Source organism: Streptomyces sodiiphilus, assembly GCF_039529215.1.
Lineage (GTDB): Bacteria > Actinomycetota > Actinomycetes > Streptomycetales > Streptomycetaceae > Streptomyces > Streptomyces sodiiphilus.
On sequence record NZ_BAAAMJ010000030.1, the window covers coordinates 54,631 to 112,301 of the forward strand.

General features: G+C 71.5%; 51 protein-coding genes (1 of these 51 running past the window's edge). 18 read left to right on the plus strand and 33 right to left on the minus strand.

The features are described from left to right. Positions 1-29 precede the first annotated feature (29 nt). Both ABD299_RS14555 and ABD299_RS14560 read left to right on the plus strand, forming a co-directional pair. Positions 30-1,532, plus strand: a complete 1,503-nt coding sequence (locus tag ABD299_RS14555; protein ID WP_344262311.1) for an SLC13 family permease — start codon at positions 30-32, stop codon at positions 1,530-1,532. A gap of 162 nt (positions 1,533-1,694) precedes the next feature. After that, entirely contained in the window at positions 1,695-2,123 is a 429-nt protein-coding gene (locus ABD299_RS14560; RefSeq protein ID WP_344262313.1) for a pyridoxamine 5'-phosphate oxidase family protein, read from the plus strand. Between the two features lie 57 nt (positions 2,124-2,180). On the opposite strand, the gene ABD299_RS14565 is transcribed toward ABD299_RS14560, so the two are convergent. Continuing rightward, positions 2,181-4,148, minus strand: a complete 1,968-nt coding sequence (locus ABD299_RS14565) for a PhoX family protein (RefSeq protein WP_344262315.1) — start codon at positions 4,146-4,148, stop codon at positions 2,181-2,183. 185 nt (positions 4,149-4,333) lie between these two features. Beyond that, positions 4,334-5,851, minus strand: coding sequence for an aldehyde dehydrogenase (NADP(+)) (locus ABD299_RS14570; RefSeq protein WP_344262709.1), 1,518 nt, complete (start codon positions 5,849-5,851; stop codon positions 4,334-4,336). A 134-nt stretch (positions 5,852-5,985) separates the two neighbouring features. On the opposite strand from ABD299_RS14570, the gene ABD299_RS14575 reads away from it, so the two are divergent. Then, a complete protein-coding gene (locus ABD299_RS14575) occupies positions 5,986-6,756 on the plus strand; it encodes an IclR family transcriptional regulator (RefSeq protein ID WP_344262317.1) in 771 nt (256 codons plus the stop codon). A 90-nt stretch (positions 6,757-6,846) separates the two neighbouring features. On the opposite strand, the gene ABD299_RS14580 is transcribed toward ABD299_RS14575, so the two are convergent. The 3 genes from ABD299_RS14580 to ABD299_RS14590 all read right to left on the minus strand — a co-directional run bounded on the left by ABD299_RS14580 (position 6,847) and on the right by ABD299_RS14590 (position 10,572). Next, positions 6,847-8,271, minus strand: a complete 1,425-nt coding sequence (locus ABD299_RS14580) for an NCS2 family permease (protein ID WP_344262319.1) — start codon at positions 8,269-8,271, stop codon at positions 6,847-6,849. A 157-nt stretch (positions 8,272-8,428) separates the two neighbouring features. Then, positions 8,429-9,643, minus strand: coding sequence for a hypothetical protein (locus tag ABD299_RS14585; protein WP_344262321.1), 1,215 nt, complete (start codon positions 9,641-9,643; stop codon positions 8,429-8,431). Continuing rightward, complete coding sequence (locus tag ABD299_RS14590) at positions 9,643-10,572, minus strand: 5-dehydro-4-deoxyglucarate dehydratase (RefSeq protein WP_344262323.1); 930 nt, start codon at positions 10,570-10,572, stop codon at positions 9,643-9,645. The genes ABD299_RS14585 and ABD299_RS14590 overlap by 1 nt, the downstream gene beginning before the upstream one ends. 175 nt (positions 10,573-10,747) lie before the next feature. Between ABD299_RS14590 and ABD299_RS14595 the strand changes: the two genes are divergently transcribed. Further along, the gene (locus ABD299_RS14595) at positions 10,748-11,557 is read left to right on the plus strand and encodes an NAD-dependent epimerase/dehydratase family protein (RefSeq protein WP_344262325.1); all 810 of its coding nucleotides are present in this window, start codon (positions 10,748-10,750) and stop codon (positions 11,555-11,557) included. A 502-nt stretch (positions 11,558-12,059) separates the two neighbouring features. Here the strand turns inward: ABD299_RS14595 and ABD299_RS14600 are convergent. From ABD299_RS14600 to ABD299_RS14620, 5 genes are all read right to left on the minus strand, one after another. Beyond that, positions 12,060-13,217: a Gfo/Idh/MocA family protein gene (locus ABD299_RS14600; RefSeq protein WP_344262327.1), complete on the minus strand. Its 1,158-nt coding sequence runs from the start codon at positions 13,215-13,217 to the stop codon at positions 12,060-12,062. Positions 13,218-13,373: 156 nt separating this feature from the next. After that, entirely contained in the window at positions 13,374-15,110 is a 1,737-nt protein-coding gene (gene araD / locus ABD299_RS14605; RefSeq protein ID WP_344262328.1) for an L-arabinonate dehydratase, read from the minus strand. After that, a complete protein-coding gene (locus tag ABD299_RS14610; RefSeq protein WP_344262330.1) occupies positions 15,107-16,015 on the minus strand; it encodes a dihydrodipicolinate synthase family protein in 909 nt (302 codons plus the stop codon). Before ABD299_RS14610 ends, araD begins: the two co-directional genes overlap by 4 nt. Beyond that, the gene (locus tag ABD299_RS14615) at positions 16,012-16,671 is read right to left on the minus strand and encodes a GntR family transcriptional regulator (RefSeq protein ID WP_344262332.1); all 660 of its coding nucleotides are present in this window, start codon (positions 16,669-16,671) and stop codon (positions 16,012-16,014) included. The genes ABD299_RS14610 and ABD299_RS14615 overlap by 4 nt, the downstream gene beginning before the upstream one ends. A 169-nt stretch (positions 16,672-16,840) precedes the next feature. Continuing rightward, entirely contained in the window at positions 16,841-18,346 is a 1,506-nt protein-coding gene (locus ABD299_RS14620) for a hypothetical protein (RefSeq protein WP_344262334.1), read from the minus strand. 190 nt (positions 18,347-18,536) lie between these two features. Here ABD299_RS14620 and ABD299_RS14625 point away from each other — a divergent pair, with 190 nt between their 5' ends. Continuing rightward, positions 18,537-20,387 carry an endonuclease/exonuclease/phosphatase family protein gene (locus ABD299_RS14625; RefSeq protein WP_344262337.1) on the plus strand — a complete coding sequence of 617 codons (1,851 nt, stop codon included), beginning with the start codon at positions 18,537-18,539 and terminating at the stop codon, positions 20,385-20,387. 158 nt (positions 20,388-20,545) lie between these two features. Here ABD299_RS14625 and ABD299_RS14630 read toward each other — a convergent pair whose 3' ends face one another. From ABD299_RS14630 to ABD299_RS14695, 14 genes are all read right to left on the minus strand, one after another. After that, entirely contained in the window at positions 20,546-21,364 is an 819-nt protein-coding gene (locus ABD299_RS14630) for an EI24 domain-containing protein (protein ID WP_344262339.1), read from the minus strand. A gap of 80 nt (positions 21,365-21,444) precedes the next feature. Beyond that, positions 21,445-22,452, minus strand: a complete 1,008-nt coding sequence (gene dapD, locus ABD299_RS14635; RefSeq protein ID WP_344262341.1) for a 2,3,4,5-tetrahydropyridine-2,6-dicarboxylate N-succinyltransferase — start codon at positions 22,450-22,452, stop codon at positions 21,445-21,447. Between the two features lie 10 nt (positions 22,453-22,462). Then, the gene (locus tag ABD299_RS14640; RefSeq protein ID WP_344262343.1) at positions 22,463-23,041 is read right to left on the minus strand and encodes a TetR/AcrR family transcriptional regulator; all 579 of its coding nucleotides are present in this window, start codon (positions 23,039-23,041) and stop codon (positions 22,463-22,465) included. Further along, a complete protein-coding gene (locus ABD299_RS14645) occupies positions 23,042-23,362 on the minus strand; it encodes a DMT family transporter (RefSeq protein ID WP_344262345.1) in 321 nt (106 codons plus the stop codon). 132 nt (positions 23,363-23,494) lie between these two features. Continuing rightward, positions 23,495-23,824: a metal-sulfur cluster assembly factor gene (locus tag ABD299_RS14650; RefSeq protein WP_344262347.1), complete on the minus strand. Its 330-nt coding sequence runs from the start codon at positions 23,822-23,824 to the stop codon at positions 23,495-23,497. Beyond that, complete coding sequence (gene sufU / locus ABD299_RS14655) at positions 23,821-24,285, minus strand: Fe-S cluster assembly sulfur transfer protein SufU (RefSeq protein WP_344262349.1); 465 nt, start codon at positions 24,283-24,285, stop codon at positions 23,821-23,823. Before sufU ends, ABD299_RS14650 begins: the two co-directional genes overlap by 4 nt. 14 nt (positions 24,286-24,299) lie before the next feature. Next, on the minus strand, positions 24,300-25,556 hold the full coding sequence (locus ABD299_RS14660) for a cysteine desulfurase (RefSeq protein ID WP_344262351.1): 1,257 nt from the start codon (positions 25,554-25,556) through the stop codon (positions 24,300-24,302). Positions 25,557-25,622: 66 nt separating this feature from the next. Beyond that, the gene (sufC, locus tag ABD299_RS14665; RefSeq protein ID WP_344262352.1) at positions 25,623-26,387 is read right to left on the minus strand and encodes a Fe-S cluster assembly ATPase SufC; all 765 of its coding nucleotides are present in this window, start codon (positions 26,385-26,387) and stop codon (positions 25,623-25,625) included. 7 nt (positions 26,388-26,394) lie between these two features. Beyond that, entirely contained in the window at positions 26,395-26,733 is a 339-nt protein-coding gene (locus ABD299_RS14670) for a non-heme iron oxygenase ferredoxin subunit (RefSeq protein ID WP_344262353.1), read from the minus strand. Continuing rightward, positions 26,730-27,911: a Fe-S cluster assembly protein SufD gene (sufD, locus tag ABD299_RS14675; protein ID WP_344262354.1), complete on the minus strand. Its 1,182-nt coding sequence runs from the start codon at positions 27,909-27,911 to the stop codon at positions 26,730-26,732. The genes ABD299_RS14670 and sufD overlap by 4 nt, the downstream gene beginning before the upstream one ends. Before the next feature lie 90 nt (positions 27,912-28,001). Further along, positions 28,002-29,423 carry a Fe-S cluster assembly protein SufB gene (sufB, locus tag ABD299_RS14680; protein WP_344262356.1) on the minus strand — a complete coding sequence of 474 codons (1,422 nt, stop codon included), beginning with the start codon at positions 29,421-29,423 and terminating at the stop codon, positions 28,002-28,004. After that, positions 29,420-30,136: a helix-turn-helix transcriptional regulator gene (locus tag ABD299_RS14685; RefSeq protein ID WP_344262358.1), complete on the minus strand. Its 717-nt coding sequence runs from the start codon at positions 30,134-30,136 to the stop codon at positions 29,420-29,422. The genes sufB and ABD299_RS14685 overlap by 4 nt, the downstream gene beginning before the upstream one ends. 145 nt (positions 30,137-30,281) lie before the next feature. Continuing rightward, entirely contained in the window at positions 30,282-31,319 is a 1,038-nt protein-coding gene (locus ABD299_RS14690; RefSeq protein WP_344262360.1) for a LacI family DNA-binding transcriptional regulator, read from the minus strand. After that, positions 31,310-32,371 carry an aldose epimerase family protein gene (locus ABD299_RS14695; protein ID WP_344262362.1) on the minus strand — a complete coding sequence of 354 codons (1,062 nt, stop codon included), beginning with the start codon at positions 32,369-32,371 and terminating at the stop codon, positions 31,310-31,312. Before ABD299_RS14695 ends, ABD299_RS14690 begins: the two co-directional genes overlap by 10 nt. A gap of 270 nt (positions 32,372-32,641) precedes the next feature. Here ABD299_RS14695 and ABD299_RS14700 point away from each other — a divergent pair, with 270 nt between their 5' ends. From ABD299_RS14700 to ABD299_RS14735, 8 genes are all read left to right on the plus strand, one after another. After that, a complete protein-coding gene (locus ABD299_RS14700) occupies positions 32,642-33,772 on the plus strand; it encodes a mandelate racemase/muconate lactonizing enzyme family protein (protein WP_344262364.1) in 1,131 nt (376 codons plus the stop codon). A 13-nt stretch (positions 33,773-33,785) separates the two neighbouring features. Continuing rightward, a complete protein-coding gene (locus tag ABD299_RS14705; RefSeq protein ID WP_344262366.1) occupies positions 33,786-34,751 on the plus strand; it encodes a carbohydrate ABC transporter permease in 966 nt (321 codons plus the stop codon). After that, positions 34,741-35,634, plus strand: coding sequence for a carbohydrate ABC transporter permease (locus ABD299_RS14710; RefSeq protein WP_344262368.1), 894 nt, complete (start codon positions 34,741-34,743; stop codon positions 35,632-35,634). Before ABD299_RS14705 ends, ABD299_RS14710 begins: the two co-directional genes overlap by 11 nt. 28 nt (positions 35,635-35,662) lie before the next feature. Then, the gene (locus ABD299_RS14715; protein WP_344262370.1) at positions 35,663-36,946 is read left to right on the plus strand and encodes an ABC transporter substrate-binding protein; all 1,284 of its coding nucleotides are present in this window, start codon (positions 35,663-35,665) and stop codon (positions 36,944-36,946) included. A 92-nt stretch (positions 36,947-37,038) separates the two neighbouring features. Continuing rightward, positions 37,039-38,346, plus strand: a complete 1,308-nt coding sequence (locus tag ABD299_RS14720; protein ID WP_344262372.1) for a Gfo/Idh/MocA family protein — start codon at positions 37,039-37,041, stop codon at positions 38,344-38,346. A gap of 285 nt (positions 38,347-38,631) precedes the next feature. Beyond that, positions 38,632-39,567 (plus strand): ABC transporter ATP-binding protein, encoded by a 936-nt coding sequence (locus tag ABD299_RS14725; protein ID WP_344262374.1) that lies wholly within the window; start codon positions 38,632-38,634, stop codon positions 39,565-39,567. A gap of 59 nt (positions 39,568-39,626) precedes the next feature. Further along, positions 39,627-40,343, plus strand: a complete 717-nt coding sequence (locus ABD299_RS14730) for an ABC transporter permease (RefSeq protein WP_344262711.1) — start codon at positions 39,627-39,629, stop codon at positions 40,341-40,343. A 63-nt stretch (positions 40,344-40,406) separates the two neighbouring features. Continuing rightward, positions 40,407-41,432, plus strand: a complete 1,026-nt coding sequence (locus ABD299_RS14735; protein ID WP_344262713.1) for a COX15/CtaA family protein — start codon at positions 40,407-40,409, stop codon at positions 41,430-41,432. Here ABD299_RS14735 and ABD299_RS14740 read toward each other — a convergent pair. Genes ABD299_RS14740 through ABD299_RS14750 form a run of 3 tightly spaced genes read right to left on the minus strand, consistent with a single transcriptional unit; the run spans position 41,396 to position 43,922 of the window. Continuing rightward, complete coding sequence (locus ABD299_RS14740) at positions 41,396-42,529, minus strand: amidohydrolase (RefSeq protein ID WP_344262376.1); 1,134 nt, start codon at positions 42,527-42,529, stop codon at positions 41,396-41,398. The genes ABD299_RS14735 and ABD299_RS14740 overlap by 37 nt on opposite strands. Before the next feature lie 52 nt (positions 42,530-42,581). Further along, positions 42,582-42,953 carry a hypothetical protein gene (locus ABD299_RS14745; protein WP_344262378.1) on the minus strand — a complete coding sequence of 124 codons (372 nt, stop codon included), beginning with the start codon at positions 42,951-42,953 and terminating at the stop codon, positions 42,582-42,584. A gap of 27 nt (positions 42,954-42,980) precedes the next feature. Next, the gene (locus ABD299_RS14750; RefSeq protein ID WP_344262380.1) at positions 42,981-43,922 is read right to left on the minus strand and encodes a heme o synthase; all 942 of its coding nucleotides are present in this window, start codon (positions 43,920-43,922) and stop codon (positions 42,981-42,983) included. A 396-nt stretch (positions 43,923-44,318) separates the two neighbouring features. Between ABD299_RS14750 and tkt the strand changes: the two genes are divergently transcribed. From tkt to pgl, 5 genes are read left to right on the plus strand one after another with little or no spacing between them, the layout of a single operon-like run. Next, positions 44,319-46,397: a transketolase gene (tkt, locus tag ABD299_RS14755; RefSeq protein WP_344262382.1), complete on the plus strand. Its 2,079-nt coding sequence runs from the start codon at positions 44,319-44,321 to the stop codon at positions 46,395-46,397. 36 nt (positions 46,398-46,433) lie between these two features. Beyond that, complete coding sequence (tal, locus tag ABD299_RS14760) at positions 46,434-47,552, plus strand: transaldolase (RefSeq protein WP_344262385.1); 1,119 nt, start codon at positions 46,434-46,436, stop codon at positions 47,550-47,552. Positions 47,553-47,580: 28 nt separating this feature from the next. After that, positions 47,581-49,104: a glucose-6-phosphate dehydrogenase gene (gene zwf / locus ABD299_RS14765; protein WP_344262387.1), complete on the plus strand. Its 1,524-nt coding sequence runs from the start codon at positions 47,581-47,583 to the stop codon at positions 49,102-49,104. Next, the gene (gene opcA, locus ABD299_RS14770; protein WP_344262390.1) at positions 49,101-50,075 is read left to right on the plus strand and encodes a glucose-6-phosphate dehydrogenase assembly protein OpcA; all 975 of its coding nucleotides are present in this window, start codon (positions 49,101-49,103) and stop codon (positions 50,073-50,075) included. Before zwf ends, opcA begins: the two co-directional genes overlap by 4 nt. After that, positions 50,072-50,827, plus strand: a complete 756-nt coding sequence (gene pgl, locus ABD299_RS14775; RefSeq protein ID WP_344262392.1) for a 6-phosphogluconolactonase — start codon at positions 50,072-50,074, stop codon at positions 50,825-50,827. The genes opcA and pgl overlap by 4 nt, the downstream gene beginning before the upstream one ends. A 31-nt stretch (positions 50,828-50,858) precedes the next feature. Here pgl and ABD299_RS14780 read toward each other — a convergent pair whose 3' ends face one another. From ABD299_RS14780 to ABD299_RS14805, 6 genes are all read right to left on the minus strand, one after another. Then, a complete protein-coding gene (locus tag ABD299_RS14780) occupies positions 50,859-53,456 on the minus strand; it encodes a cation-translocating P-type ATPase (protein ID WP_344262394.1) in 2,598 nt (865 codons plus the stop codon). Positions 53,457-53,604: 148 nt separating this feature from the next. Continuing rightward, a complete protein-coding gene (pgi, locus tag ABD299_RS14785) occupies positions 53,605-55,257 on the minus strand; it encodes a glucose-6-phosphate isomerase (RefSeq protein ID WP_344262396.1) in 1,653 nt (550 codons plus the stop codon). A 151-nt stretch (positions 55,258-55,408) separates the two neighbouring features. Further along, on the minus strand, positions 55,409-55,744 hold the full coding sequence (locus tag ABD299_RS14790) for an RNA polymerase-binding protein RbpA (protein ID WP_344262398.1): 336 nt from the start codon (positions 55,742-55,744) through the stop codon (positions 55,409-55,411). Between the two features lie 100 nt (positions 55,745-55,844). Further along, on the minus strand, positions 55,845-56,075 hold the full coding sequence (gene secG, locus ABD299_RS14795) for a preprotein translocase subunit SecG (RefSeq protein ID WP_344262400.1): 231 nt from the start codon (positions 56,073-56,075) through the stop codon (positions 55,845-55,847). A 142-nt stretch (positions 56,076-56,217) separates the two neighbouring features. Then, positions 56,218-56,994, minus strand: coding sequence for a triose-phosphate isomerase (tpiA, locus tag ABD299_RS14800; protein ID WP_344262402.1), 777 nt, complete (start codon positions 56,992-56,994; stop codon positions 56,218-56,220). A 4-nt stretch (positions 56,995-56,998) separates the two neighbouring features. Then, positions 56,999-57,671, minus strand: the 3' portion of a protein-coding gene (locus ABD299_RS14805) for a phosphoglycerate kinase (protein ID WP_344262404.1). It continues 548 nt past the right edge of the window; only the last 673 of its 1,221 coding nucleotides appear in the window; its start codon lies off the right edge, out of view; it ends in the stop codon at positions 56,999-57,001.

A 57,671-nucleotide genomic window follows, 5' to 3' on the forward strand; every position in this document is an offset into this window, starting at 1 on the left:
CCGGCAACTCCATCGACCTGGGACGAAACGTGTCACATACCGAAACCGAGAAGCAGCCGGCATCAGCGGGAACCCCCGAAGTGGTGCCACGGCAGTGGATAGGCCTGGGGGCCGGCGTCGTGCTCGCCGTCCTCGTCCGCCTGGTCCTGCCGGACTCCCTGTCCGCGGACGGCAAGAACGTCGCCGCGGTGGCCACCTTGATGGCCGTGTGGTGGATGACCGAGGCCATACCCCTGGCGGTCACCGCACTCATGCCCCTGGTCCTTTTCCCGCTGCTGGGCGTCGCGCCGGTCGGAGAGGTCGCCGCCCCCTACGCCAACAACATCATCTTCCTGTTCATGGGCGGCTTCATCATCGCGGTGGCGATGCAGCGCTGGAACCTGCACACCCGGTTCGCGCTGAGCACCGTGCTGCTGGTCGGTACCAGCCCGGTGCGGATGATCGGCGGGTTCATGCTGGCCACCGGTCTGCTGAGCATGTGGATCTCCAACACCGCCACCGCGGTGATGATGCTGCCGATCGGGGTGGCGGTGCTCGGCCTGGCCGCCCAGCTCGGAGACGGCCGGCGGGACGCCAACTTCGGCACGGCGCTGATGCTGGGCATCGCCTACGCCGCCTCCATCGGCTCGCTGGGCACCATCATCGGCACCCCGCCCAACGCCATCCTCCAGGCGCATCTGCGGGACAGCCACGGAATCGACATCAGCTTCTTCCAGTGGATGCTGTTCGGCGTCCCGCTCGCCGCGGTCTTCCTGGTCATCGCCTGGTTCGTGCTCACCCGGCTGGTCTTCCGTCCCTCGCTGACCGACATCCCCGGCGGCCGGGAGATGATCCTGCGGCGCAAGCAGGAGCTGGGCCCGATGAGCCGCGGCGAGTGGACGGTGCTGGGCGTCTTCGCCTTCGCCGCACTCTCCTGGGTGGTCGTGGGCGTACTGAAGCCGTACGTGGCGTGGATCGACGCGCACGTCTCGGACGCGGGGGTGGCCATCACCGCGGCCGTGCTGCTGTTCCTGCTGCCCGTGGACCGGCACCGCACCCGCCGGGCGCTGGTCTGGGAGGACACCAGGGACCTGCCGTGGGGCATCCTGCTGCTCTTCGGCGGCGGGCTGAGCCTGTCCGGGCAGTTCGGTGCCGAGCAGAGCGGTCTGGGTCCCTGGATCGGCGAACAGGTCACCGGCCTGGACGTGCTGCCGACGTTCCTGCTGGTCATGGCAATCGCGACGCTGGTCCTGCTGCTCACCGAGCTGACCAGCAACACGGCCACCACCAATATCTTCGTGCCGATCATGGCGCTGGTCGCCGTGGGGCTGGGGCAGGACGTCATGCTGCTGGCGCTGCCGGTGGCGCTGACCGCGACCTGCGCGTTCATGCTGCCGGTGGCCACTCCCCCGAACGCGGTGGTGTTCAGCTCACGGCAAGTGACCATCGGTCAGATGCTGCGCGGCGGCGTGTGGCTGAACGCGGCGGCGATCGTGCTGGTGACGGTCGCCGTCTACACCCTGGGCGCGCTGGTCTTCGGCATCGCCCTGTGACCTTTCCTTCCGCGGGCCCACGTGGGCCCGCGGAAGGAAAGGCCCGGTGCCGCGACCTCGCATGACAGAGGGGAAATAACAGGTCGCTCTCCGGAGTTGCCACCAAGGACCCGCCCCCGCGGCGGGCAGGAGAACACCGATCCGCACCACGGAGGAGAGCACGTGGCCCTGACCCGAGCAGAGCGTGAGCAGTTCCTGGCCGAGCCCCACATCGGCGCCCTGGCGGTGGACTCCGGGGAGGAGGGACGGGCTCCCCTGGTGCTCCCGATCTGGTACCAGTACCGGCCGGGTGAGGACATCTGGATCATGACGGGCCGCGACTCCCGCAAGGCCGGGCTGATCTCCGGGGCCGGCCGCTTCTCGCTGATGGCCGAACGGCTGGAGCCCACCATCCGGTACGTGTCCGTCGAGGGGCCGGTCACCGCCACCGTTCCGGCCACCCGCGAACAGCTCACAGAGATCTCCGCCCGCTATCTGCCGGCCGGGAAGGTCGCCGGCTACGTGGACTTCGCCTGGCGCGAGCACGGCGAACAGGTGGTCATCCACATGCGCCCTCAGCGCTGGGTCTCCTCCGACCTCGGCCAGGTCTGAGCCGGCGCCCGCGCGTCTCCCGCCGTACGGCCTTCAGGGCGGGAGACGCGCCGGCACTCAGCCGCCGATGACGCCGCCATCGGTGCGCCGGATGACGACCGTGGCCGAACGCGGCCGGCCCGCGGGGTCGAAGTCCGGCCAGTTGCTGACGGCCCGGGGGTTCTCCGGAGTGGGCCTGCCCCAGGCGGCGCTCGCCTCACCGGGGTGCTGGACGTTGACGAACATCGTGCGCCGGTCCGGGGTCGTGACGACACCCGTGATCTCGCAGCCGCGCGGACCGGTGAGGAACCTGCGGATCTCGCCGGTGCGGGGGTCGGCGGCCAGCATCATGTTGTTGGCGATTCTGTCGTAGCCGCGCGCCACCAGGTTCTGCGCGGAGTTGGAGATGTCGGTCTGGATCCACAGCCGGCCGTCGTCGTCGAACCACAGGCCGTCGGGCGAGCCGAAGATGTTCGAGTCGTCCAGCTTCACCCGGTCGTCGTAGGCCGGGTCGCCCGCGAGCACGAAGATGTCCCACCGGAAGGTGGTGGCGGTGTTGTCGCCCTTCGCCTCGGCCCAGCGGATGATGTGCCCGTACGGATTGGGCGTGCGAGGGTTGGCCTCACCCTCCCAGCCGCTGCCGTTGGTCAGTGCGCAGTAGACGTCCTTGTTCCGCGGGTTGACGGCGATCCACTCGGGCCGGTCCATCTTCGTCGCGCCGAGGGCGTCCGCCGCCTGGCGGGTGCGCAGCAGCACATCCGTCTGGTCCGCCCAGCCGTTCTTCTTCGTCAGAGGCCCCTCGCCGTGGACGAGCGGGAGCCAGGTGCCGGTGCCGTCGTCGTCGAAGCGGGCCACGTAGAGCCTGCCGTGGTCCAGCGGGCTGCGGCCGCGGGCCCGCTGGGACCTCCAGGTGCCCTCGCCGACGAACTTGTAGATGTAGTCGCCGTCCTGGTCGTCGCCGGTGTAGCCGACGATCCGGCCCCGGGACTCGGTGAGGGTGATGCCCTCGTGTTTGATCCTGCCCAGCGCGGTCCGCTTGACGGGCACGGAACGGGGGTCCATCGGGTCGATCTCGACCACCCAGCCGAAGCGGTTCAGCTCGTTGGCGTTGACCGCCACGTCGAACCGCGGGTCGGCCAGGTGCCAGCGATAGCCGAAGCCCCTGGCGGACACGCCGTAGCGGGCCTGCTCGGCGGTGGGCCGCCAGGAGGTGTCCTCGGTGCCGAAGTAACCGTTCCAGTTCTCCTCACAGGTGAGGTAGGTACCCCAGGGGGTGAAGCCGTGGGCACAGTTGTTGAGCGTGCCCCTCGCGGGGCCGGAGGCCCGCAGAGCCGGGTGGTCCGCCCGGACCGGACCGGAGAAGGTCACCGGAGTGTTGCCGGTGACCCGGCGGGCCCGGGGGGAGTCGACGACGCGCCACCGGCCGTCCACCGACTCGATCTCGACCGCGCTGACGCCATGGGCCTCCAGCGCCTTGCGGACCTTCTCCGCGGTCATCTCCTCGTCGCCGTCCGGGTAGAGGAGCTGGGCGTCGATGTACTCGTGGTTGAGGACGAGCATGCCGCGGCGGTTGCCCTCGCTGCCGCGGCCCAGCGGGAAGAAGTGCATGCCGTCGTGGTTCATGCCGATCTGCTCGGCCTGCTCCTCGGCGGTGTTGGAGCCGTCCTTGCGCCAGGCGGGACCGCCGGGACGGATCGGGGTGCCCCAGGGGATCAGGACCTGGGTCTCGTATCCCTCGGGGACCGTGAAGGTGTCGGCGCTGCTGGGCGGCACGGGCGCGAAGCCGAGAAGCTCCTTGCGTCCGGGTCTGCCCGGCTTCGCCGGAGTGTGCGGGCCGCGGGCCGCGGGCTCCGCGGCCGCGGCGGTGCCCGCCCCGGCGAGGGCGCCTCCCACCAGGAACGCCGCGGCTGCCGCGGTGCCGCCCAGCAGGGTGTCGCGACGGGACATGCGCCCGTGGAGCACCTCCCGGAAGGGCCGGTTGCCGGACGGATTCGAACTCACGTCGTCGGGGTCGACCTGCGGGAACACCGCGCGCTCTGCAGACATCCTGACGTCCTCACTGTGCTCATTGCCCCGTCACCGGGGGCGGAAGTGACGTTTTCCGCGAGGTTATGAGGGGTCAGTTGCTCAGAAGAGCACCTCCGATGAACACGCGGCCACCTCCGCACGTACGGCCGAGGACGAGCCTGCCCCGGGACAGCGGTGGCATGTCCGTCCCGGGGAGAGGGTGCTCAGCTCTCGCGGCGGCCGTCGACCCTGCGCGGCAGACCCAGCGGGTTGTCGTCACGCAGCTCGGGCGGCAGCAGCGCCTCGGGGGCGTCCTGGTAGGCGACCGGACGCAGCCAGCGTTCGATCGCGGTGGCCCCGACCGAGGTGGACGTCGAGGTCGTGGCGGGGTAGGGGCCGCCGTGATGCTGCGCGGGCGCCACGGCCACGCCGGTGGGCCAGCCGTTGACCACGACCCGACCGGCCAGCGCGGTCAGCTCGGCCAGCAGCTTCGCGCCCCGGCCGCCGTCGCCCCCGGTCTCGGCGCTCCCGAGCTGGACCGTGGCGGTCAGGTTCCCCGGCAGCCGGGAGAGCACCTCGCGCACCTCGTCGGCGTCGGTGTACCGGGCGACCACGGTGACCGGGCCGAAGCACTCCTCCAGCAGCAGTTCATGGGTCCTGCCCTCGGCCAGCGCGCGGGCGGGCAGGGTGAGGAATCCGGCGGCGACGGTGTTGTCCTCGCCCTCCCCTGCCGCGACCGGGGCCTCGACGCCGTCCAGCCCGGCACGTTCCCGCACACCGGAGAGGAACGCCTCGCGCATCCGGGAGTCCAGCAGCACTCCGTGTTCGGCCTTGGCGAGCTTCGCGGTCAGGGCTGCCACCAGTTCGTCACCGGCCTCGCCCCGGGGGGCGAGCACCAGGCCGGGCTTGACGCAGAACTGTCCGGTGCCCAGCGTCACAGCCTTGGCGAGCCCGCCGCCGATCTGGCCGGCGCGTTCCCGGGCCGCCTCCTCGGTGACGACGACCGGGTTGAGGCTGCCCAGCTCGCCGTGGAAGGGAATGGGAACGGGCCGGGCGGCCGCCGCGTCGAACAGAGCACGCCCGCCACGGACCGAGCCGGTGAAACCGGCCGCGGCCACCAGCGGGTGCCTGACCAGCTCCACTCCGGCGTCGAAACCGTGCACCACCGACAGCACGTCGGCCGGCAGGCCGACCTGGACCGCCGCCCGGCGCAGCGCCGCCGCGCACAGCTCGGAGGTGGCCGGGTGGTCCGGGTGCGCCTTGACGACCACCGGGCAGCCGGCCGCCAGCGCGCTCGCGGTGTCGCCGCCGGGCACGGAGAAGGCGAGCGGGAAGTTGGAGGCGGCGTAGACGGCCACCACACCCAGCGGGATCTTGTAGCGGCGCAGGTCCGGCCTCGGCGGCGCGAGAGAGTCGTCGGCGTGGTCGATGATCACGTCCAGGTAGGCGCCTTCGGCCACCTCGTCGGCGAACGCGCGCAGCTGGCCGGTGGTGCGGGCCAGCTCCCCGGTGAGCCGGGGCCCGCCGAGGGCCGTCTCGGCGTCGGCCGCCTTCACGATCTGCTCGCCGTCGGCCTCCAGCTGGTCGGCCGCGGCCCGCAGCAGGGCCACCCGCACCTCCCGGTCGGCCAGCGGCTCGCGGGCTGCGTGCGCGGCACGCACCGCGGCGTCGACGTCCGCGTGTGTGGCCTCGGCCGCAACCTGCTCGCGCCGCTTCCCGGTACGCGGGTCCACGCTCCACACTGGTACTGCCACCGGTCGCTCCTCCTGACGGGACACTTGCCTTCACCACGGGATCGTTCGATACCCTGAACACTGTCCCTGTATGTGAACTACTGCCGGGACTCTATGCCGTGCGAACAAAGGGGTCAAGGGCGATGCCAGCTGCCGAGACGGGGGGTTCCCAGGTCAAGTCGGCCGTGCGGACGGTGGAGCTGCTGGAGTTCTTCGCGGGACGGCCCGGCATGCACTCGCTCTCCGACGTCCAGGCCGCCGTGGGGTACCCCAAATCGAGCCTGTACATGCTGCTGCGGACCCTGGTGGAACTGGGGTGGGTCGAGACCGACTCCACCGGCACCCGGTACGGCATCGGGGTGCGCGCACTGCTGGTGGGGACCTCCTACATCGACGGGGACGAGGTGGTGGCCGCTGCCCGGCCCACCCTGGACCGGCTCTCCGACGACACCACGGAGACGATCCACCTGGCCCGCCTCGACGGCACCAACGTGGTATACCTCGCGACCCGTCAGTCCGAACACTATCTGCGGCCCTTCACCCGGATCGGGCGGCGGCTGCCCGCCTGGTCCACCTCGCTCGGCAAGGCCCTGCTGGCCACCCGCACGGACGAAGAGGTGCGCAAGCTGCTGCCGGCGACCCTGGAGCCGCTGACCGAGCACACCATCACCGACCGGGAGCAGCTGATCGCCGAACTGCAGCTGGTGCGCGAGCGCGGATACGCGGTCGACCGGGAGGAGAACACCCTGGGGCTGCGCTGCTTCGGCGTCGCCATCCCTTACCGGACACCTGCCAGGGACGCCATCAGCTGCTCGGTGCCGGTGGCCCGGCTCACGCCGGCGCACGAGCAGCTGATCAAGGAGGCCCTGTTCGACGCACGCGACCGGCTGGCGCTGGCCACCCGGCATCTGTGAGCCACACGCACGCGGCGCACGGCCCCGTGATGGGCGGGGACCGTGCGCCACGTGCGGCCGGGGAGGGCGGAGGCGCTCCCCGGAGCCGGCTCAGCCGACGCCGAGCAGCTGCTCGATCGGGTCGATGCCGAAGTACACGACGAACAGCCCGGCCACCGCCCACAGCAGCCAGTGGACCTCACGGGCCTTGCCCACCACGGTCTTCAGGAGAACGTAGGCGATGAAGCCCGCGCCGATGCCGTTGGTGATGGAGTAGGTGAACGGCATCACCACGATGGTGAAGAACGCCGGCACCGCCAGGTCGTAGCGGGTCCAGTCGATCCGCGCGACCTGGGTCATCATGAGGAAACCAACCGCGACCAGGGCGGGTGCGGCCGCCTGGGCGGGCACGACCGCGGCGAGCGGTGCGAAGAACAGCGCGAGGAAGAACAGCGCACCGGTCACGATGTTGGCCAGACCGGTACGGGCCCCTTCCCCGACACCCGCCGCGGACTCGATGTAGGAGGTGTTGGAGGAGGCGGACGCCGCGCCGCCGGCGACGGTGGCCAGACCGTCCACGAACAGCAGCCGGCCCAGCCTGGGCACCCGGCCGCGGTCGTCCAGCAGCCCGGCCTCGTTGGTCACGCCCACTGCCGTGCCCATGGTGTCGAAGAAGTCGGTGAGGAAGAGGGTGAACACGATCAGCATCACGGTGATCACGCTGATCTGGCCGAACGCCCCGAACAGGCTGAAGGCGCCCAGCAGCCCGAAGTCCGGGGCGGCGACGATCTGGTCGGGCAGCGCGGGAACGGTCAGCCCCCAGGCCAGGTCGTCGATGTCGGCCAGGGAGTTGATGACGATGGCCAGCACGGTCATCGCCAGGATGCTGATCAGGATGGCGCCCTTCACCCGGCGGGTGAGCAGCGCGACCGTGAGCAGCACTCCGAGACAGAAGACGAGCACGGGCCAGCCGGACAGCTGACCGCCGGCGCCCAGCTCCACCGGCACGGAGCCCTCCTCACCGGGGATGCGGCGGGCGAAGCCGGCGTTGATGAAGCCGATGAAGGCGATGAACAGGCCGATGCCCACACTGATGGCCTGCTTCAGCTGCAGCGGGATGGCGTGCATGACCGCCTCGCGCAGCCCGGTCGCCGCCAGCACGCAGATCAGGATGCCTTCCAGCACCACCAGGCCCATGGCCTCGGGCCAGGTCATCAGGGGGGCGATCTGGTAGGCCACCATCGCGTTCAGCCCGAGCCCGGCGGCCAGGGCCAGCGGAAGGTTCGCGGTAACTCCCATGAGCACGGTCATCACGGCGGCCACGAGAGCGGTGGCCGTGACGAGCTGCGGGAACGACAGCCGGTCGCCGTTCACGTCCACGGCACCGCTGAGGATGATCGGGTTGAGCACGAGGATGTAAGCCATCGCGAAGAACGTGGCCAGGCCTCCGCGCACCTCCCGGCCCAGGGTGGTCCGGCGCTCGGAGATCCGGAAGTACCGGTCGACCCGGTCGTGCAGGGCGGCGGGCAATGACATGGTGCGCTGCTCCTCGGCGGTGTCACATCTGCGGGGGTGGTCGGAGGGATTGTGCCTGCCGGGGAAAGGCGAGAGGTTTCCGGGGTGTTGCACGATGCCGCACCGTTACCGAATCGCGCCGTGCCCCCGTCCGTTCGCCCCTTCCCCGGCGCCCCGGTCAGCGGAGCGTGGTCAGAGCCGTGCGGACAGCTGCCAGCTCCCGGTCCGAGGCCAGCCCGGCGTGGTAGAGCCGCAGTTCGTCCGCTCCCTGTGCGGCGGCGTGCGCGGCGTCGGCAGCCAGCGCGTCCGGGCGGCCGCCCAGACCGGAGACCACCGTCAGGTTGGCGGCCAGCACGGTGTGCGGGCGGCGGTGCGGGACGAAAGGCGCGAGCGCGGCGGTGCGGGACGCGTCGTCCCCGCTGCACGGCAGCACCACTCCGTCGGCGTGGTCCAGGACGTCGGCGGGGTCCACCCCGGGGTTGGCCCCGGCCCGGTGCCCCGCGGGGTCCGCGTGCAGCAGCACCCGGAAGCCCTCGTGGCCGTGCTCCCGCGCGGCCGCCCGCACCGCGGCCACCGCCTCGCGCTGCAGGTTCCGGGCCGCCTCGGCACGCCAGCCGGCCACCGCCGCGGCCTGCCGGGACCCCAGCAGCCGCTCCACCTCGGCCCACTCCCCCTCCCGGCCCGCCCGCGCGGTCCCCGTCGGCGCGCCGGCGAAGCCGGGGGCCAGGGCGTTGCGGACGGCCCGTTCCAGGACCCCGGGGTCCGCGCCCCGCCCGGCGTAACCGGCGCGGCATACCTCGCAGAAGCACAGCGACATCAGGCAGCCGGCGGCCCCGGACAGCGGCACTCCTCCGGTCTTGTCGTGGGCGTGCAGGTGCTCGAAGCCGTACCAGCCGCAGGACTCCAGCTCGGTCCCGGCGGTTCCGGGGCGGACGGCCGCCTCGGCGGCCAGCGCGGTGGTGTAGCGGCGTACCTCCGGCCGGGCGATGCACAGGGCCCATGGGTAGCGGTCCCCGTAGGCGTTGCGGACCGTGGACCGCGGCTGCTCCTCGCCGAGCCGGGAGTTGTGCGCGAGGATCACCCAGGAGTGCACCTCCAGGCCCGCGTCCGCCAGGGCCGCGGCAGCCACCCCGAAGGGATCGGGGCCGGGCGTCCAGCTCTGGGGCCGCGGACGCAGGTCCTGCCCGCTCCAGCGCTCCGTGGCCGGCGGGTAGTAGACGGCGGAGTGCCGGGCGGTGACGATCCGGTGGCGCGGGTGCCGGGGGGTGAGGGCGCGCACGGAGTGGTAGGCGGAGGCCAGCGTGACCTGGCGGATCCCCAGCGCGGCGAGGCGCCGGGGGGCATCCGGGTCGCCCACGACGTCCCAGGGGTAGAGGAAGGCCGCCGCCCGCATCACCGCTTCACCAGTTCCAGCCCCTGTTCCAGCAGGGCGGCCAGCCGGGTGAGGTGCTCCGGCTCGGGCTCGGCCAGCGGGGCGCGGACCGTGCCGACGTCCAGGCCGCGCAGCCGCACCCCGGCCTTGACCAGGGAGACGGCGTAGCCGCTGCCCTGGTCTCGCAGCTCCACCAGCGGCCGGTAGAAGCCGTCCAGCAGCCGGTGGACCGTCTCCCGGTCACCTTCGGCCAGGGCGGTGTGGAAGGCCAGGGCTATCTCCGGCGCGAAGCAGAAGACCGCCGAGGAGTACAGCTCCACTCCCAGTCCCCGGTAGGCCGGCTGGGTGATCTCGGCGGTGGGCAGACCGTTGAAGTAGAGCAGGGGGTGCCCGGGCTTCTCCTGCCGCACGGCGCTGACGATGCGCTGCATCAGGTCGAGGTCGCCCACGCCGTCCTTGATCCCGATGACGCCGGGCAGCCGGGCGAGTTCCACGGCGGTGCGGGGGGTGAGCCGGGCAGTGCCGCGCTGGTAGACGACGAGGTCCAGCGAGGTGGCCGCGGCCAGTTCGGTGTAGTGGCGCAGCAGGCCGCGCTGGTCCGGGGTGACCAGGTAGGGGGGCAGGACGAGCAGCCCGTCGGCGCCCGCCTCCTCGGCCAGCGCGGCGTACCGGGTGGCAAGCGCCGTGCCGTAGCCGGTCCCGGCCACCACCGGCAGCCGCCCCGCGGCCTCGGCGACGGCGACGGCGACGCAGTCACGGAACTCCTCGGGAGTCAGCGCGTGGAACTCGCCGGTACCGCAGCAGGCGAAGACCGCGCCCGCACCGGCCTCGATCCCCGCACGCACGTGGGCCCGGTAGGTATCCGGATTCACCGAGCCGTCCGGCCCGAACGCGGTCACCGGGAAGAACAGCAGGCCCTCCAGGCGCCGGGCGAGTGGGACTTCGGTCAAGGCGACCCTCTTCTCTGTGCACAAGAATGACCAGCGTCTACATTTCTGAACGAGGCCACGCTAAGGCAGCCCCGAATCGACGGTCAAGCGGATGCACAGCGCGTTGACGGGCCACTGGCGAGCGCATTAGCGTGTCCCCATATATGAACTGCGTATACGGATGGAGACTGACTCGATGCCCGCTCCCCGCACCCTGCTGATCACCGGCGCCGCCGGCGGCCTCGGCACCCTGATGCGCGAGCTGCTCCCGCGGTACGGGTACGAGCTGCGGCTGTTCGATGTCGTCCCCGTGGAGGGGGCGCCGGACGCGGTCATCGGGGACCTGGCCGACCCCGCGGCGGTGCGTGCGGCCGTGCGGGGATCCGACGCCATTCTCCATCTCGCCGGCATCTCGCTGGAGGCGCCGTTCGGCCAGATCCTCCGGGCGAATATCGAGGGAACCTACAACCTCTACGAGGCCGCCCGCCAGGAAGGGGTGGGGCGCGTCGTCTTCGCCTCCAGCAACCACGCGGTGGGCTTCACCCCCTGGCCCGGTAAGGGTGAGCCCCTGATCCCCGTCTCCGCCCCCCGCCGCCCGGACACCTTCTACGGCCTGTCCAAGTGCTTCGGCGAGGACCTGGCGCAGCTGTACTGGGACAGACACGGCCTGGAGAGCGTCTCGGTGCGGATCGGCGCGTGCTTCCCCGAACCGAACACGGTGCGCATGCTGTCGGTGTGGATGAGCCCCGGGGACGGTGCCCGGCTCTTCCACGCCGCGCTCACCGCTCAGAACGTCGGCCACACCACCGTCTACGGCTCCTCGGCCAACACCCGCCTGGCATGGGATCTGTCCTCGGCCCGGGCTCTGGGCTACGAGCCGCAGGACGACTCGGAGAAGTTCGCCGCGCGGCTGATCGCCGAACAGGGCGAACTGGACCCGCGGGACCCCGCGCAGGCCTGCCTCGGTGGGCAGTTCTGCGCGGACCCGCCCCTGTGGCACTCCTGAGACACCGTCGGCGCCCGGGCCTGCCCCACCCGTCGGGCTCACCGCAGGGTGAGCGGGGTCTGTTCCCCGACGCGGGTCAGCTTCTCCGGATCGCGCACGTAGTAGAGGCTGATGACCCGCGATGTGTGGATCCCGATGGCCATCACGCCGCGATCACTCCGTTCCAGCGCACCACGAGCGCCGGGCTGCCGTTGACCACGGTGGGGTCGCAGGTGATCGTGCCGCCGGCCCTGCCGGAGCCACCGAGGTAGAAGCGCACCACCTTGTCGGCACCGGTGACCGGTCACAGCGCGGCCTTTCTGACTCCGCCGCCATCCGTCAGAAGGACCACATCAGGGGCCGGCGCATCCATGAGTCCCTGCGGATCACCGGTCTCCAGCGCACGGCGGAACGACTCCAGGGCCGCACGGACCGCCCCCGGCGGTACGGTCTGCCGCGGGCGGCGGGCATCGACTCAAGACACCGCTAGGACCCCTTCTGTGACAGTCGCGGTGACGGCGACTCAGCCGGCCTCCCCGGCCGGCGGGCGTGCCGCCCAGGAGACACCCAGCTCGGAGAAGAGCCGCAGTCCGTCCGCCGCCGCACGCACCTGAGCGTCGATGCCGGTGATCACCCGCCGGCCGGAGGCCGGGCCGGATTCGGTGTACCAGACCCCGGGAGGCAGCCCGGCCGGGTCCGGGGCCGTGCGGACCGCCTCCACCAGGCGCATGAAGGCGCCGGTGCGCTCCGGCGGGACCAGCAGAGGCCTCCCGTCGTCCAGGTGGTCCAGCAGGTTGTCCAGGAGGTCGGTCCTCCCGTACCGCAGGATCCGCTCCGCCTCCCCGGGCCGTTCCAGCACCACGAGATCCTCCTTGTACCGGAAGGTGATCCGGCCGGCGTCGCCGTGCACCACCACGTACGGCTCCCCGGCCCGCTCGGCGCACAGCGTCACCGCGGTGACCAGCTCGGTTCCCGAGGCGGTGCGGACGCGGGCACAGGAGGTGTCGTCCGATTCGATGGCGTTGGCCCGGTACAGCTCCAGCTCGATGCCGGCCACGTCCTCCGCCCGGTCCTGCCCGGCGATCCGCAGGGCGGTGGCGACGGCGTGGGCCAGGGGGTTGGTGAGCACCCCGTCCACCACATCACGGCCGTCCAGCACCCGGCGCCCGGCCCACGCCGCGCGCTTCCAGTACGCGTCCTCGCGCACCCAGGCCCCCGCCGCCCCGATGCCGCGCACCGCACCGACGGCTCCCTCGGCGACCAGGCCCGCGATGGCGTCCACCGCCTCGGAGCCCAGCGACTGGAAGCCGATCTGGCAGGCGGTGCCCGCGGCCCGCACCACCTCGGCCATCCGTACGAACTCCGCCCAGGAGGGTGCCGGAGGCTTCTCCAGAAGGACGTGTACGCCCTGTTCCGCGGCGGCCAGCGCCAGGTCGGTGTGGGTATGGATCGGCGTGCACACGATGGCGACACGTGCCCCGGTGCGCTCCAGCAGTTCCGCGAAGCCGGCGGACTGCTCGGGCACCGGCAGCCCTTCCAGCTCGTCCTCCGCCAGCGGCGCCAGGTCGCACACACCGGCCAGTCGGATCCTCCCGTCCGTCACCAGCCGCCGGATGTTCCGCAGGTGGCTGCGGCCGTGCCCCCGCGCCCCGGCCAGCACGACGGGCACCGGCACGCTCATGACCCCACCACCGCTGCGCCGCGCGGGCACCGCGCCCGGAACACGGCCTGCCGGACGCCCGCCGCGGACGGCGGCAGGACACAGGTGGGGACTGCCGGGTCGGCCATGGCCGTTCTCCGTTCATGAGACAGGCACGGCAGGACGCTCGTGCTCGGGTCAGCCCGCATAGGGCTCGGGCACCTCTCCGGGGCGGGAGAGGAAGCCGAAGTCGCAGCCGGTGTCGGCCTGCGTGATGTGCTGCTCGTAGAGCGCGCCGTACCCTCGCCCGTAGCGGGACGGGGGCCGCTGCCAGGCGGCCCGGCGGCGCTCCAGCTCCGCGTCGTCCACCTCCAGCCGCAGCACCCGGGCGGACACGTCCAGCGTGACGCGGTCGCCGTTGCGCACCAGCGCGAGTGGTCCCCCGGCGTGGGACTCCGGGGCTATGTGCAGCACGCAGGCTCCGTAACTGGTGCCGCTCATCCGGGCGTCGGAGAGCCGGACCATGTCCCGCACCCCCTCCTTGAGGAGATGGTCGGGGATGGGCAGCATGCCGTACTCCGGCATGCCGGGCCCGCCCAGCGGCCCGGAGCCGCGCAGCACGAGCACACTGTCCGCGGTGATCCCCAGCGACGGGTCGTTGATGGTCGCCTGCATGGTGCGGTAGTCGTCGAACACCACGGCGGGCCCGGTGTGCCGCAGCAGGCCGGGGTCAGCGGCGACGTGTTTGATCACCGCACCGTCGGGTGCCAGGTTGCCGCGCAGCACGGCCACCCCGCCCTCGGCGCACAGCGGGTCCGACAGTGGCCGGATGACCGTGTCGTCGTGCACCAGCGCGCCGGCCAGCTGCTCGCGCAGCGAGTCACGGGCCACGGTGGGCCGGTCCAGGTGCAGGTACTCCTCCCCCAGCCGGGCGAGCAGACCGGGCAGCCCTCCCGCATAGTGGAAGTCCTCCATCAGGTAGGAGCCCCCGGGGCGGATGTCGGCCAGCACCGGTACCCGGCGGGCGATGCGGTCGAAGTCCTCCAGGGTGAGGCCGATGCCCGAGCGCCCTGCCATGGCGATCAGATGGATGACCGCGTTGGTGGATCCGCCCAGCGCGAGAGCGGTGGTGACGGCGTCCTCGTACGCCTCGGGGGACAGGAAGCGCGAGAGCGCCGCGCCCCGCCAGGCCAGTTCGACGATGCGCCGGCCGGCCGCAGCCGCCATCCGGCTGTGTCCGGAGTCCACCGCAGGGATGGAGGAGGCCCCCGGCATCGTCACTCCCAGCGCCTCGGCCACCGCGGTCATGGTGGAGGCGGTGCCCATGGTCATGCAGTGACCGGGAGAGCGGGCCAGCCCGCACTCCAGCTCGGCCAGTTCGCACTCGCCGATCAGTCCGGCCCGCTTGTCGTCCCAGTACTTCCACATGTCGGTGCCCGAGCCGAGGGTCTGCCCGCGCCAGTGGCCCCTGAGCATCGGCCCGGCCGGGACGAAGACGGCCGGGAGATCCGCGCTGGCCGCTCCCATCAGCAGGGCCGGGGTGGTCTTGTCGCACCCTCCCATCAGCACCGCGCCGTCCACCGGGTAGGAGTGCAGCAGTTCCTCGGTCTCCATGGCCAGCAGGTTGCGGTAGAGCATGGGGGTGGGCTTCTGGTAAGTCTCCGACAGGGTGGAGACCGGGAACTCCAGCGGGAAGCCGCCCGCCTGCCACACCCCACGCTTGACCGCCTCGGCCCGCTCGCGCAGGTGCTGGTGACAGGGGTTGATGTCGGACCAGGTGTTCAGGACGGCGATGACCGGCTTGCCCAGGTGCTCCTCGGGGAGGTACCCGAGCTGACGGGTGCGGGCCCGGTGACTGAAGGACCTCAGGCCGTCGGTGCCGTACCACTGGTGGCTGCGCAGTTCCTCGGGCTTCAGCCGCGCCGGGCCGCTCATATCAGCTTCCATTCCTCGACGATGGCCGCGACCCGGGCCCGGCGGTCCTCGGAAAGCGGCGCGCTGGGCGGTCGCACGTCGCGCCGGCACAGTCCCAGGAGGGCCAGCGCCTCCTTCACCACGGAGACGTTGTCGGCCGACTGCCGGGCGGCGCGCATTTCCTCGAAGCGGCGGATCCTCTCCCAGCTCGCCATCGCACCTCGGTGGTCTCCCGCCCGCAGGCGCTCCAGCATGCCCAAGGAGGCCTTTGGAGAGACGTTGACCAGCCCGGAGGTGAAACCGGTCGCCCCGGAGGCGAAGTAGGAGGGGGCGTACAGCTCGGCGAGTCCGGCGACCCAGACGAAGCGCTCCAGTCCGGCGTCCCGGGCCACCGAGGCGAACCGCACGACGTCCGGTACCGCGTACTTGACACCAATGACGTTGGGGCAGTCCTCCCCCAGCCGCGCGAGGGTCGCGCCCTCGATCGCCGGATTGCGGATGTAGGGCACCACGCCCAGCTCCGGTACCGCGTCGGCGACCGTCCGGTGATAGTCGGCCCAGCCCTGCTGCGAGACGTAGGGGTGTACCGGCTGGTGGACCATCACCATGTGGGCCCCGGCGTCCCGGGCGCGGCATGCCTCGGCGGCCGCGGTGCCGGCGTCGTGGCCCACACCGACGACGATCTGTGCCCGGCCGCCGGCCTCGGCGACGGTCAGTTCGGCCTCGGTGCGGCGCTCGTCGGGGGACAGGGAGTAGAACTCCCCGGTGTTGCCGTTCGGTGTCACCGCCCGCACTCCGGCGTCCAGCAGGCGCCGCACCAGGGCGCGGTACACCTCCGCGTCCAGTCGTCCGCGGTCGTCGAAGGGGGTCACCGGGATCGCGACGACGCCGGCGAGGGCGTCCCGCTGTGCCGAGAAGTCCGTCATGCCTGTTCCTCCTCCGGGAACGCCCGCCGGACGAAGCCCTGTATGTGGTCGTGGAGCAGTGCTGCCGCGCCGTCCGCGTCGCCGGACTCGGCCCGGGCGAGGATCCGCGCGTGCTCGTCCGCCTCGGTGTCCCAGGTGGGAAGCTCCTGCCAGACCACCGAGGAAACCAGCGCGGCCTGGTCACGCAGGTCGTCCAGCATCCGGCACAGCAGCGGGTTGCCGCACGGCAGGTAGAGCGCCCGGTGGAAGTCCCGGTTGGCCAGCGAGCGGCCGGCCGCGTCGGCGGCGCCCGCGGCCTGCTCCAGCGCTTGGTGAGCCGCCGTCAGGTCCGCCCCGCGGGTGACGGTGCGGCGCAGTGCCTCGGGCTCCAGCAGCAGCCGCACGTCATAGACGGAGCGGGCCATCGCGGCATCCACCGTCCGCACCGTCGCGCCCTTGTACTCCCCGATCACCACCAGGCCCCGGCCCGCCAGGGTCTTGAGCGCCTCGCGCACCGGGGTCTTGGACACCCCGAAGCCCGCGGCAAGTTCGGTCTCCACCAGGGCCTGCCCCGGCCGGAGACGTCCGGTGAGGATCGCGTGGGTCAGCTGCTCCAGGACGTACTGCGTCCTGGAGGGTATCGGGACCGGCGGACCGCCGGACAGCAGGGAGTTCATCCCGGACCACTCCACGAATCTCGTACGGCATCTCGTATATGACGTACGAGACACGATCGGGGCGACACTAGAACCGGTGCGGCCGGCGCGTCAATGGGCGGGACGGAGTTCTCCGCACACACGGAAGGGCCGGTGCGCCCGGGGGTGCACCGGCCCTTCCGTGTGTGTCTCAGGCGCGGGAGCGCGCCCGGAAGGCGGCCTTCTTGGCCTCCTTGGCGGTCTGCCTGTCCGGGTGCACCCGGCCCACCGCCTCCAGGACCTCCGCGGTGGCCGGGTGCTCCACCCGCCACGCCTTGTCGAAGAACCCGGAGTGCTGGGTGGCGAGCCCTTCGGCGAGCTCCCGGAGGGCGGCCGGCTCCTCCTCTTCCCCGTAGGCGCCCAGCTGGGCGGCCAGGGTGTCGATCGTCAGCCAGAACACCATGTCCTCCGGCGGTCCGGGGATGTCGTCGGCGCCCCGCTCGGCGAGCCAGACCCGGGCCAGCCCGCCCAGTTCCCTGTCGTCCAGCACCTCCCTGAGGGCCGGTTCGGCCTCCTCCCCCAGCAGCGACAGCACCAGCTGGCAGCCGAGCCGGCGGCCGGGCCCGTCGGGGTCGGTGCCGCGCGCGGCGGCCAGCAGCTCACGGGCGGCCTCCAGCGGCGGCCTGGCGGCCAGCCACTGCTCCGCCTCCGCCCGTGCGGACGACTCCGGACAGCGGGGCACGGCAGCGAGCAGCACAGCCGCGTCCTCGCCCGCGAGGTCACCGACCAACGGCGCGTCGTACCCGGCCTCCACCATGCGGCCGCGCACCCCGTACAGGCCCAGCGGCGTGAGCCGTACCTGCCCGTACCGGGTCAGGTCCTCCTCCTCGTCCACGGTCCGGTCCCCGGGGGCCTCCTCACTGGTCTCAGCGATCAGCGCCTCGTCCACCGGGTGATACTCCAGCAGGCCGGTGGGCTCCAGGAGGCGGAACTGGTCGTCGAGCTTCATCATCACGGCGGAGACCTGGTGCAGCGCCTCGTCGGAGGGCTCGGCCATGTCCTCGGGCAGCACCAGGGACGCGGCCAGGACCGGAAGCGGCACCGCGGCGCCCGCCGCGACCGCCTCGTCGGTGGCGGTGAGCAGGTAAAGGTTCTCCAGCGCGTCGTCGAGGAACGCCGCTTCCTCCTCCGGGTCCCACTGAAGGCTCTCCGGGGCGAAGGCTTCCGGGTCGATGCTCCCGTCCTCCCGGACGAGCCCTTCCATGGCGCCGATCAGATCCTCCAGGGCGGGCGTTGCCGCGTCGGCCAGCACCGACTCCAGCCCTTCGGCCCAGACCTCCAGGACATCACCGGGCGCGCCGCCGCCGGTGAACCTCGCCAGCTCCTCGCCGGGTACCGCGGTGCCGGTCACCTCGTCCGGGTCCGCTCCGGTGTCCTCCTCGTCGACCGTCACCAGCCCGGTGTCGATCGCGTAGTTCCACGCCTCGGCGGCCAGGGCGGGGGCCTCCTCCCCGGCGTCCGGAGCGATGTGCGCGGCCGCTTCCTTGAGCCGGCCGGGCGGCAGTTCCCCGCCGGCGCCGACCGGCACTCCGGTTCCGGCCCAGCGGGCGAGTGCGGCGGCCCGGGCCGGCAACGGGGCGGCGAGCGCGTCACGCGCCAGTTCGGCCTCGGAGGGCAACCGGACGGGCGGGACGGTGGGACGGTCGTCACCGGACATGTGGTGGGGGCTCCTTGCGCGACGGGTGCGGCAGTCAGTGCCCGCCCCAGCGTAGTCCTGTTTCCGGGCCGGTGTCCGGTTCACCCGGTCGTTGCCGGGACGTCGTCCGGGAGACGTTGACAACCCCGCTGGCGTGCGAAAGCTTTACGCGCGTAGAAGGCTCAACGCCGGTTCTCTCCCGGAGGATTCCTTGTCCACAGCTCCCCGCCCCCGCCCGTACCGCCGAAGGGCCGCACTCGGCGCTCTTGTCGTCGCCGCCCTGTGCTCGCCCCAGCTGGTGGCCACCTCCTCGGCCGCCGGCCCGGACACCCTCACGGTGCGGATACACGACATCCAGGGGTCCGGCCGGATATCCCCGCTGGCCGGGGAACACGTGACGGAGGTCGCGGGCGTCGTCACCGGGGTGCGCACCTACGGCTCCCGCGGGTTCTGGATCCAGGACCCCGAGCCCGACGACGACCCCGCCACCAGCGAGGGCCTGTTCGTGTTCACCAGCTCCGTGCCGACGGTCTCGGTCGGTGACGCGGTGCTCGTCTCGGGCCAGGTCGGCGAGTACTACTACGGTGGCGCCGCCCGCGGCGGACTGTCCGTCACCCAGCTCTCGCGCCCGTCTGTCACGGTCGTCTCCTCCGGGAACCCTCTTCCCGAACCGGTCGTGCTCGACGCCGGTACCGTGCCCGCGGCCTTCGCCCCCGCCGGAAACCCGGCCGACGGCGGCAGCATCGAAGGGCTGTCCCTGCAGCCCGAGCGCTACGCGCTCGACCTCTACGAATCCCTCGAAGGAATGAACGTCGCGGTCGAGGACGCCCGGGTGGTCGGGCCGACCACCCCGTACCACGAGCTGTGGGTGACGGTCAGGCCCGGGGACAACCCCACACCGCGCGGCGGCACCGTCTACGGCTCCTACACCTCCCAGAACCCGGGGCGCCTCAAGATCGAGTCGCTCACCCCCGTGTCCCAGCAGCCCTTCCCCTCGGCGGACGTCGGCGACGTGCTTTCGGGCACCACGAGCGGTCCGCTGGACTACGACGAGTTCGGCGGCTATCACCTGGTGGCCCGCGAGATGGGCGAGGTGTCACCGGGAGGGCTGGAGCCGCAGAGCGCCCGGCGCCAGCGCCCCGGGGAACTGGCCGTCGCCACCTACAACGTGGAGAACCTCCACCCGGGCAACGACCAGGAGAAGTTCGACAGGCTGGCCACCGGCGTAGTGGAGCACCTGGCCTCGCCCGACATCCTCGCGCTGGAGGAGATCCAGGACGACAGCGGGCCGGTGGACGACGGCACGGTCACCGCCGAGCGCACACTGGAGCGCTTCACGGACGCCATCGTCGCCGCGGGCGGTCCGCGGTACCACTGGCGGGGCATCGACCCGGAGGACGGGATGGACGGCGGCCGGCCCGGGGGCAACATCCGCAACGTCTTCCTGTTCAACCCCGAGCGCGTGTCCTTCACCGACCGGCCCGGCGGCGACGCCACCACCGCGGCCGGCGTGGTCCGGCGCAAGGGCCACGCCGCCCTCACCCACTCCCCCGGCCGCGTCGACCCGGCCTCTCCGGCCTGGGAGCGCAGCCGCAAGCCACTGGCCGGCGAGTTCCGTTTCCGCGGCCGGACGGTCTTCGTCATCGCCAACCACTTCAACTCCAAGGGCGGCGACCAGCCGCTGTACTCCCGCTTCCAGCCGCCGAACCGGTCCACCGAGACCCAGCGGCTGCTTCAGGCAGGCGCGGTGAACACCTTCGTGAAGGACCTGCTGGCGGTGGAGCGGCAGGCCCGGGTCGTCGTCCTGGGGGACATCAACGACTTCGAGTTCTCCGCCACCACCGAGGCGCTGACCGACGGCGGCGTGCTGCGCAGCGCCGTCCTGTCGCTGCCGCCCCAGGACCGCTACACCTACGTCTTCCAGGGCAACTCCCAGGTCCTGGACCAGACACTGGTCTCTCCCTCGATCCGCCGCTTCGACTACGAGATCGTGCACATCAACACCGAGTTCGCCGACCAGGCGAGCGACCACGACCCGCAGGTGCTGCGCTTCCGCCCCTGAGGCGCCCGGGGCGCCCGGGGGTTCTGCCGTGCGGGCGAGCACGAAGGAACCCCCGGGCGCGGCCGGAGGGTCTGCTCCAGGCTGCACCGTCAAGGCGCTGTTCCGGGCCGGCTCGTGGACGCCCTGAAGAGCGCGGTCGGTCAGGCGCGCACCGTCGGTCAGCCGGGGAGCGGGCCGGCCGGCGCCGGCTCTCCTCCGGCCCCGCCGTCGGCCGCGGCACCGCCCGCGCCCTCGCCCGGCGCTCCGCCGGCGAGGTCGCGCACCAGCAGTGTGGCCCCCGCCACCGCACCGGGCATGAGCACCACGGCGGCCAGCGGGATCATGAACAGCAGCACCATCGGCACGCCGAACCCCAGCGCCAGCGCCTTGCGGCCGCGCAGCAGCCCGAGCCGCTCACGTACCGTCAAGCCCCGGCGCTCCAGCGCGATCGCGGTGAGTTCCACGGACAGGAAGAACCCGGCGACGGCCACGCCCGCCACCGGTACGACCGTCTGCCCCAGCACCGGCACGAAACCCAGCAGGAACAGCGGCACCGTCCACATCAGGACCCGCCCGAACACGTACACGCTGTCGGTGACCGAGAGCCACAGGTCGCGCCACAGCGGCCGGTCCGGCCCCGAAGGCACCTCTCCCTGGGTACGCTCGACCTGCTCGGAGAGGGAGTCGTAGAACAGTTCCCCGATCAGCAGCGTCACGGCGGTGAAGGTGAGCACCGTCAGCAGCAGCCCGCCGGCGAAGACGAGGAGGGCGAGGCCGGTGCGGAACAGCGACTGCCACGGGCTGTCCCAGCCGTCGGCGAAGGGGGTCGCCCAGGCGGCGATGCCGCCCGCGCGCAGCGCGAGCAGGAGCAGCCCGGCCAGGTAGATCACCAGAGCGATCAGGCCCGGCAGCAGCCCGAATCCCAGCCACCGGCGGTTGCGCAGCGCCCAGGCCTGACCGCGCCCGGCACAGCGCAGTCCCACCACAAGATCGTTCATGACGATCAGATTAGAGGACCGGTCCGGCATCGGGCGCGCAACGGAGGCCGGACCGGTCGGCACCCGCGGTGCCGGAGGGCTCAGTCGTTGCTGTGCAGGGCCTCGTTCAGCCCTCCCCAGGAGCCGGTGCGCTGCAGTGCCTCCACACTGCCGGTGACGGAGTTGCGGCGGAACAGCAGATTGTGGGCACCGGACAGCTGGAGCGCCTTGACCACCTCTCCGTCCGGCAGGGTGACCCGGGTGCCGGCCGTGACATACAGCCCGGCCTCCACCACGCAGTCGTCACCGAGCGAGATGCCGATGCCGGCCTGGGCGCCCAGCAGGCAGCGCTCCCCGATGGAGATCGTCTGCTTGCCGCCCCCGGAGAGGGTGCCCATGACCGAGGCACTCCCCCCGATGTCCGAACCGTCGCCGACGACGACCCCGGCGCTGATCCGTCCCTCGATCATGGAGGCGCCCAGGGTGCCGGCGTTGAAGTTGCAGAACCCCTCGTGCATCACGGTGGTGCCGGACGCCAGGTGGGCACCGAGCCGGACCCGGTCCGCATCGGCGATGCGCACGCCGGACGGGCAGACGTAGTCCGTCATCCTCGGGAACTTGTCGATGCTCGTGACGGCCATCGCCAGCCCCTCGGCCCGGGCGACGAGCCTGGCGGCCTCGACGCCGTCGACGGGGACCGGACCGATACTGGTCCAGGCCACATTGGCCAGCAGCCCGAAGATCCCGTCAAGATTCTGCCCGTGCGGGCGGACGAGCCGGTGGCTGAGCAGATGCAGACGCAGGTAGGCATCGTGCGCGTCCAGCGGCTTGTCCGCGAGTGCACCGATGACCGTGCGGACCGCGACAACCTCGACCCCGCGGCGCGGGTCCGGGCCCAGCGCCTTCGGGGCGGACTCGCCCAGCAGGGCGGCGGCCCGCTCCGGGTTCAGCCGCTCCGTGCCGGCCGGCCCCTCCTGTTCCGCCTCCGCGCGCGGGAGGAGCCGGGGGGCGGGGAACCAGGTGTCCAGGACGGTTCCGTCAGTGGTGACGGTGGCGAGCCCGGCGGCTGTGGCGCCGGTGGTGGCGGGGTTCTGGGGTGCTTCGGTCATGCAGCACACGCTAACCGGCGGCAGGGCCGGGCGGCGAACCGGTCCCGTCCTGCGGGACCAGCCGGGCGAAGGCCTCACGGATCTGCTCGCGGTCGCATTCCCGGCCGGTGAGGACGAGTTGCAGCAGCAGACCGTCCAGCAGCGCGACCAGCGCGCGGGCCGTGGCGTCGTCCGGTACCCGCCGGCGCAGTACGCCCGCCATTTCGTCCAGACAGAAGGCGGCCAGCGGCCGGACGGCCGGCCTGCGGAGCCCGGCGAAGTAGAGCTCGTACTCCAGCTCCACCCGGGGGCGTTCGTCACGCACCGACTCCTCCACGAACCGGGCGAGCTCGCCGGCCAGTGGCCGGCCGGGCCGCAGTGCGGCCTCCCAGCGCTCCAGACGGGTCAGCCAGGCGTCGTTGACCTCGCGCAGCGCGGCCAGCAGCAGGTCGTCCAGGCTGCTGAAATGATAGGTCGTGGAGCCCAGCGGCACGTCCGCCTCAGCGGCCACCGCACGGTGGCTGAGCCCGGCGATGCCGCGTTCCATGAGCACCCGCACCGCGGCGTCGGTGATCCGCTGCCGGCGGCCGGGGTCGTGACGGCGGGCCATTCAACGCCCTCCGCCCAGGTTGAGCACAGCCACCCCGGCGATCACCAGGGTGACCCCCAGCAGCTTGGCCGCGGTGGCGGCCTCGCCGAGGAAGACCATCCCGATGAGTGCGATCAGCGCCGTGCCCGCACCGGCCCATATGGCGTAGGCGATGCCCATGTCCATGGTCTTCAAGGTTCTGGCCAGCAGGGTGAAGGCCAGCAGGTAGCACGCCCCGGTGATCACGGAGGGCCACAGCTTGGTGAAGCCGTGGCTGTACTTCATCGCGGTCGTGCCGAGGATCTCCATCACTATCGCCCCGGCGAGCGTCACGTACACCATGAGTACGAACGTACACAACGATGCGTACGTCCGTACACTCCGGCCGCTGCAGCGGGAGAACGTCCCGTGCCCCGCCGGCGGACCGGCGGGGCACGGGACGGGCGGCGGGCCGCGCGGGGCCCGGCAGAATGATCAGACGTTGAAGCCGAGGGCCCGCAGCTGGTCCCGGCCGTCGTCGGTGATCTTGTCCGGTCCCCACGGGGGCATCCACACCCAGTTGATCTTCAGTTCCCTGACGATGCCCTCGGTGGCCGACTTGGCCTGGTCCTCGATGACATCGGTCAGCGGGCACGCCGCCGAGGTCAGCGTCATGTCGATGGTGGCGACATTGTCCTCGTCGACGTGAACGCCGTAGATCAGGCCGAGGTTCACCACGTCGATGCCCAGTTCCGGGTCGACGACGTCGTACAGCGCCTCGCGGACCTCGTCCTCACTGGCGGGCTTGGTGGTGGTCTCCGTCATGCTGTCTCCTTCACCGCACCGTCGCCCAGCGCCTGGGCGGTGGCGTCCTTCCATGCCATCCAGCTCAGCAGAGCACACTTGACGCGGGCCGGGTACTTCGAAACACCGGCGAACGCCACGGCGTCCTCCAGCAGTTCCTCCATCGCCTCGTCCGGCTCCAGCCGGCCCCTGGACTGCATCAGCTCCAGGAAGGATTCCTGGATCCGGGTGGCGTCCGCGAGCTCCTTGCCCACCAGCAGCTCGTTCAGCACCGAGGCGCTGGCCTGGCTGATCGAGCAGCCCTGCCCCTCGTAGCTGACGTCACCGATGGTGGTGCCCTCCAGCCTCACCCGGAGAGTGATCTCGTCCCCGCAGGTGGGGTTGACGTGGTGCACTTCGGCATCGCCGTCGCGCAGACCGCGGCCGTGCGGATGCTTGTAGTGGTCCAGGATCACGTCCTGGTACATGGAATCCAGCTTCACGTCTTAGGGACACCTCATCCGAAGAAGTTCCGTACGTGCTCCAGCCCCTCGGCCAGGGCGTCCACCTCGGCCGGTGTGGAGTACAGATAGAACGACGCTCGCGTGGTCGCCGGAATTCCGTACCGCAGGCAGACGGGGCGTGCGCAGTGATGGCCGACGCGCACCGCTATGCCCAGCTCGTCGAGCACCTGCCCGACGTCGTGCGGGTGGATGTCCCCCAGCGCGAACGAGATGGCGGCGCCGCGCTCCTCGGCCGTGGCGGGGCCGATGATCCTCAGCCCCGAAACCCGGGAGAGGCTTTCGAGGGCGTACCGGGTGAGGGCGTCCTCGTGCGCGGCGATCTTCTCCATGCCGATGCCGGTGAGGTAGTCCACCGCCGCCCCCAGGCCGACGGCCTGCGCGATCGGCGGGGTACCGGCCTCGAACTTGTGCGGCGCCGGGGCATAGGTCGAGGAGTGCATCGACACGGTCTCGATCATCTCGCCGCCGCCCAGGAACGGGGGGAGGTCCTCCAGGAGCTCCTGCCGGCCCCACAGCACGCCGATGCCGGTCGGACCGCACATCTTGTGGCCGGTGAAGGCCACGAAGTCGGCCTGCAGAGCCTGGACGTCCAGCGGCATGTGCGGGGCCGCCTGGGAGGCGTCGATCAGCACCAGTGCGCCGACCTCCTGCGCCCGGCGGACGATCGCCTCGACGGGGTTGTGCGTCCCCAGGATGTTGGAGACCAGCACGAAGGAGACGATCTTCGTCTCCTCCGTGATGACCTGCTCGATCTGCGACAGATCCAGCCGTCCGTCCTCGGTGAGCCCGAACCACCGCAGTGTCGCGCCGGTGCGCTGCGACAGCAGTTGCCACGGAACGATGTTGGAGTGGTGCTCCATCTCCGTGATGACGATCTCGGTGTCCCGGTCGACCTTGTACGGCTCGTCGGCCCAGCCGAGCATGTTCGCCACGAGATTGAGCGACTCCGAGGCGTTCTTGGTGAAGATCACCTCATCGCGGCTGGGCGCGTTGATGAAGGCGGCGACCTTGTCCCGGGCCCCCTCGTAGAGCTCTGTGGCCTCCTCCGCGAGTACGTGCACCCCGCGGTGGACATTGGCGTTGTGCCGCTCGTAGTAGGCGCTGAGCGCGTCGAGCACCTGGCGCGGCTTCTGCGAGGTCGCCGCGTTGTCCAGGTAGACGAGCGGCTTGCCGTCGTGGACCGTGCGGTCCAGGATCGGGAAGTCCTTGCGGATCGCCTCGGTGTCGAGGAGGCCGGACAGCTGGATCACTCCCCCTCCCCTCCCTTCACTTCTCCGCCCGCGGGCGGCGTGGTGCGGGGGTCGTACGCGGGTCGTTCACGACGCCGCGCCGCCCTTGGTGTACTGCTCGTAGCCGTTGGCCTCCAGGTCCTCCGCCAGTTCCGGGCCGCCGGAGGCGACGATCCGGCCGCGGGCGAAGACATGGACGTGGTCCGGCTTGATGTAGCGCAGGATACGGGTGTAGTGCGTGATGAGCAGGGTGCCGGACTCGCCGGTTTCGCGGACGCGGTTCACGCCCTCGGACACCACTCGCAGGGCGTCGATGTCCAGGCCGGAGTCGGTCTCGTCCAGGATCGCCATCCTCGGCTTGAGCAGCTCCAGCTGGAGGATCTCGTGGCGCTTCTTCTCACCGCCGGAGAAGCCCTCGTTGACGTTGCGCTCGGCGAAGGAGGGGTCCATCTCCAGACGGGCCATCGCCTCCTTGACCTCCTTCACCCAGGTGCGCAGCTTGGGTGCCTCACCGCGGATGGCGGTGGCGGAGGTCCGCAGGAAGTTGGAGACCGAGACACCCGGCACCTCCACCGGGTACTGCATGGCCAGGAAGAGCCCGGCACGGGCCCGCTCGTCGACGGACATCTCCAGGACGTCCTCGCCGTCCAGGGTGACGGTACCGCCGGTGACAGTGTACTTGGGGTGACCGGCCAGCGAGTAGGCCAGGGTGGACTTGCCGGAGCCGTTGGGGCCCATGATGGCGTGCGTCTCGCCCTGCTTCACGGTCAGGTCGACACCCCGCAGGATCTCGGTGGGGCCGCCCTCGGCCTCGACGGAGACGTGCAGGTCGTGGATCTCAAGCGTTGCCATGGGGACTTCAGGACTCCTGGGTGAGAGAGACGAGCACAGCGGCGCCGGGGCCGTCTCCTTCGATCTTGACGGAATAAACGGGGATCGGACGGGTGGCCGGCAGACCGGAGGGCTTGCCGGTGCGCAGGTCGAAGCTGGAGCCGTGCAGCCAGCACTCGATCATGCAGTTCTCGACCTCGCCCTCGGACAGCGAGACATTGGCGTGCGAGCAGATGTCGTTCACCGCGAACACCTCGCCCTCGGTGCGGACGACGGCGACGGGCGTACCGTCCAGCTCGACGCGCCGGGGAGTGTCCTCCTCGAGGTCACCCAGGGCGCAGACCCGCACGTAGCCTTCCTCGCTCATGCGATCGACGCCTCCAGTTCCGCGTCGAGCTTGGCGATCAGCCGCTCCTGGACATCCGGCACACCGATCTTCTGGAGGAGCTCGGCGAAGAAGCCCCGGACGACCAGGCGCCGCGCCTCCTCGGCCGGGATGCCCCGCGCCATCAGATAGAAGAGCTGCTCGTCGTCGAACCGGCCGGTCGCCGAGGCGTGCCCGGCACCCACGATCTCGCCCGTCTCGATCTCCAGATTGGGGACCGAGTCGACACGCGCGCCGTCGGTGAGCACCAGGTTGCGGTTCAGCTCGTAGGTGTCGGTGCCGGTGGCCGCCGCGCGGATCAGCACGTCGCCGATCCACACCGCGTGCGCGGCGGTGCCCTGCAGCGCGCCCTTGTAGACGACGTTGCTGCGGCAGTTGGGGGTGTCGTGGTCGACGAAGAGCCGGTGCTCGTGGTGCTGGCCGTTGTCGGTGAAGTACAGGCCGTAGAACTCGGCCTCACCACCGGGGCCCGCGTAGTTCACCCTCGGGTGCAGCCGCACCAGGTCGCCGCCGAAGGTCACGATCACCGAGGTGAAGCCGGCGTCGCGGCCGACCAGCGCGGTGTGCTGGGAGCAGTGCACCGCGGTGTCGTCCCAGTCCTGCACGGACACCACGGTCAGCTTGGCGCCGTCGCCGAGCAGGTACTCGACATTGGCGGCCCGGACGGTGTCACCGGTGTGGTCGATGACGACGACCGCCTCGGCGAAGGCCCCCAGCTCGATGACGAGGTGCCCGAAGGTGACCCCGCCCTCGCCGTGCACCGAGATGCGCACCGGCTCCTGCGGCCGGGACTCGGCGGGAACGCTGACGACCTTGGCCTTCTCGAAGGAGCTGAACGCCTGGGCCGCCAGCCGGTCGACGGGCTTGCCCGCCCGGCCGACCCGCGCGTCCTCGCGGCCCACGGTCTCCACGGTGACCCCCTCGGGGGCGCTCACCTCGAACTTGACGGCGCCCTCGGCCCGGGCCGTGCCGTCGTGGAGCCCGCGCAGCCGCTCCAGGGGAGTGAAGCGCCACTCCTCCTCGCGGCCGGTGGGCACGGGGAAGTCCGCCACGTCGAAGGACGGCGGCGCGCTCATCCGGGTGGCGACGGTGGACTCGGCGGCCACCGCGATCGATCCGGTGGTGTTCGCACCCGCCGGAATTGTCTGAGCCTCAGCCATGGCTGTCGTCGTGCTCGCTTTCTACGGACTCGCTTCGGATCTGATGGGGGAACCGCCCGGGCCCTCTGGTCCGGGCGGACAGCCGGCCGGTCAGCCGACGGCGCCCTCCATCTGCAGCTCGATCAGCCGGTTCAGCTCCAGGGCGTACTCCATGGGCAGCTCCTTGGCGATCGGCTCGACGAAACCGCGCACGATCATCGCCATCGCCTCGTCCTCGGACATGCCGCGGCTCATGAGGTAGAAGAGCTGGTCGTCGCTGACCTTGGAGACGGTGGCCTCGTGGCCCATCGTGACGTCGTCCTCGCGGACGTCCACGTAGGGGTAGGTGTCGGACCGCGAGATCGTGTCCACCAGCAGCGCGTCGCACAGCACGTTGGACTTCGACCCCTCGGCGCCCTCGCCGATCTCGATCAGGCCTCGGTAGGAGGTGCGGCCGCCACCGCGGGCCACCGACTTGGACACGATGTTGGAGGAGGTGCGCGGGGCCATGTGCACCATCTTGGCGCCCGCGTCCTGGTGCTGGCCCTCGCCGGCGAAGGCCACCGAGAGCGTCTCGCCCTTGGCGTGCTCGCCCATCAGGTACACGGCCGGGTACTTCATGGTGACCTTGGACCCGATGTTGCCGTCCACCCACTCCATGGTCGCGCCCTCGTAGGCCACGGCCCGCTTGGTCACCAGGTTGTAGACGTTGTTGGACCAGTTCTGGATCGTGGTGTAGCGGCAGCGGCCGCCCTTCTTCACGATGATCTCCACGACCGCCGAGTGCAGCGAGTCGGAGTTGTAGATCGGCGCGGTGCAGCCCTCGACGTAGTGGACGTAGGCGTCCTCGTCGACGATGATCAGCGTCCGCTCGAACTGGCCCATGTTCTCGGTGTTGATCCGGAAGTAGGCCTGCAGCGGGATGTCCACGTGGACGCCCTTGGGCACGTAGATGAACGAGCCGCCGGACCACACCGCGGTGTTGAGCGCGGCGAACTTGTTGTCGCCGGCCGGGATGACGGTCCCGAAGTGCTCCTGGAAGATCTCCGGGTGCTCGCGCAGCGCGGTGTCGGTGTCCAGGAACAGCACGCCCTGCTGCTCGAGGTCCTCGCGGATCTGGTGGTAGACGACCTCGGACTCGTACTGGGCGGCGACACCGGCGACCAGGCGCTGCTTCTCCGCCTCGGGGATGCCCAGCCGGTCGTAGGTGTTCTTGATGTCCTCCGGCAGGTCCTCCCAGGACTGGGCCTGCTTCTCGGTGGACCGCACGAAGTACTTGATGTTGTCGAAGTCGATGCCGCTGAGGTCCGAGCCCCAGTTGGGCATGGGCTTCTTCTCGAAGAGCTTGAGCCCCTTCAGGCGCAGCTTGAGCATCCACTCCGGCTCGGACTTCTTGGCCGAGATGTCACGGACGACGTCCTCGGAGAGTCCGCGCCGGGCGGAGGCACCGGCCGTGTCGGAGTCGGCCCAGCCGTATTCGTAGGTGCCCAGGCCCTCGAGTTCGGGGTGGGCAGTCTCCGTGGGGAGCGTCATGCGGGGTTCCTCCCGGCGGTACGTGCAGTTGCGGTGGTGGTCTCGTGGTTCGTGCGGGGTGTCCGTGGCACATACGTCGTGCACACCCCGTCGCCGTGGGCGATGGTGGCCAGACGCTGCACATGGGTGCCGAGCAGGCGGGAGAAGACCTCGGTCTCCGCCTCGCACAGCTGCGGGAAGCGCTCGGCGACGTGCGCCACCGGGCAGTGGTGCTGGCACAGCTGCTCACCGGCGGATGCAGGAGCACTGCGCGCCGTAGCAGCGTACCCGTCACGCGTGAGTGCTTCGGCGAGCGCCCGGGTGCGTCCGGCCGGATCCGCCTGCTCCAGGTGGGGGCGGTACTGCTCGGCCTGCGCCTCGGCCCGGGCGCGGGCGAAGGCCAGCAAAGCCTCCTCGCCGCGCCGCCCGCCACCGGCCGTCCGCGCTATCCAGCGCAGGGCCTGCACGGCGAGTTCGTCGTAGGACTGGTCGAAGGCGTTGCGCCCGGAGTCGGTCAGCGCGAAGACCTTGGCGGGACGGCCGCGGCCGCGCGATCCGTAGACCGGCTTGTCCCGGGCCTCCACCACCTGATCCGCCGCCAGCGCGTCCAGGTGGCGGCGTACGGCCGCCTGGGTCAGGCCCAGGCGGCGGGCGAGTTCGGCCGCGGTGGACGGACCGTGGTCGAGGATGGAGCGGGCGACACGCCCGCGGGTCCCGTGGGGCTCCTCCGGCATCACGGACGCGCCCGCGGCCCCGGAGGCCGCAGGCCGCCCGGAATGCCCGCCCGCGTTTTTCACAACGTCATTGTTGCTTAATTCCGGGCGGCCGGGCAAGCCAGGCCCTGACCAGCCGGAATGCCGTGCGTCACGTTAGGGTTGCCTAACCTGCCGGAGCGCCGGCGATCTCCGGTGCACCGGCGGGCGGGTTCTCCCCCGGCCGCACCGCGGCCGTCGACTCCCGCACCACCAGGCTCGTCTCCAGGGTGGTCTGCGCGGCCGCTCCGTTCCCCCGCGCGTCCACGGCCTGCAGCAGGAGATCGACCGCCGTGCGCCCGGCCGCGGCGGTGGGCATCGCGACGGTGGTGAGCTTGGGACGGTTGAGCCGGCCGGCCACCGTGTCGTCCACCCCCACCACACTCATCCCGGCGGGCACCTCCACACCGCGGGCGGCGAGCCCTTCGATCAGTCCGATGGCGACCAGGTCGTTGTAGGCGATCACTCCGGTGGCCCGGCATCCGAGCACCTCAGGTGCCGCGTCGGTGCCGCCGCGCTCGGTGGGCGAGTTGGGTCCGATGACCGTCAGCTCCGCCCCGGCCGCCGCGGCCTCGGCGGTGGCCGCCTTGCGCATCTGCTCGCTGGTCCACGAGCCGCGCGGGCCGCCGAGGAGGGCCAGCCGGCGGTGCCCGAGGGAGGTCAGGTGGCGCACCGCCTGAACGGCCCCGCTGCCCACGTCCATCAGCACCGCGGACAGGCCCTTGACCCGCCGGTTGACCACCACGAACGGCAACTCCATCCCCAGCCGCTCGATGGAGTGGTTGGTCAGCCGGGGGCTCACCAGCACCACGCCGTCCACCTGCTTGGCCAGGGTCTGGATCAGCTCCTGCTCCTCCTGCGGATCCTCGTCGGTGTCGGCGACGAAGACGTGGTAGCCGCGTTCCCTGGCATATGCCTGGGCGGCCTTGATCAGCGGCGGGAAGAAGGGGTTGGCGATGTCCGCGACGATCAGCCCGAGGTTGTGGGTACGGCCGGTGGTCAGCGCCCTGGCCGCCTGGTTGGGGCGGTACCCCAGCTGTGTCGCGGCGGCCAGCACCCGCTCCCGGGTGTCGGCGTTCACCATGTGGGGAGCCGAGAAGGTGCGGGAGACCGTGGAGACGTGCACCCCCGCCGCCTGCGCCACGTCCCGGATCGTCACGGCCACAGCGGCTCCTTCCCAGCGTCGTCACCGGCGGAGAAACGGTAGACCGTGGTGGAGGTGTACTCCTCGCCCGGGCGCAGCACGGTGGAGGGGAAGTCCGGCCGGTTGGGCGAGTCGGGGAAGTGCTGGGTCTCCAGGCACAGCCCGCTGCCGCGGCCGAAGACGCGGTCCCGCAGCTGATTGCCGGAGTAGAACTGCACGCCCGGCTCGGTGGTGTCGACCCGCAGTACCCGGCCGCTGCCCGGCTCCGTCACCACGGCGGCCGGGCTCGGCGCCCCGTCCGGGCCCGGGCCGGGCAGGACGAAGGTGTGGTCGTAGCCGCCGGCCCGCCGCAGTTGCGGGTGGTCCTCCTGAATCCGGGCACCGACCGGGACCGGGGAGGAGAAGTCGAAGGGTGTGCCGACGGTGGGCGCGGGCGGACCGGCGGGGATCATGTGCTCGTCGACCGGCAGGTATCGGTCCGCGCGCAGCGCGAGGAGGTGGCCGAGGATGTCACCGGACCCCGCACCGGCCAGGTTGAAGTAGGAGTGCTGGGTGAGGTTGACGTGGGTCGGCGCGTCGGTCACCGCCCGGTATCCGATTCTCAGCTCGCCACCGTGCCCGGTGCCGGTCACCGCATAGGTCACCTCGGCCCGGAGGTTGCCCGGCCAGCCCTGGTCGCCGTCCTCGCTGTCCAGTGCGAGGACCAGCCGGTCGGGCCCGGCGTGTTGCACGCTCCACACCCGCCGGTCGAAACCCGTCCCGCCCCCGTGCAGGCTGTTCGGCCCGTCGTTGACCGGGAGACGGAACGTCCGGCCCTCCAGGGTGAAGCGCCCGCCGGCGACGCGGTTGCCGAACCGGCCGACCACGGCGCCGAAGAACTGGCTCCGGGTCAGGTAGTCCTCCATGGAGTCCAGGCCGATCACGACGTTGTCCATCCCGCCGTGCCGGTCCGGCACCTCCAGGCTCTGCACCACGCAGCCGTAGGTCAGGACGCGTGCCCGCAGCCCGGCGGCGGTCAGGGTGTAGCGCTCGACCGGTGTGCCGTCGGCGCTTCGGCCGAAGTCTTCTCTCACGCTCCCCACCGTAGCGTGCAAGCGGTTGCCATAAAAGTACGCCGAGGGCCTTGACGTTTACCGAGGGGTGCGGCACGGTTCTGCAACCGGTTGTAGGGATTGGAGACCCATGAAACTGGTCACACCGAGCGCGGCCCCCGGCAGCGCCGCGACGTCCGTCGCCGGCGGACGCCCGCCGGTACCACCTGCCCGCGTCCGCGTGGCCCTCAGCGGATGCTCACGGTACCGCCGGCAGCGGTCACCGCACCCGGCCGCGGCGGGATCCGCACGGTGACCGCCACCGCCAGCTGTACCCGGCCCTCCGGCACCGCCGTGCCGGCCGTCGCCGCACTGCGCGCGGAGGCGTACCGGGCGCCCCTGCCCCGTCCCTGGGGACCGAACGTCCCGGCACATCATGTGATCGTCGCCGAGGTCACCCTGACCGACGGACGCACCGGCACCGGGTTCACCTGGACGCCGGCCACCGGTGCCCTCGCGGTGCTGGCGCTGCTCGACCACGACTGCGCCCCCGCCGTCACCGGTCTGCCGGCCCACCCGGAGACGGTGTGGGACACCCTGTGGCTCCATCTGCGGGAAGCCGGTGCCGGCGGCATCACCACGCTGGCCATGGCCGCCGTCGACATCGCACTGTGGGACCTGCGGGCGTCGGCGGCCGGACACTGCCTGGCCGACGAACTGGGCCGGCGGCGCGACACGGTGCCGGTGTACGGCAGCGGCGTCAACCTTCACTACACGCTCGGCGAACTGACCGCCCAGGCCCGCCGCTGGGTGGAACGCGGCCACCGGGCCGTCAAGATCAAGGTCGGTCACGAGGAGCTGGCGGTGGACGTCGAGCGGGTCGCAGCCGTCCGTGAGGTGATCGGCCCGGACGTCGCCCTGATGATCGACGCCAACCAGCGATGGGATCTGTTCCGCGCCCGCCGCGCCGTCGCCGCGCTGGAGCCCTTCGGCCTGCACTGGGTCGAGGAGCCGCTGCCGGCGGACGACCTCGCCGGCCAGGCGAGGCTGCGCCGGGACACCGGCGTCCCGCTCGCGGCGGGCGAGAACGTCCGCACCGTCCGCGGCTTCCGCGACCTGCTGACGGCGGAAGCCTGCGACGTCCTGCAGCCGAACGTGGCCCGGGTCGGCGGCATCACGCCATTCCGCCGCATCGGTGAACTGGCCCGGGCCTTCGACGTCCCGGTCCACCCCCATCTGCTGCCCGACCTGTCGGGTCAGCTGGCCTGCGCGCTCCCGCTGCCGGCCATGGTGGAGGACGTCGAGGACGCCTCCTTCGCCCGTCTGGGCATCCTGCGCAACCCCGCGCCCGTCAACCTCGACGGCTCCGTCCTGCGGCTCACCGGACAGCCGGGGCACGGCCTGCGCTTCGACGTCGACCACCTCCGGAAGGCGAGCCGATGAGGAGCTCACCCGCATGACCGATACCCAGGTGCGCACACCGGCACCTCCCGCCCTCGCAGCCCCCAGGCCCCCCGACCGGGCCATGCTGCGCCGCCGCCGGCGAAAGGAGACGCTGACCGCCTTCCTCTTCCTGGCACCCTGGTTCCTCGGCCTGGCCGCGATCACCGCGGGTCCCCTGGTGACCTCGCTCTACCTGTCGTTCACCGACTACAGCCTGATCGGTGACACGAACTGGGTGGGCATGGACAACTACACCCGGATGTTCAGCGAGGATCCCCGGTATCTCAAGGCGCTCAGCAACACCGCGGTCTACGTCTTCGTCTCGGTACCGCTCCAGCTGACCTTCGCGCTCGCGCTGGCGCTTCTGCTGGACCGCGGCGTGAGCGGACTGCCGATCTACCGGTCGGTCTACTACCTGCCGTCCCTGCTGGGCAGCAGCGTCGCCATCGCCATCCTGTGGCGGAAGATCTTCGGGGCCGACGGTCTGTTCAACGACTTCCTCGGCCTCTTCGGCATCCAGGGCACCAGCTGGGTCTCCGACCCCAGCACCGCGCTGGGCACCCTGATCGTGCTCAACGTATGGACCTTCGGGTCGCCCATGGTCATCTTCCTGGCCGGCCTGCGGCAGATCCCCCGCAGCTACTACGAGGCCGCCAGCCTCGACGGCGCGGGAAGGATCCGGCAGTTCTTCTCCGTCACCCTTCCGCTGCTGACCCCGATCATCTTCTTCAATCTGATCCTCCAGCTCATCAACGCCTTCCAGTCGTTCACCCAGGCGTTCGTGGTGAGCGGCGGAAACGGAAGCCCGGCGGACTCGACGCTCTTCTACACGATGTACATCTATCTGAAGGGCTTCGGACCGTCCATGGAAATGGGCTACGCGTCCGCCATGGCCTGGGTTCTGGTGGCCATCATCGCCATCCTGACAGGCGTGAACTTCCTCCTGTCGAAGTATTGGGTGTTCTACAATGACAAATAAGCCCGCACCGGGTACTTCCGGACTCAACGACACCCTGTTCGGGCGGGGACTGCGGGCCGTGCAGGGAAAGAAGCTCCTCACGCACGCGGCACTGATCCTCTTCGGACTGGTCATGCTGTACCCGCTGCTGTGGATGATCTCCAGTTCCCTCAAACCGGAGGAACTCATCTTCCGGCAGCCCGGTCTGATCCCGACGACGATCACCTTCGAGAACTTCAGCCAGGGGTGGAACGCCCTGCGGCACCCGTTCACCCACTACTTCGTCAACTCCGCCGTGGTGACGATGGGCGCGGTGGTCGGCAACCTCGTCGCCTGCTCGCTGGCCGCCTACGCCTTCGCCCGGCTGGAGTTCCCGCTGAAGCGGGTCTGGTTCGCCATCATGCTCGGTTCGATCATGCTGCCGCTGCACGTGGTGATCGTCCCGCAGTACATCCTGTTCTCCGAGCTCGGCTGGATCAACACCTTCTACCCGCTGATCGTGCCAAAACTACTGGCCACCGACGCGTTCTTCATCTTCTTGATGGTGCAGTTCATCCGCACCCTTCCCAAGGACCTGGACGAGGCCGCCGTCATCGACGGCGCCGGTCACTGGCGGATCTTCAGCCGGATCATCATCCCGCTGTCGATGCCCGCCCTGGCCACCACGGCCATCTTCACCTTCATCTGGACGTGGAACGACTTCCTCACCCAGCTGATCTTCCTGACGGACCCGGACATGTTCACGGTACCCGTCGCTCTGCGCACGTTCATGGACTCCAGCGGGCAATCCTCCTGGGGCCCCATGTTCGCCATCTCCGTTCTTTCGCTCGGCCCGATCTTCGGATTCTTCCTGGCGGGACAGAAATACCTCGTGCGCGGTATCGCCACCACCGGCCTCAAGTAGGATTCGCCTCACATCTAGGAGAGTTTCCGTGTTCCACCGGAGAGAAAGAATACTGCCGGCCCTGATGATCGCCGGCGCCCTCACGCTCACCGCCGCCTGCGGAGGGGGTGACAACGTCGGGTCGGATGACGGGGACGGCCAGGTGACCCTGCGGTTCAGCTGGTGGGGCAACGACAGCCGCCACGAGCTCACCCAGCAGGCCATCGACCTGTTCGAGGAGAAGAACCCGGACATCACGGTGGAACCCGAGTTCTCCGACTGGGACTCCTACTACGACCGGCTCACCACCCAGATGGCGTCCGGGAAGTCTCCCGACGTCTTCGCCGTCGAGATCCGCCGTCTCGGCGAGTTCGCCACCCGGGGCACCCTGGCCGACGTCGGCGCCCTGGTGAACACCGGTGACCTCAACGAGGAGGTGCTGGCCTCGGGGAACGTGAACGGCACCCAGTACGCCGTGCCGACCGGCGCCAACACCTTCGCCGTCACCGCGAACCTGGCGGTCCTCGAGGACGCCGGGGTGGAGCCGCCGGACGACGCGACCTGGACCTGGGACGACTACATCGAGCTCAGCGCCGAGATCACCGAGGCCACCGGCGCCGGGGTGTACGGCACCCAGCTGTCGTACAACGACGCCTACCTGAACATCTTCGCCGCCCAGCGCGGCGAGAGCGTCTACACCGACGACGGACTCGGCGTGTCGGCCGAGACGGTCGCCGACTGGTACCGGAGCCACCTCGGCCTCATCGACGCCCAGGCCTCGCCCGACGCCGCGACGAGCACCGAGATCGGCTCCACCGGCATCGAGACATCCCTGGTGGCCACGAACCAGGGCGCCCTCGGCATGTGGTGGAGCAACCAGCTCAGCGCCATCACCGCCGGCTCGGGCGAGGAGATCGAGCTGCTGCGCATGCCCAAGGACCCCGGTGCGGTCAGTGGCGGGATGTTCCTGCAGCCGACCATGTTCTGGACCGTGAGCGAGAACAGCGAGCGCAAGGAGGCGGCCGGCAAGCTGATCGACTTCCTGGTGAACGACCCGGAGGCCGGCGCGATCCTCGGCTCCGACCGCGGTCTGCCGATGAACGCCACGGTGCTCGCGGAGATCGAGTCCACCCTGCCGGAGCCCGACCGGATGTCCCTGGAGTTCATCAACACCCTGGGAGACGAACTCTCCGCGCCCGAGCCGCCGCCCACCGGCGCCGGTGAGATACCGCCGATGCTGGAGCGCTACGGCGAGGAGGTCATCTTCGACCGCATGAGCCCGCAGGAGGCGGCCGAGGCGTTCATCGCCGAGGCGAGTTCGACCCTGGGCTGACCGCCCCCGCGCCCCGCGGTGCCGCCCGACGGCGCCACCGCGGGGCGGCACCGTGTCCCGCCCTCACCCCCGACAACGGAAAGGCCCTTCCTGTGACCCGCCGCTACGCCTTCGTGGGACTCGGGCACCGTGCGCAGATGTATGTGGACGCGCTGCTCGGCGACTGGAGCGACGCCGGGGAGATCGTCGCGCTGTGCGACGTGAACCGGACCCGCATGGACTACTACAACGACCGCATCGCCGCGGCGGGCCGCGAACGCGTGCCGTGCCACCGTCCCGGGGAGTTCGGGACGATGCTGGAGAGCGCCGACGCGGTGGTGGTCGCGACGGTCGACGCCACCCATGCCGACTACGTGTGCGCGGCACTGGACGCCGGCAAGGATGTCGTGGTGGAGAAGCCGCTCACCACCGACGCCGAGGGATGCGCGCGGATCGCCGAGGCCGCCGGACGCAGTCCGGGCCGCCTCGTGGTGACGTTCAACTACCGCTACTCCCCGCGGAACTCCGCGGTCCGCGCGCTGATCGCCGAGGGACGCATCGGGGAGGTCACCTCCGTCCATTTCGAGTGGGCGCTGGACACCATCCACGGGGCCGACTACTTCCGCCGCTGGCACCGGGACAAAGCGTCCTCCGGCGGGCTGCTGGTCCACAAGGCCACGCACCACTTCGACCTGGTCAACTGGTGGCTGGCCGCCCGCCCCGAACTGGTCTTCGCCCAGACCGACCTGCGGTTCTACGGCAGTGAGAACGCCGCCGCGCGGGGGGCCGGCCCGCGGCCGCCGCGCGGGCACGGTGCCCCGCAGCTCGGCCGCGACCCCTTCATCCTCGACATCTCCGCCGACCCGCGGCTCAGGCGCCTGTACCTGGACGCCGAGCACGAGGACGGCTACATCCGCGACCAGGACGTGTTCGGCGAGGGTGTGACCATCGACGACACCATGGCCGTCCTCGTCCGGTACGACAACCGGGCACTGCTGACCTACTCGCTCACCGCGCATGCGCCGTTCGAGGGCTACCGGGTGGTCGTCAACGGCACGGCGGGCCGCATCGAGCTGGCGGTCTGCGAGCGGTCCTGGACTCCTCCGGACGCCGCCGTGGACCCCACCGCCGCCTCGAAGGACAAGGCCCCCGGAGCCTGGGAACGGCTCACCGTGCAGGAGCACTGGAAGGAGGCGGAGGAGGTGGAGATCCCCGGCGGGGAGGGCGGTCACGGCGGCGGTGACCGGCTGCTGCTGGACGATGTCTTCCGCGGCCCCTCCGCCGACCCGCTGGCGCGGCAGGCCGGCTACCGGGACGGCATCCGCAGCGTGCTCATCGGGGTGGCGGCCGGCACCTCGGCCGCCACCGGCCGGCCCGTCCCTCTCACCGAGGGCGGCACCCGGATGTCACCCCCTGCCTAGACGGCAACCGCTTGCGGCTTTCCCGGCCGGACGGGCTGCCTCCGAGCGGGGCCGCCCGTCCGCTTCGCGCCGGCTGTCGTGTCAGCACCGGGTGCACATGCCCTTTCGGGCAGCCCTTCACCTGGCCGCCGCGCAGCAAACGCTTTCTCAGCGGAGCCCGCCCATGTGCTTCTCGCCGGACCCTCGCGTCACCGCAACCGGTTGCATGGGACAGATGCACGGGCCCGGCATCTCAGAGGCAGCCCTGCGGCGGCGGGTCCCCGGGGCGCCCGTAGACTCGCGGGCATGCACCCTGCAGCAGCCGGGCCGGCCGTCGAGGCCACCGGTCTGACGAAGTCCTACGGCCGTACGAAGGCCCTGGACGGGCTGGATCTCACCGTGGAGCGCGGCACCGTCACCGCTGTGCTCGGACCCAACGGCGCGGGCAAGACCACCACCGTCGAGGCCTGCGAGGGCTACCGCAGCCCCGACGCCGGACGACTGCGTGTGCTCGGGCTGGACCCGGTGGCCGACGCGGCGGCGTTGCGCCCGCGGATCGGCGTGATGCTGCAGAGCGGCGGCATCTACCCCGGGGTCCGGGCCGGCGAGATGCTGCGCCACATGGCGAAGCTGTACGCCCACCCCGTCGACCCGGACGCCCTGAGCGAGCGGCTGGGGCTGGGCCCCTGCGGACGCACGCCCTACCGCCGGCTCTCGGGCGGGCAGCAGCAGCGGCTGGCGCTCGCACTGGCCGTGGTCGGCCGTCCCGAGCTGGTCTTCCTCGACGAACCGACGGCCGGGCTGGACCCGCAGGCCCGGCGGGCGGCCTGGGAGCTGGTGCGCGAACTGCGCGCGGACGGGGTCACCGTCGTGCTCACCACCCACTTCATGGACGAGGCGGAGGAACTCGCCGACGCCGTGGCCGTCATCGACACCGGCCGGGTGATCGCCCACGGTTCCCCCGCCGAGCTCTGCCGCGGCGGGGCGGAGGCAGGACTGCGCTTCTCCGGCCGCCCCGGGCTGGATCTCGCCTCCCTGCGCGAGGTGCTCCCCGCCGGCACCGAGGTGACCGAGACGGCGGCGGGCAGCTACCGGGTCGCCGGGGAGGCCGGTCCGCAGCTGCTGGCCGACGTCACGGCCTGGTGCGCGCGCAACGGGGTGATGCCCGACCGGATCACCACCCGGCGGCACACCCTGGAGGATGTCTTCCTGGACCTGACCGGCAAGGAGCTGCGCCCGTGAGCACCCCCGCCTCCGCCGGCACCCACCGGCCCCGCCCCGGTGCCGCGCCGTTGCCCCGCATGATCGCGGCGCAGGCGGCCCTGGAGACCCGGATGCTGCTGCGCCACGGTGAACAACTGCTCCTCACCGTGATCATTCCGACGCTGCTGCTGGTGCTCTTCGCCACCGTGGACCTCGTGGCGGTGCCCGGCGGCGGCGAACGGATCGACTTCCTGGCCCCCGGCATCCTGGCGCTGGCCGTGCTGTCCACCGCGTTCACCGGCCAGGCCATCGCCACCGGCTTCGAGCGGCGCTACGGGGTGCTCAAGCGGCTGGGCACCTCCCCGCTGCCGCGCTGGGGTCTGCTGTGCGCCAAGACCTGCGCGGTGCTGGTGACCCTGACCCTGCAGGCCCTGCTGCTGACCGCGGTGGCCCTGGCCCTGGGCTGGTCCCCGCAGGGTTCCTGGCCCGCGGCCGCGGGCCTGATGCTGCTGGGCACCGCCGCCTTCTCGGGGCTGGGCCTGCTGATGGCCGGCACGCTGCGGGCCGAGGCGACGCTGGCGGCCGCCAATCTCGTCTTCCTCCTGCTGCTGCTCGGCGGCGGTGTGGTCATCCCCCTGGAGAGCTTCCCGGCGGCAGTGCGGCCGGTCCTGGAGCTGCTTCCGGTCAGCGCCCTGGCCGACGGGCTGCGGGACGTCCTGGGAGGCGAAGGGGTGCCCTGGGGCAGCGCCGCGGTGCTCGCCGTGTGGGCGCTGGTGGCGGCCACCGCGGCCGCCCGCTTCTTCCGCTGGGAGTGACCGGCGCCCGGCCCTCGTGAATCGGTGCACAAGCGCTGCGCCTACCATGAACGGGTGCCGAAGATGCTGGAAGCCGTACGCAACCCCCTCGCCTTCATCGCCCGGCGATGGACGCCGCAGCCGCAGACCGTGCGACGCGCCGCGCTCACCGCGCTCGTGTTCAGCGTCGTCATCGTGGTCACCGGTGGCGCCGTCCGGCTGACCGGCTCCGGGCTGGGCTGCGACACCTGGCCCAAGTGCACCGACGACAGTCTTGTCGTCACCGCCGAGATGGGCTGGCACGGCGTGATCGAGTTCGGCAACCGCATGCTGACGTACGTGCTGAGCGCGGCCGTCGGCTGGACCATCGTCGCCGCTCGGGCCGCGAAGCCGGCTCGCCCGGGGCTGGTCCGCATGGCCTGGGCACAGTTCTTCGTCGTGGCCGGCAACGCGGTGCTGGGCGGCATCACGGTGCTCACCGGCCTGAACCCGTACATCGTGGCCGGTCACTTCCTGCTGGCCACGGCGCTGATCTCGGTGGCCACGGTGACCTGGCAGCGAGCCCGCGAGGGGGACGCGGCCCCGCGGCCGCTGGTGGGCGTCCCGGTCCGGCGGGCGGTTGTCGCCCTGACCTGGCTGACCGGCGCGCTCATCGTGGCGGGCACGGCGGTGACCGGCACCGGCCCGCACGCGGGGGACGCCGGTGACATCCAGCGGATGCCCTTCGACTGGGAGGCCGTCACCCGGGTGCACACCGGACTCGCCTGGATGGTGGTCCTGGGCACGCTCATCGTCTGGGCCGCGCTCCGCCTGACGGACGCCCCCGGCGACCCCCGGGCCCGGGTGCGGGAGCTGCTGATCGTCCTGCTGGCGCAGGGTGCCATCGGCTACGCGCAGTACCTGACAGAACTGCCGGAGCTCCTGGTGGGCCTGCATCTGCTGGGCTCCGCGCTGGTGTGGATCGCCATGCTGAGGCTGCTGCTCGCGCTGCGCGAGCGGGGCCCGGCGCCCACGGCGGTGTCCACCGGGCCGCGGGCGCCCGAGGTGTCCCCGGGCGTGCCGGAGCCCTCCGGTCAGCCCACCGCGACCACCTCGTCCTCCAGCCGGTAGATCCGGCGGGCGGTGCCGCCGGCGACCAGGGCCCCGATCCGGTGGGCCTGCGCCGGGGTGCACTCGCCCTCCGCGACCCACTCGGCCAGCAGCCGCTCCATCCCCCGCTCGAACTGCCGCACCCGCAGCACGTGCATCTCCGGGAGCCCCCACGCGCCGGTGGAGAACAGCAGCCTGCTGAAGGGCGCCTCGCCCAGGGTGTGCCGGGGGTCGGGGCCGACATCGGCGTACACGTGCGGGTAGGCCGCGGCCAGCCGGGCGGCGGCCCTGTGGTGCGGACGGCGCGGCAGCAGCACCACGGTGCCGGTTCCGGCGACGGCCTCCAGCAGTCCGGCGAGCGGCGTCGGGTCCGCGCAGCGCAGCTGGAGTGGCCGGCCGGTGGTGAGTGCCGCCCACAGCAGGTGGCGCAGCAGCGTCGGATCGGCGGTGTTCCGGCGGACCGGCCGGGTGCGGCGCCCGCGGTCGGTGAGCCACCGTCCCGCGGCCCGCTGCACCTCCCCGATGCCGGGAGCGGCGGGCTCGGCGACGGCCGAGGCATCGCAGACGAAGGCGACGGCACCGCGGCCGGCGGCAGTGTGCAGGGCGTCGGCGCTGCCGGTCAGCAGGGAGCGGACGGTCGAGGCGGTCTCGGCGGCACGTACGGCCAGCCGGTCCAGGCCGACGATCTCGTGACCGCGCCCGCCGGCGGCCTGTGCCAGTTCCCGGGGGCTGGTGAGATCCTCCTCACCGTATCCGGCCGGTCCCCCCGGGCCGTGCGGGGCCGGCAGCGGTCCGGCCGGATCCACCAGAAAGGTGCCGATGCCGGTGCCGCGCAGCAGCGCCCGGCCGGCCGCGAAGGCGCCCAGTTCGCGGCGGCGGGCGAGATAACGCACGGCCGGGCAGCGCGGTTCCAGGCCCAGCAGCGGAGGGCACCAGCGCAGCAGGGCCAGCCCGGCCCGGGTGTCGAATAAGCTCCCGGCGCCCCGGCCTCCGGGGACGGCACCCGCGGCGGCGCCGAAGTACCGCTCGAAGCTCCCGATGCCGAGCTCGCCGTGCAGCACCCCGTGGCTGTGAGTGTCCACCAGGGGCAGCCGGTGCGGGCCGCGTCGCTCGTGCACAACCGCTCCCGGTGTCGCGCGCCGTCCCCGGAGGCTTCCGGGGGACCCGGGGTCAGCTGTTGGCGGGTCCGCCGACCTGTATACCCGCCATCCGGGACCACTCATAGCGGCCGGTGCGCATCCGGCCGGCCAGTTCGCCGTCCAGAGCGTCGTGCAGGGTCACTCCGGCCTGTTCGGCCGCCCGCTCGGCGGCGCCGCGGCGGGCGGCGACCAGGTCGCCCCACGCGCCGTCCGCTCCGACGAGCACCAGCCGGAAGCCGCGGGCACCGAGATACGCCAGCTGTCCGTCCGCGCCGCCCCCGTGGGCGGCGGCGAAGGCCCGGATCTGCTTGGTGAGCCGGGCGGTCTCGCGCGCGGACCGGCGCTCCTCGCGGCGGTCCGCCTGTCCGTCGGGACGCTCTTCGGCTTCGTGCGTGTCTGCCATGCCGATGATGCTACCGGCAGGTAGGGGTCAGCGCAGGAAGGGGTCGATGGCCACGGCCACGAACAGCAGCGACACGTAGGTGATGGACCAGTGGAACAGCCGCATCTCCTTGAGCTTCGCGCCGGCCGCTCCGGCCTTCGCCCTGGCCTGCAGACCGTGCGCCTCCCACAGCCACCAGCCGCCGGTGAGCAGCGCGACGACGGGATAGAACCATCCGGTGTACCCCAGCGGCCACAGCGTCAGGGAGACCGCCACCATCACCCAGCTGTAGATCACGATCTGCCGGGCGACCACCGTGTTGGCCGCGACGACGGGGAGCATCGGCACACCGACGCGCGCGTAGTCCTCCTTGACCTTCATCGACAGCGGCCAGTAGTGCGGGGGGGTCCAGAAGAAGATGACCAGGAAGAGGACGACGGCGGCCCAGGACAGCGAGTTGGTCACCGAGGACCAGCCGATGAGCACGGGCATGCAGCCCGCGATGCCGCCCCAGACGATGTTCTGGGCCGTGCGGCGCTTGAGCCACATCGTGTAGACGACGACGTAGAACAGCAGCGCGCCCAGGGCGAGGGCGGCGGACAGCCAGTTGACCAGGAGCCCGAACCACAGGGTGGAGACCACACCCAGGGTGATACCGAAGACCAGCGCCTCACGCGGAGTCACGATGCCGGTGACCAGCGGGCGCTGCTCGGTACGGTGCATCAGCGCGTCGATGTCACGGTCCAGGTACATGTTCAGCGCGTTGGCACCGCCTGCCGACAGGTAGCCGCCCAGGCAGGTGGCCAGCACCAGCCACAGGTCGGGCACTCCCTGCGCCGCCAGGAACATCACCGGCACCGTGGTGATGAGCAGCAGTTCGATGATGCGCGGCTTCGTCAGGGCGACGAACGCCTTGATCCTGGCCCCACGCGGCCGGTGGCCGGAACTCTCGGCGAGCTCCTGCACGGGACGGGAATCGACGGCCGTCACGGACACCCCTGGTTGTGCGACTTCAGCGACTGGCGCTGCGGACAGTCAAGCGAACCCCGGCCCCGGTCGGCGGCTGAACGGAAGCTCGCACGTACCACGCCACTGTAGACGCCCGACATACCCCGCTTGTCTCCGGGGTGGCCCGTGTTGGCGCGGAGCCACCGGCCGCCCGGGGGCTCGCACGAGCGCCGCGCGGCCCGCCCGAGCACACTCGGACGAGCGGGCCTCAGCCCCCCTGAGCAGCGGCGACCAGAGTAGCGAACGGGTGCGTAGGGCCGGGCCGGCAGCGGTAGGCTCAACAGCGCCCGGTGCCCTCCCCGCCCGCGGTTCCGGTGGGGCTCCGGCGCCCTTCGGTCTTACCAACCGCCCGACCGCGGAGAGGAGCCCTGACGCAGGGTGAGCAACAAGCCGGCCAACACCGACTTCGAATGGACCGAACTGGACCAGCGGGCCGTGGACACCGTCCGGGTCCTGGCCATGGACTCCGTGCAGAAGGTCGGCAACGGCCATCCCGGCACGGCCATGAGCCTGGCACCGGCCGCCTACGTGCTCTTCCAGAAGGTCATGCGGCACGATCCCTCCGAGCCCGACTGGACGGGCCGGGACCGCTTCGTGCTGTCCGTGGGCCACACCAGCCTGTCCCTGTACATCCAGCTCTACCTGGCCGGCTACGGCCTGGAGCTGGAGGACCTGAAGGCCTTCCGCACCTGGGACAGCCGCACACCCGGTCACCCCGAGCACGGCCACACCGTCGGGGTGGAGACCACCACCGGGCCGCTCGGCCAGGGTGTCGGCAACGCCGTCGGCATGGCGATGGCGGCCCGCTACGAGCGCGGCCTGTTCGACCCCGACGCCGCGCCGGGCACCTCCCCCTTCGACCACACCATCTGGGCGTTCGCCGGTGACGGCTGCCTCCAGGAGGGCGTCGCGGCCGAGGCCTCCTCGCTCGCCGGGCACCAGAAGCTCGGCAATCTGGTGCTCCTGTGGGACGACAATCACATCTCGATCGAGGGTGACACCGAGGCCGCCATCTCCGAGGACGTGGTCCAGCGCTACGAGGCCTACGGCTGGCACGTGCAGCGCGTCCCGCTGGGCGAGAACGGTGACCTGGACCCGCACGCGCTGTACAAGGCGATGAAGGCGGCCCGGGCCGAGACCGAGCGGCCCTCGCTCATCGCCGCCCGCTCGATCATCGCCTGGCCCGCCCCCAACGCCCAGAACACCGGCGCCGCACACGGTGCCGCGCTGGGCGCCGAGGAGGTCGCCGCCACCAAGGAGATCCTGGGCTTCGACCCCGGACGCCACTTCCAGGTCGACGACGCCGTGATCGCCCACACCCGCAAGGCCGTGGACCGCGGCCGCGCCGCCCGCGCCGCCTGGGACGAGCAGCTGGCCGCCTGGCGGGAGGCCCACCCGGAGCGCTCCGCCCGGTACGACCGCATCCGCGCGGGCGAGCTCCCCAAGGACTGGGAGCAGGCGCTGCCGGTCTTCGAGCCCGGCAAGGATGTCGCCACCCGCAAGGCCTCCGGCAAGGTCCTGGAGTCCCTCGGCCCGGTGATCCCCGAGCTGTGGGGAGGATCCGCCGACCTGGCCGGCTCCAACAACACCACCATGAACGGATCGACCTCCTTCCTGCCGGCCGGCAATCCGCTCCCCCAGGCAGACCCCTACGGCCGGACGGTGCACTTCGGCATCCGCGAGCACGCCATGGGCGCGGCCATGAACGGCATCGCGCTGCACGGCAACACCCGCATCTACGGCGGCACGTTCCTGGTGTTCTCCGACTACATGCGCCCCTCGGTGCGGCTGGCCGCCCTGATGAAGGCGCCGGTCACCTACGTGTGGACGCACGACTCCATCGGCCTGGGCGAGGACGGACCGACCCACCAGCCGGTCGAGCACCTGGCCGCGCTGCGGGCCATCCCCGGACTCAACGTCGTCCGCCCTGCCGACGCCAACGAGACCGCGCTGGCCTGGCGCGAGATCCTCAAGCGGTTCAGCACCCGGCGCGCCCCGCACGCCCTGGCGCTGACCCGGCAGAACGTGCCGACCTACGCGGCCGACGAGGACGCCGCGAAGGGCGGGTACGTCCACACCGAGGCTTCCGACGGCAAGCCCCGCCTGATCATCGTGGCGACCGGCTCCGAGGTGCAGCTGGCGGTCGCCGCCCGGGAGCAGCTGGAGTCCGAGGGTGTTCCGACCCGGGTCGTCTCCATGCCGTGCGTCGAGTGGTTCGAGGAGCAGGAGCAGTCCTACCGTGACCACGTGCTGCCCCCGGTGGTCAAGGCACGGGTGGCCGTGGAGGCCGGCGTCGGCATGAGCTGGCACCGGTACACCGGTGAGCTGGGCCGCATCATCTCGCTGGAGCACTTCGGCGCGTCCGCCGACTACCAGACACTGTTCCGGGAGTTCGGGATCACCGCCGAGGCCGTGGCCCAGGCGGGCCGGGAATCCGTGGCCGCCGTGGAACGCTGACCTTTCCAGACGATTCGAGCAGGAGACGCGATTTCGATGACCGACGCACTCAAGCGGCTCTCCGAGGAGGGTGTCGCGATCTGGCTGGACGACCTGTCGCGCAGGCGCATCACGTCCGGCGCCCTGGGCGAACTGCTGGACCAGCAGCACGTGGTGGGCGTCACGACCAACCCGGCGATCTTCCAGAAGGCGATCTCGGCCGGTGACGGGTACGAGCAGCAGCTGGCCGACCTGGCCGAGCGCCGGGTCGGCGTGGAGGAGGCGGTGCGAATGATCACCACTGCCGATGTCCGGGATGCCTGCGATGTGCTGCGCCCGGTGTACGAGGCGACCGGGGGCCGGGACGGCCGGGTCTCCATCGAGGTGGACCCGCGGCTGGCGCACAACACGGCGGCCACCGTCGCCGAGGCCAAGCAGCTCGCCTGGCTGGTGGAGCGCCCCAACACGCTGATCAAGATCCCGGCCACCCGGGCCGGGCTGCCCGCGATCACCGAGGTGATCTCCCGGGGCATCAGCGTGAACGTCACGCTCATCTTCTCCCTGCAGCGCTACCGGGAAGTGATGGACGCCTACATGAGCGGCCTCGAGCAGGCCAGGGCCAAGGGCCTGGAGCTGTCCTCGATCCACTCGGTGGCCTCGTTCTTCGTGTCCCGGGTGGACACCGAGATCGACAAGCGGCTGGACGCGATGGGCACGGAGGAGGCCGCCGCGCTGCGCGGCAGGGCCGCCCTGGCCAACGCCCGGCTGGCGTACCAGGCCTACGAGGAGGTCGTGGCCTCCGACCGCTGGCAGGCGCTGGCCCAGGCCGGTGCCAACGCCCAGCGCCCGCTGTGGGCGTCGACCGGGGTGAAGGACCCGGCCTACCCCGACACCCTCTACGTGACCGAGCTGGTCGCCCCGCACACGGTCAACACCATGCCCGAGGCCACCCTGGAGGCCACCGAGGACCACGGCGAGATCACCGGCGACACCGTGAGGGGCACCTACGGGCAGGCCCGGGCGGACCTGGACGCGCTGGAGAAGCTCGGCATCTCCTACGACGAGGTCGTGGAGCTGCTGGAGAAAGAAGGCGTGGAGAAGTTCGAGACCGCCTGGACCGATCTCCTCACCTCCACCGAGGCCGAGCTCAAGCGGCTGGCGCCCCGGGAAGGCTGAGACCCAGGATGACGAGCGAGGCGCTCGGATGAACCACGGCAATCCGCTGCGGAACGACCTGGACCGGCGGCTCCCGCGCATCGCGGGGCCGTCGGGCCTGGTCATCTTCGGTGTGACCGGTGACCTCTCGCGCAAGAAGCTGATGCCGGCGGTCTACGACCTGGCCAATCGCGGCCTGCTGCCGCCGGGCTTCTCCCTTGTCGGGTTCGCCCGCCGGGACTGGGCGGACGAGGACTTCGCCCACGTCGTGCACGACGCGGTCAAACAGCACGCGCGCACCCCCTTCCGCGAGGAGGTGTGGCGGCAGCTGGCGGAGGGGATGCGCTTCGTTCCCGGCGTCTTCGACGACGACGCGGCCTTCACCACCCTCCGCTCGACCATGGAGGCGCTGGACAAGGAGCGCGGCACCAGCGGCAACTTCGCCTTCTACCTGTCGGTGCCGCCGAAGTTCTTCCCCACGGTGGTGCAGCAGCTGAAGAAGCACGGGCTGTCCCAGGGACAGGGCGACAGCTGGCGGCGGGCCGTCATCGAGAAGCCCTTCGGACACGACCTGGCGTCCGCCCAGGAACTGAACCGGATCGTGCACGGGGTCTTCCCGGCCCACGAGGTCTTCCGGATCGACCACTATCTGGGCAAGGAGACCGTCCAGAACATCCTGGCGCTGCGCTTCGCCAACACCTTGTTCGAACCGCTGTGGAACCGTTCGTACGTCGACCACGTGCAGATCACCATGGCGGAGGACATCGGCATCGGCGGCCGGGCCGGCTACTACGACGGCATCGGATCGGCCCGTGACGTCATCCAGAACCACCTGCTGCAGCTGCTGGCGCTGACCGCCATGGAGGAGCCGGTCTCCTTCGACGCCCGGGCGCTGGTCACCGAGAAACTGAAGGTGCTCAGCGCGGTCCGGCTGCCGAAGGATCTGGGCCTGCACACCGTCCGCGGCCAGTACGCCGCGGGCTGGCAGGGCGGCCGGAAGGTTCCCGGCTACCTGGAGGAGGAGGGCATCGACCCGCAGTCGGTGACCGACACCTACGCGGCGGTGAAGCTGGAGATCGACAACCGCCGCTGGGCCGGTGTGCCGTTCTACCTGCGCACCGGGAAGCGGCTCGGGCGGAGGGTGACGGAGATCGCGGTGGTCTTCCAGCGGGCGCCGTCCTCCCCGTTCGACGCCACCAACACGCATGAACTCAACAACAACGCGCTGGTCATCCGGGTGCAGCCGGACGAGGGCGTGACCATCCGGTTCGGCTCCAAGGTGCCCGGGACCCAGATGGAGATCCGGGACGTCACCATGGACTTCGCCTACGGGGAGTCCTTCACCGAATCCAGCCCCGAGGCGTACGAACGCCTCCTGCTGGACGTGCTGCTGGGCGACGCCAATCTCTTCCCCCGCCATCAGGAGGTCGAGCGGTCCTGGGAGATCCTGGACCCGGTGGAGGAGTACTGGGCCCGGCACGGCAGGCCGGAGCCGTACACCGCCGGCACCTGGGGGCCGAAGGCGGCCGACGACATGCTGGCGCGCGACGGACGGAGCTGGCGGCGGCCATGAAGATCGACCTCACGGACACCACGTCCAGCCAGATCAACGCTGCTCTGGTGGAGGCGCGGCGGGCGAGCGGGACACCGGCCGTCGGCATGGTGCTGACCCTCGTCATCGTCACCGACGAGGGCAACCACTACGACGCGTTCAAGGCGGCCACCGAGGCCTCCAAGGAACACCCCTCCCGGATCCTCGTCGTCGTCCGCCGTCCGGGCCGCTCCCCCCGCGACCGGGCCGCCGCCCGGCTCGACGCGGAGGTGCGGTTCGGCGGCGGGACCATCGCCGGGGAAACGGTGCTGCTGCGGCTGCACGGCGAACTGGCCGCGCACGCCTACAGCGTGGTGCTTCCGCTGCTGCTGCCGGACGCCCCGGTGGTGGTCTGGTGGCCGGAGGACGCGCCGGACCATCCGGCAGCCGATCTGCTGGGCACCCTCGCCCAGCGACGGATCACCGACGCGGCCGCCACCGAGGACCCGGTGGCCACGCTCGGCACCCGGGCCGACGTCTACGCCCCCGGCGACACCGACCTGGCCTGGACCCGCATCACCCCCTGGCGCAGCGTGCTGGCGGCGGCACTGGACCAGCGGCACGCCCCGGTCCGCGGCGCCAGCGTGGAGGGCGAGGAGTACAACCCCAGCACCGAACTGCTGGCCCTGTGGCTGGCCGAGCGGCTCGGCACGCCCGTCGAGCGCGTGGTCTCCGAGGGCCCGGGCATCACGGCGGTCCGCCTGCACACCGAGGACGGCGAGATCTGCCTGGACAGACCGGACGGCGCCCTGGCGACACTGGCGGTGCCCGGCCAGCCGGACCGGCACGTGGCCCTCCAGCGCCGGACGACCGCCGAGCTGCTGGCCGAGGAACTGCGCCGGCTCGACCCGGACGAGGCCTACGCACAAGCCGTCAGGTACGCGGCGAGCAAGCCCGCCACGCCCCGGACCACCACGCCCAGACGGGCGGCGAAAGAGAAGAAGGCCTCATGACATCCGCCGCACCCCAGCCGGTGGTCCACTCCGACAGCGGCTTCATGGCCAGGGCCTGCGCGGCCCGGCTGGTGACCGCCGTCGCCGACGCCCAGAGCGCCCGGGGCACGGCCACCGTCGTGCTGACCGGCGGCCGCAACGGCAACGCCCTGCTGGCCGCACTGGCCGACACGCCCGCCCGTGACACCGTCGACTGGTCGAGGCTCGACCTGTGGTGGGGCGACGAGCGCTTCCTGCCCGGCGGCGATCCCGAGCGCAACCAGTCACAGGCCCGCGAGGCACTGCTGGACGCGGTGGCCCTCGACCCGGCGCGGGTCCACCCGATGCCGGCCTCCGACGGCCCGTACGGCCCCGACGCGGACGCGGCGGCCGCCGCCTACGCCGCCGAGCTGGCCGCCGCCGCGCCGCCGGACCATCCCGGCGTCCCCCGGTTCGACGTCGTGCTCCTCGGCGTGGGCCCGGACACCCACGTGGCGTCCCTCTTCCCAGGCCACCCGGCCGCCGCGGAAACCGGCCGCACGGTGGTCGGCGTGCACAACGCGCCCAAGCCCCCGCCGACCCGGATCAGCCTCACCTTCCGTGCCATCCGCGCTGCCCGCGAGGTGTGGCTGCTGGCGGCCGGTGAGGACAAGGCCGAGGCCGCCGCCGCGGCCCTGTCGGACGCCGCGGGAACGGACATTCCGGCGACGCGCGCCCGCGGCACCGAGCGCACGCTGCTCCTGCTCGACGAGGCCGCCGCGTCCCGGCTCTGACCCCGCCCGCCGGGCCGGAGCCGGGCCGGTACTACTGGGCCGGCCCTGCCGCGCGCAGGACGCGCGCGGTCTGGGTGAGCAGCAGGGGCAGGACGGCCAGGCCGGCCGCCACGGCCCAGGAGGCGGGCGGGAGCGTGGTGAGCCCCAGCAGGTCCCGCAGTCCCGGTACGGCGAGGGCGGCGGTCTCCAGGGCCGCGGTGAGAGCGAGAGCGGCCCACAGGAAGGGGTTGGCGCCCGCGCCGCGGAATCCGGAGCCGGTGTCGGTGCGGGCGTTGAACACGGCGAGGAGCTGGGCCAGCGTGAGGGTGACGAAGGTCATGGTCTGCGCTTCCGCCGTACTCATGCCCATGGCACCGGTGGCCAGCAGGAAGGTCGTCAGGCCGACACCGCCGACGAGAGCTCCCTGGGCGAGGATCCGGCGGAGGGTGCCCGCTCCGAGGACGGATTCGTTCCGGGGCCGGGGAGGATCGCGCATCGCGTCGTCGCTGCTCGGTTCGAGTGCCAGCGCGAAGGACGGGATGACATCGATGATGATGTTGTTCCACAGGATCATCAGCCCGGCCAGCGGTGGCGGTGCGCCGAGCGCGATGGCGGCGGTCACCACGAAGACGACGGCCAGGTGCCAGGAGAACAGGTACTGCCCGAAGCGCCGGATGTTGCCGAAGACCCGGCGGCCTTCTCCCACCGCGTGCTCAATGGTGCTGAAGTCATCGGTGGTGAGCACGATGTCAGCGGCCTCACGGGCGACATCCGTCCCGGTGCGGCCCATGGCGATGCCCACATCGGCCTGGCGCAGAGCGGGGGCGTCGTTGACGCCGTCCCCGGTGACGGCGACGGTGTGGCCCGCGGCCTGCAGGGCCCGCACCAGACGCAGCTTGTGCTCCGGCGCGACGCGGGCGTAGACATCCGCCTCGTCGACGATCTCGGCCAGTTCTTCCTCGCTCAGCCGGTCCAGTTCGGCACCCGTGACGGTCCGTCCGGAGCGTATTCCCAGCAATGCGGCGACGGCGGCGGCGGTACGGGGCTGGTCACCGGTGATCATGACGACCCGGATACCGGCCCGGTGGCACGCCTTGACTGCTTCGACGGCAGCCGGCCGGGGCGGGTCGGCGAGACCGATCACACCGAGCGGTGTGGCTCCGGCGAACAGCTCACGATCGTCCGCCTCACGACCCGGCACGGGACCGGCACCGACGGCGAGAGTGCGCAGGGCCCGGCCGCCCATGTCATCAGCGGCAGCCAGCAGCCCGCGGTCGCGGACGGGGTTCAGCAGCACCTCCGGAGCCCCCTTGACGTGCACTTCGTCCTCGGTGACCACTGCCATGCGCTTGGCCACCGAGTCGAAGGGCACCTCGTCCCGTCGCGGGTTCAGCTCCCGGGTACGGCGCCAGTCCAGACCGGCGGACCGTGCGCCGCGCAGCAGGGCGACCTCGGTGGGATCGCCGACCGGGTCGCCGTCCGCGGCGATGTCGGCGTCGTTGCAGATCACCGCGCTCTCCCACAGCCGCCGCTCCTCGACGCCTTCGGCCACCGCGGTTTCCACGGTCTGCATGCGGTTGGCGGTGAGCGTGCCCGTCTTGTCGGAGGCGATCACCGTGGTGCTGCCGAGCGTCTCCACGGTGGGCAGTCTGCGCACCAGGGCCCGCCGCCGGGCCATCCGCCGCATCCCCACGGTGAGGGTGAGGGTGGCCACGGCGGGAAGCCCCTCGGGCACGATGGCGACGGCCAGCGCGATCGACACCTCGACGACTTCACGGAGATCCAGGCCACGCAGCAGGCCGAGCACCGCGAGCCCGCCGGCCACACCGACCACGACGACGGACAGGGTACGGCCCAGCCGCTCCAGGCCGGCCTGCAGGGGCGCCTGCATGACATCGGTCGGCTCCGCCAGATCGGCGATCCGTCCGACTTCGGTGGAGGTTCCCGTGGCCACCACCACCGCTCGCCCCCGCCCGGCCCGCACAGTGGTCCCCAGATAGAGCATGTCCGTGCGTTCCGCCAGCGGGACATCCGCTGCCACGGCCTCCACCGTCTTGCCGACGGGATCGCTCTCCCCGGTCAGGGCGGACTCGTCGACGCTGAGGTCCCCCGCCTCGATAAGGCGCGCGTCGGCGGGGACCAGGTCACCGCTCTCCACCGAGATGATGTCACCGGGGACGAGCTCGGCGGAGTCGATCTCGTCCCTGCGGTCCTCGCGCTCGACGTCGGCGACAGTCGCGGCGAGACGGCGGAGAGCCTCCATCGACCGCACCGCCCGCAGTTCCGTGGTGAACCCGACCACGGTGTTGACCACCAGCACCAGGGCGATCGCCGCTGCCTCGATCACCTCACCGATGATCAGTCCGGCCACCGCAGCCGCGAGCAGCAGCAGAACGACCGCGCTGCGGACCTGATCGAGCAGGATGCCCCAGGCCGACAGCCTCTTGCGCCCCGCGAGGGCATTCCGCCCCACCAGGGAGCGGCGGCGGGTGACCTCGACGGTATCGAGGCCGAGCTCTGCCTCGACCTCCAGACGGGCGAGCACCTCCTGCGCGGTCAGCGCGTGAGGGGCAGGAACCCGCCACCGGGTGCCGTCTCCCCGACGGTGGACCCGCGGCACAGGGCCCGGGCTGCGTAGTGGCTCCTTCACCGCTGTGGCTCCTCGTACTCCCCGCAGGGTCAGTGTCCACCACATGCTCGACGGGGCCGGTCCCGGCTGCCACGGGCCGGACGGCCGTTCCACCGGGCCGGCCGGCCCTGATCCGGTACCCGCGGGGACCCGGCGGCCGCTCGCCGTCTCAGCGCCCGCGCAGTTCCCGGTAGCGGGTCACCAGGGCGGCGGTGGAGGCGTCGAGGCCGGGCACGTCCGCGCCCTCGGCCAGGGCCGGCTCGATCCGCCTGGCCAGGACCTTCCCCAGTTCCACGCCCCACTGGTCGAAGGAGTTGATGTCCCAGACAGCGCCCTGCACGAACACCTTGTGCTCGTAGAGCGCCACCAGCTGCCCGAGCACCGAGGGCGACAGCTCGGCGGCCAGAATCGTGGTGGTCGGCCGGTTGCCGGGGAACGTCCGGTGCGCGACCAGCTCCTCCGCCACGCCCTCGGCACGGACCTCCTCGGCCGTCTTCCCGAAGGCCAGGGCCTGGCCCTGGGCGAACAGATTGGCCATCAGCAGGTCGTGCTGCGCCGTGAGATCGGCGGACAGCTCCCCGACCGGCCGGGCGAAGCCGATGAGATCGGCCGGGATCACCTGGGTGCCCTGGTGCAGGAGCTGGAAGTAGGCGTGCTGGCCGTTGGTGCCGGGCGTCCCCCACACCACCGGGCCGGTCCGCCGGCTCACGGGCCTGCCGTCACGGGTCACGGACTTGCCGTTGGACTCCATGTCGAGCTGCTGGAGATAGGCCGGGAACTTCGACAGGTAGTGGCTGTAGGGCAGCACGGCGTGCGAGCGGGCGTCGAAGAACTCGCCGTACCAGATGCCGAGCAGACCCAGCAGGAACGGCGCGTTGCGCTCCAGTGGCGCGTCCCTGAAGTGCTCGTCCACGGCGTGGAAACCGGCCAGCATCTCCCGGAAGCCGTCGTTGCCGAGGGCCACCATGAGCGACAGCCCGATGGCCGAGTCGAGCGAGTAGCGGCCGCCGACCCAGTCCCAGAACTCGAACATGTTGTGCGTGTCGATGCCGAACCCGGCGACCTTCTCCGCGTTGGTCGACACGGCGACGAAGTGCCTCGCCACGGCTTCCTGCCCGGCCCCCAGACCGTCGAGCAGCCACTTCCGCGCGGAAACGGCGTTGGTGACGGTCTCGACGGTGGTGAACGTCTTGGAGGCCACGATGAACAGCGTCTCGGCCGGGTCCAGGCCGCGCAGCGCCTCGTGAAGGTCCGCGCCGTCGACGTTGGACACGAACCGGAAGTCCAGCTCCCGGCTGGTCCAGGGCCGCAGCGCCTCGTACGCCATGGCGGGCCCCAGGTCGGAGCCGCCGATACCGATGTTGACCACCGTCCGGATCCGCCTGCCGGTGTGTCCCTTCCACACTCCCGACCGCACGTTGTCGGTGAACACCTGCATCCTGGAGAGCACCGAGTGCACTCCGGGCACCACATTGACGCCGTCCACCTCGATCACCGCGTCGCTCGGGCTGCGCAGGGCGGTGTGCAGCACGGCGCGGTCCTCGGTGGTGTTGATCCGCTCGCCGCGGAACATCGCGTCCCGCAGGGCGGGCACCCCGGCCGCCTCGGCCAGTTCCCGCAGCAGCCTCAGGGTGTCGTCGGTGACCAGGTTCCGCGAGTAGTCCAGGTACAGATCCCCCACCTGAATCCCGTACCGTCCGGCGCGCCCGGCGTCGGCCGCGAACAGCTCCCGCAGTCGCACCTCCCCCAGCTGCTTCCGGTGCTCCGCCAGCGCGTCCCACTCCGGCATTCGGTCCAGCCCGGCCCGGCCTGCTGCGTTCATGTTCGGTTTCAGCCCATCTGTGATCGTTCCGACCCCACTGGGCACCACGCTAGTCGATCTCCGCCGGGCAGCGGCCGACGTCCGCATGAAGAACGCCCGCCCGTTCACGCGGGGGGCGCGAACGGGCGGGCGGGAGGACCGGGGCGAGCGCTCAGATCTCGCCGCGGAGCTTGGCCAGGGCCTCGGCGAGAATCGCCTCGCCGTCGGCATCGCTGCGCCGCTCCCGCACGTAGGCCAGGTGTGTCTTGTACGGCTCGTTGCGGGGCGGAGCCGGGGGTGCGTCCCGCTCGGTACCGGCCGGGAAGCCGCAGCGCGGGCAGTCCCAGGTCTCCGGGATCTGTGCGTCACTGGCGAAGCTGGGCTGTGTCTCGTGCCCGTTCGCGCACCAGAAGGAGACCCTCAGCCGGGGCGCGGTGTCGCCGCGCTCGGCCTCCCCCATGGGCCCCGCTCCGACCCGGCTCCCCCGGATCGCGTTGCCACCTGCCACGGTCGTAACTCCCTGCCTCACGTGCTGCGAAGTCGCCTCAGTCTATGCAAGGCTCAACGCACGTCCAGTGTCCGGAGTTACGAAGTGGGCACTATGCCTCTCAGGACTTCATCGAGATCCCGAGCACCACGATGATCGCGAACCAGATGAGGGCGACCACGATGGTGATGCGGTCGAGGTTGCGCTCGGCGACCGAGGAGCCACCGACGGAGGACTGCATGCCGCCGCCGAACATGTCGGAGAGGCCGCCGCCCTTCCCCTTGTGCATGAGGACCAGCAGCCCCAGCAGGAAGCTGAAGATGATGAGGGCGATCGAGAACCCCGTGACCACGGCTGGACCAACTCTCTCAGAGGGACGGATGGGACGGACCCGCGCCACGGCTCTGCGCAACCCGGGCGTCGGGGACCGGCCGGGCGGCGTGCCGCCGGTCCGGTCCCCGACAGGGTACTAGCTCATGCCGGTGAGCGACCGCTCACTGATCGCGGAAACGCACGATCTTGACGAACTCGTCGGCATCGAGGGCGGCACCGCCGACCAGCGCGCCGTCCACGTCCGGCTGCGCCATGATGGCGGCGATGTTGCCGGACTTCACCGAACCGCCGTACTGGATGCGGATCTGCTCGGCCACCTCCTGGCTGTACAGCTGGGACAGCCGCACCCGGATCGCCCCGCACACCTCCTGGGCGTCCTCGGGGGTGGCGACCTCGCCGGTGCCGATGGCCCACACCGGCTCGTAGGCGACCACGATCGTCGCGGCCTGCTCGGCAGGGACCTCCCGCAGGGCACCGTCGAGCTGTCCCAGCGTGTGCGCGACCTGGGTACCCGCCTTGCGGACCTCCAGCGGCTCGCCGACGCACAGAATCGGGGTGAGCCCGTGCCGGAAGGCGGAACGCACCTTGGCGTTGCACAGCGCGTCGTCCTCGCCGTGGTACTGGCGGCGCTCGGAGTGCCCCACGACGGCGTAGGTGCAGTTGAGCTTGGCCAGCATGGGACCGGAGACCTCTCCGGTGTAGGCCCCGGCATCGTGCGCGGAGATGTCCTGCGCACCGTAGACGATCTTGAGCTTGTCGCCGTCGACCAGTGTCTGGACCGAGCGGAGATCGGTGAACGGCGGCAGGACCGCGACCTCGACGGCCTCGAAGTCCTTGTCCGTCAGACCGAAGGCGAGCTTCTGGACATGGGCGATGGCCTCGAGATGGTTGAGGTTCATCTTCCAGTTGCCCGCCATCAGCGGGATACGGGTGGTCACGGGGTCAGTCCTCCAGTGCGGCGAGGCCGGGGAGCGTCTTGCCTTCGAGGTACTCGAGGCTGGCGCCGCCTCCGGTAGAGATGTGGCCGAACGCGTTCTCGTCGAAGCCCAGGAGCCGCACGGCGGCCGCGGAGTCGCCGCCGCCGACCACCGTGAAGGCCGGGCTGTCCAGCAGGGCCTGGGCAACGGCCTTGGTGCCCTCGGCGTAGTCGGGGTGCTCGAAGACCCCCATCGGGCCGTTCCAGAAGACCGTCGCCGCGTCCGCGAGCTTCGCGGCGTAGAGCTGACGGGTCCTCGGCCCGATGTCGAGGCCCATCGTCCCGGCCGGGATGGCATGGGCGGGGACGGTAGCGGGGTCGGTGGGCTCACCGGCCGACAGGTCGGGGAACTGCCCCGAGGTCAGCACGTCCACCGGCAGGACGAACTCCACGCCGCGCTCCTCGGCCCGGCGCAGGTAGTCCCGGACGGCCGGGATCTGGTCCTGCTGGACCAGGGAGTCACCGATTTCGTGCCCCTGGGCCGCGAGGAAGGTGTAGGCCATGCCGCCGCCGATCAGGATGCGGTCGGCCTTCTCCAGCAGGTGGTCGATGACCCCGAGCTTGTCGGAGACCTTGGCACCGCCCAGCACCACGGCATAGGGGCGGCTGACGTTCTCGGTGAGCTTGCGCAGCACGCCG

Bases quoted from the DNA above. Each gene is read 5' to 3' on its own strand.
- ABD299_RS14565 (WP_344262315.1), bottom strand. From the start codon at position 4,148: ATGTCTGCAGAGCGCGCGGTGTTCCCGCAGGTCGACCCCGACGACGTG.
- ABD299_RS14575 (WP_344262317.1), top strand. From the start codon at position 5,986: ATGCCAGCTGCCGAGACGGGGGGTTCCCAGGTCAAGTCGGCCGTGCGG.
- ABD299_RS14580 (WP_344262319.1), bottom strand. From the start codon at position 8,271: ATGTCATTGCCCGCCGCCCTGCACGACCGGGTCGACCGGTACTTCCGG.
- ABD299_RS14585 (WP_344262321.1), bottom strand. From the start codon at position 9,643: ATGCGGGCGGCGGCCTTCCTCTACCCCTGGGACGTCGTGGGCGACCCG.
- ABD299_RS14595 (WP_344262325.1), top strand. From the start codon at position 10,748: ATGCCCGCTCCCCGCACCCTGCTGATCACCGGCGCCGCCGGCGGCCTC.
- ABD299_RS14600 (WP_344262327.1), bottom strand. From the start codon at position 13,217: ATGAGCGTGCCGGTGCCCGTCGTGCTGGCCGGGGCGCGGGGGCACGGC.
- araD (WP_344262328.1), bottom strand. From the start codon at position 15,110: ATGAGCGGCCCGGCGCGGCTGAAGCCCGAGGAACTGCGCAGCCACCAG.
- ABD299_RS14610 (WP_344262330.1), bottom strand. From the start codon at position 16,015: ATGACGGACTTCTCGGCACAGCGGGACGCCCTCGCCGGCGTCGTCGCG.
- ABD299_RS14615 (WP_344262332.1), bottom strand. From the start codon at position 16,671: ATGAACTCCCTGCTGTCCGGCGGTCCGCCGGTCCCGATACCCTCCAGG.
- ABD299_RS14620 (WP_344262334.1), bottom strand. From the start codon at position 18,346: ATGTCCGGTGACGACCGTCCCACCGTCCCGCCCGTCCGGTTGCCCTCC.
- ABD299_RS14630 (WP_344262339.1), bottom strand. From the start codon at position 21,364: ATGAACGATCTTGTGGTGGGACTGCGCTGTGCCGGGCGCGGTCAGGCC.
- dapD (WP_344262341.1), bottom strand. From the start codon at position 22,452: ATGACCGAAGCACCCCAGAACCCCGCCACCACCGGCGCCACAGCCGCC.
- ABD299_RS14640 (WP_344262343.1), bottom strand. From the start codon at position 23,041: ATGGCCCGCCGTCACGACCCCGGCCGCCGGCAGCGGATCACCGACGCC.
- ABD299_RS14645 (WP_344262345.1), bottom strand. From the start codon at position 23,362: ATGGTGTACGTGACGCTCGCCGGGGCGATAGTGATGGAGATCCTCGGC.
- ABD299_RS14650 (WP_344262347.1), bottom strand. From the start codon at position 23,824: ATGACGGAGACCACCACCAAGCCCGCCAGTGAGGACGAGGTCCGCGAG.
- sufC (WP_344262352.1), bottom strand. From the start codon at position 26,387: ATGGCAACGCTTGAGATCCACGACCTGCACGTCTCCGTCGAGGCCGAG.
- ABD299_RS14670 (WP_344262353.1), bottom strand. From the start codon at position 26,733: ATGAGCGAGGAAGGCTACGTGCGGGTCTGCGCCCTGGGTGACCTCGAG.
- sufD (WP_344262354.1), bottom strand. From the start codon at position 27,911: ATGGCTGAGGCTCAGACAATTCCGGCGGGTGCGAACACCACCGGATCG.
- sufB (WP_344262356.1), bottom strand. From the start codon at position 29,423: ATGACGCTCCCCACGGAGACTGCCCACCCCGAACTCGAGGGCCTGGGC.
- ABD299_RS14685 (WP_344262358.1), bottom strand. From the start codon at position 30,136: ATGCCGGAGGAGCCCCACGGGACCCGCGGGCGTGTCGCCCGCTCCATC.
- ABD299_RS14705 (WP_344262366.1), top strand. From the start codon at position 33,786: ATGACCGATACCCAGGTGCGCACACCGGCACCTCCCGCCCTCGCAGCC.
- ABD299_RS14710 (WP_344262368.1), top strand. From the start codon at position 34,741: ATGACAAATAAGCCCGCACCGGGTACTTCCGGACTCAACGACACCCTG.
- ABD299_RS14725 (WP_344262374.1), top strand. From the start codon at position 38,632: ATGCACCCTGCAGCAGCCGGGCCGGCCGTCGAGGCCACCGGTCTGACG.
- ABD299_RS14730 (WP_344262711.1), top strand. From the start codon at position 39,627: ATGATCGCGGCGCAGGCGGCCCTGGAGACCCGGATGCTGCTGCGCCAC.
- ABD299_RS14735 (WP_344262713.1), top strand. From the start codon at position 40,407: ATGCTGGAAGCCGTACGCAACCCCCTCGCCTTCATCGCCCGGCGATGG.
- ABD299_RS14745 (WP_344262378.1), bottom strand. From the start codon at position 42,953: ATGGCAGACACGCACGAAGCCGAAGAGCGTCCCGACGGACAGGCGGAC.
- tal (WP_344262385.1), top strand. From the start codon at position 46,434: ATGACCGACGCACTCAAGCGGCTCTCCGAGGAGGGTGTCGCGATCTGG.
- zwf (WP_344262387.1), top strand. From the start codon at position 47,581: ATGAACCACGGCAATCCGCTGCGGAACGACCTGGACCGGCGGCTCCCG.
- opcA (WP_344262390.1), top strand. From the start codon at position 49,101: ATGAAGATCGACCTCACGGACACCACGTCCAGCCAGATCAACGCTGCT.
- pgl (WP_344262392.1), top strand. From the start codon at position 50,072: ATGACATCCGCCGCACCCCAGCCGGTGGTCCACTCCGACAGCGGCTTC.
- pgi (WP_344262396.1), bottom strand. From the start codon at position 55,257: ATGAACGCAGCAGGCCGGGCCGGGCTGGACCGAATGCCGGAGTGGGAC.